Origin of the sequence: Paraburkholderia silviterrae, from assembly GCF_004353915.1 — a bacterium.
GTDB classification, from domain to species: domain Bacteria; phylum Pseudomonadota; class Gammaproteobacteria; order Burkholderiales; family Burkholderiaceae; genus Paraburkholderia; species Paraburkholderia silviterrae.
Genome location: NZ_SMRP01000001.1, coordinates 467,342 through 525,012 on the forward strand (window position 1 = coordinate 467,342; position 57,671 = coordinate 525,012).

General features: G+C 64.4%; 50 protein-coding genes (1 of these 50 cut by a window edge). 26 read left to right on the forward strand and 24 right to left on the reverse strand.

What is annotated here, in order from left to right:
• The first annotated feature begins 346 nt into the window (after positions 1-346).
• Positions 347-1,369, forward strand: coding sequence for a DUF6402 family protein (locus EYW47_RS02080; protein ID WP_133193216.1), 1,023 nt, complete (start codon positions 347-349; stop codon positions 1,367-1,369).
• 2 nt (positions 1,370-1,371) lie between these two features.
• A complete protein-coding gene (locus EYW47_RS02085) occupies positions 1,372-1,749 on the forward strand; it encodes a hypothetical protein (protein ID WP_133193217.1) in 378 nt (125 codons plus the stop codon).
• Positions 1,750-1,832: 83 nt separating this feature from the next.
• Here EYW47_RS02085 and EYW47_RS02090 read toward each other — a convergent pair whose 3' ends face one another.
• The 3 genes from EYW47_RS02090 to EYW47_RS02100 form a co-directional block, all read right to left on the reverse strand.
• A complete protein-coding gene (locus EYW47_RS02090; RefSeq protein WP_133193218.1) occupies positions 1,833-3,359 on the reverse strand; it encodes a methyl-accepting chemotaxis protein in 1,527 nt (508 codons plus the stop codon).
• Between the two features lie 241 nt (positions 3,360-3,600).
• Complete coding sequence (locus EYW47_RS02095; protein WP_133193219.1) at positions 3,601-4,413, reverse strand: class I SAM-dependent methyltransferase; 813 nt, start codon at positions 4,411-4,413, stop codon at positions 3,601-3,603.
• A gap of 245 nt (positions 4,414-4,658) precedes the next feature.
• Positions 4,659-6,944 (reverse strand): NADP-dependent malic enzyme, encoded by a 2,286-nt coding sequence (locus EYW47_RS02100; protein ID WP_133193220.1) that lies wholly within the window; start codon positions 6,942-6,944, stop codon positions 4,659-4,661.
• Between the two features lie 158 nt (positions 6,945-7,102).
• Here EYW47_RS02100 and EYW47_RS02105 point away from each other — a divergent pair, with 158 nt between their 5' ends.
• Complete coding sequence (locus EYW47_RS02105) at positions 7,103-8,068, forward strand: LysR family transcriptional regulator (RefSeq protein ID WP_133193221.1); 966 nt, start codon at positions 7,103-7,105, stop codon at positions 8,066-8,068.
• 22 nt (positions 8,069-8,090) lie between these two features.
• Here EYW47_RS02105 and EYW47_RS02110 read toward each other — a convergent pair whose 3' ends face one another.
• Positions 8,091-9,413, reverse strand: a complete 1,323-nt coding sequence (locus tag EYW47_RS02110; protein ID WP_133193222.1) for an MFS transporter — start codon at positions 9,411-9,413, stop codon at positions 8,091-8,093.
• 322 nt (positions 9,414-9,735) lie between these two features.
• Between EYW47_RS02110 and EYW47_RS02115 the strand changes: the two genes are divergently transcribed.
• The 6 genes from EYW47_RS02115 (at position 9,736) to EYW47_RS02140 (ending at position 15,213) form a co-directional block, all read left to right on the forward strand.
• Positions 9,736-10,479, forward strand: a complete 744-nt coding sequence (locus EYW47_RS02115) for an IclR family transcriptional regulator (protein WP_133193223.1) — start codon at positions 9,736-9,738, stop codon at positions 10,477-10,479.
• A 126-nt stretch (positions 10,480-10,605) separates the two neighbouring features.
• Entirely contained in the window at positions 10,606-11,658 is a 1,053-nt protein-coding gene (locus EYW47_RS02120) for a cyclase family protein (RefSeq protein WP_133193224.1), read from the forward strand.
• Positions 11,659-11,712: 54 nt separating this feature from the next.
• The gene (locus tag EYW47_RS02125; protein ID WP_133193225.1) at positions 11,713-12,414 is read left to right on the forward strand and encodes an SDR family oxidoreductase; all 702 of its coding nucleotides are present in this window, start codon (positions 11,713-11,715) and stop codon (positions 12,412-12,414) included.
• A gap of 2 nt (positions 12,415-12,416) precedes the next feature.
• Entirely contained in the window at positions 12,417-13,418 is a 1,002-nt protein-coding gene (locus tag EYW47_RS02130; RefSeq protein WP_133193226.1) for a 3-hydroxyacyl-CoA dehydrogenase, read from the forward strand.
• Between the two features lie 74 nt (positions 13,419-13,492).
• The gene (locus EYW47_RS02135) at positions 13,493-14,821 is read left to right on the forward strand and encodes a short-chain fatty acid transporter (RefSeq protein ID WP_133193227.1); all 1,329 of its coding nucleotides are present in this window, start codon (positions 13,493-13,495) and stop codon (positions 14,819-14,821) included.
• A 95-nt stretch (positions 14,822-14,916) separates the two neighbouring features.
• Positions 14,917-15,213, forward strand: a complete 297-nt coding sequence (locus EYW47_RS02140; RefSeq protein ID WP_133193228.1) for a YciI family protein — start codon at positions 14,917-14,919, stop codon at positions 15,211-15,213.
• A gap of 18 nt (positions 15,214-15,231) precedes the next feature.
• On the opposite strand, the gene EYW47_RS02145 is transcribed toward EYW47_RS02140, so the two are convergent.
• The 3 genes from EYW47_RS02145 to EYW47_RS02155 form a co-directional block, all read right to left on the reverse strand.
• Entirely contained in the window at positions 15,232-16,668 is a 1,437-nt protein-coding gene (locus tag EYW47_RS02145; protein ID WP_133193229.1) for a purine-cytosine permease family protein, read from the reverse strand.
• A gap of 159 nt (positions 16,669-16,827) precedes the next feature.
• Entirely contained in the window at positions 16,828-17,967 is a 1,140-nt protein-coding gene (locus tag EYW47_RS02150) for an acyl-CoA dehydrogenase family protein (RefSeq protein WP_133193230.1), read from the reverse strand.
• Entirely contained in the window at positions 17,960-19,219 is a 1,260-nt protein-coding gene (locus EYW47_RS02155; protein WP_133193231.1) for a CaiB/BaiF CoA transferase family protein, read from the reverse strand. The genes EYW47_RS02150 and EYW47_RS02155 overlap by 8 nt, the downstream gene beginning before the upstream one ends.
• A 120-nt stretch (positions 19,220-19,339) precedes the next feature.
• Here EYW47_RS02155 and EYW47_RS02160 point away from each other — a divergent pair, with 120 nt between their 5' ends.
• Positions 19,340-20,251 carry a LysR family transcriptional regulator gene (locus EYW47_RS02160; protein ID WP_133193232.1) on the forward strand — a complete coding sequence of 304 codons (912 nt, stop codon included), beginning with the start codon at positions 19,340-19,342 and terminating at the stop codon, positions 20,249-20,251.
• A 250-nt stretch (positions 20,252-20,501) separates the two neighbouring features.
• Positions 20,502-21,674, forward strand: coding sequence for a porin (locus tag EYW47_RS02165; RefSeq protein ID WP_133193233.1), 1,173 nt, complete (start codon positions 20,502-20,504; stop codon positions 21,672-21,674).
• Positions 21,675-21,743: 69 nt separating this feature from the next.
• Here the strand turns inward: EYW47_RS02165 and EYW47_RS02170 are convergent, their stop codons facing one another.
• Entirely contained in the window at positions 21,744-22,139 is a 396-nt protein-coding gene (locus EYW47_RS02170; RefSeq protein ID WP_133193234.1) for a PPC domain-containing DNA-binding protein, read from the reverse strand.
• Between the two features lie 156 nt (positions 22,140-22,295).
• Between EYW47_RS02170 and EYW47_RS02175 the strand changes: the two genes are divergently transcribed.
• A complete protein-coding gene (locus EYW47_RS02175) occupies positions 22,296-23,519 on the forward strand; it encodes a polysaccharide pyruvyl transferase family protein (protein ID WP_133193235.1) in 1,224 nt (407 codons plus the stop codon).
• 186 nt (positions 23,520-23,705) lie between these two features.
• Here EYW47_RS02175 and EYW47_RS02180 read toward each other — a convergent pair whose 3' ends face one another.
• Positions 23,706-24,866, reverse strand: a complete 1,161-nt coding sequence (locus EYW47_RS02180) for a porin (RefSeq protein WP_133193236.1) — start codon at positions 24,864-24,866, stop codon at positions 23,706-23,708.
• Between the two features lie 510 nt (positions 24,867-25,376).
• Here EYW47_RS02180 and EYW47_RS02185 point away from each other — a divergent pair.
• The 7 genes from EYW47_RS02185 (at position 25,377) to EYW47_RS02215 (ending at position 30,427) form a co-directional block, all read left to right on the forward strand.
• Complete coding sequence (locus tag EYW47_RS02185) at positions 25,377-25,676, forward strand: YXWGXW repeat-containing protein (RefSeq protein ID WP_133193237.1); 300 nt, start codon at positions 25,377-25,379, stop codon at positions 25,674-25,676.
• 142 nt (positions 25,677-25,818) lie between these two features.
• A complete protein-coding gene (locus EYW47_RS02190; RefSeq protein ID WP_133193238.1) occupies positions 25,819-26,379 on the forward strand; it encodes an RNA polymerase sigma factor in 561 nt (186 codons plus the stop codon).
• Positions 26,376-26,834 carry a hypothetical protein gene (locus EYW47_RS02195; RefSeq protein ID WP_133193239.1) on the forward strand — a complete coding sequence of 153 codons (459 nt, stop codon included), beginning with the start codon at positions 26,376-26,378 and terminating at the stop codon, positions 26,832-26,834. Before EYW47_RS02190 ends, EYW47_RS02195 begins: the two co-directional genes overlap by 4 nt.
• Positions 26,831-27,334 carry a periplasmic heavy metal sensor gene (locus tag EYW47_RS02200; RefSeq protein ID WP_133193240.1) on the forward strand — a complete coding sequence of 168 codons (504 nt, stop codon included), beginning with the start codon at positions 26,831-26,833 and terminating at the stop codon, positions 27,332-27,334. The genes EYW47_RS02195 and EYW47_RS02200 overlap by 4 nt, the downstream gene beginning before the upstream one ends.
• A gap of 113 nt (positions 27,335-27,447) precedes the next feature.
• The gene (locus tag EYW47_RS02205) at positions 27,448-28,968 is read left to right on the forward strand and encodes a DUF1800 domain-containing protein (protein ID WP_133193241.1); all 1,521 of its coding nucleotides are present in this window, start codon (positions 27,448-27,450) and stop codon (positions 28,966-28,968) included.
• 5 nt (positions 28,969-28,973) lie between these two features.
• Positions 28,974-30,122, forward strand: a complete 1,149-nt coding sequence (locus EYW47_RS02210; protein WP_133193242.1) for a DUF1501 domain-containing protein — start codon at positions 28,974-28,976, stop codon at positions 30,120-30,122.
• A 107-nt stretch (positions 30,123-30,229) separates the two neighbouring features.
• Positions 30,230-30,427: a YXWGXW repeat-containing protein gene (locus EYW47_RS02215; RefSeq protein ID WP_133193604.1), complete on the forward strand. Its 198-nt coding sequence runs from the start codon at positions 30,230-30,232 to the stop codon at positions 30,425-30,427.
• A 51-nt stretch (positions 30,428-30,478) separates the two neighbouring features.
• On the opposite strand, the gene EYW47_RS02220 is transcribed toward EYW47_RS02215, so the two are convergent.
• Entirely contained in the window at positions 30,479-31,990 is a 1,512-nt protein-coding gene (locus tag EYW47_RS02220) for a carbohydrate porin (protein WP_133193243.1), read from the reverse strand.
• A 114-nt stretch (positions 31,991-32,104) separates the two neighbouring features.
• Positions 32,105-32,302, reverse strand: coding sequence for a hypothetical protein (locus tag EYW47_RS02225; RefSeq protein WP_133193244.1), 198 nt, complete (start codon positions 32,300-32,302; stop codon positions 32,105-32,107).
• 1,035 nt (positions 32,303-33,337) lie between these two features.
• Here EYW47_RS02225 and EYW47_RS40720 point away from each other — a divergent pair.
• On the forward strand, positions 33,338-33,478 hold the full coding sequence (locus EYW47_RS40720; protein ID WP_165976473.1) for a hypothetical protein: 141 nt from the start codon (positions 33,338-33,340) through the stop codon (positions 33,476-33,478).
• A gap of 74 nt (positions 33,479-33,552) precedes the next feature.
• Positions 33,553-35,211 carry an Nramp family divalent metal transporter gene (locus EYW47_RS02230; protein ID WP_133193245.1) on the forward strand — a complete coding sequence of 553 codons (1,659 nt, stop codon included), beginning with the start codon at positions 33,553-33,555 and terminating at the stop codon, positions 35,209-35,211.
• A 121-nt stretch (positions 35,212-35,332) separates the two neighbouring features.
• On the opposite strand, the gene EYW47_RS02235 is transcribed toward EYW47_RS02230, so the two are convergent.
• The 6 genes from EYW47_RS02235 to EYW47_RS02260 form a co-directional block, all read right to left on the reverse strand.
• Entirely contained in the window at positions 35,333-36,286 is a 954-nt protein-coding gene (locus EYW47_RS02235) for a LysR family transcriptional regulator (protein ID WP_133193246.1), read from the reverse strand.
• A 345-nt stretch (positions 36,287-36,631) separates the two neighbouring features.
• Positions 36,632-37,804: an NAD(P)/FAD-dependent oxidoreductase gene (locus EYW47_RS02240; protein ID WP_133193247.1), complete on the reverse strand. Its 1,173-nt coding sequence runs from the start codon at positions 37,802-37,804 to the stop codon at positions 36,632-36,634.
• 148 nt (positions 37,805-37,952) lie between these two features.
• Complete coding sequence (gene amaB, locus EYW47_RS02245) at positions 37,953-39,452, reverse strand: L-piperidine-6-carboxylate dehydrogenase (protein ID WP_133193248.1); 1,500 nt, start codon at positions 39,450-39,452, stop codon at positions 37,953-37,955.
• 298 nt (positions 39,453-39,750) lie between these two features.
• Entirely contained in the window at positions 39,751-40,902 is a 1,152-nt protein-coding gene (locus tag EYW47_RS02250) for a branched-chain amino acid ABC transporter substrate-binding protein (protein ID WP_133193249.1), read from the reverse strand.
• 659 nt (positions 40,903-41,561) lie between these two features.
• The gene (locus tag EYW47_RS02255; RefSeq protein WP_133193250.1) at positions 41,562-41,927 is read right to left on the reverse strand and encodes a nuclear transport factor 2 family protein; all 366 of its coding nucleotides are present in this window, start codon (positions 41,925-41,927) and stop codon (positions 41,562-41,564) included.
• An 81-nt stretch (positions 41,928-42,008) separates the two neighbouring features.
• Positions 42,009-42,647, reverse strand: a complete 639-nt coding sequence (locus EYW47_RS02260; RefSeq protein WP_240763500.1) for a glutathione S-transferase family protein — start codon at positions 42,645-42,647, stop codon at positions 42,009-42,011.
• A 121-nt stretch (positions 42,648-42,768) separates the two neighbouring features.
• Between EYW47_RS02260 and EYW47_RS02265 the strand changes: the two genes are divergently transcribed.
• Positions 42,769-43,722 (forward strand): LysR family transcriptional regulator, encoded by a 954-nt coding sequence (locus EYW47_RS02265; RefSeq protein ID WP_133193251.1) that lies wholly within the window; start codon positions 42,769-42,771, stop codon positions 43,720-43,722.
• A gap of 66 nt (positions 43,723-43,788) precedes the next feature.
• The gene (locus EYW47_RS02270; protein WP_133193252.1) at positions 43,789-47,283 is read left to right on the forward strand and encodes an adenylate/guanylate cyclase domain-containing protein; all 3,495 of its coding nucleotides are present in this window, start codon (positions 43,789-43,791) and stop codon (positions 47,281-47,283) included.
• A 113-nt stretch (positions 47,284-47,396) separates the two neighbouring features.
• Here the strand turns inward: EYW47_RS02270 and EYW47_RS02275 are convergent, their stop codons facing one another.
• A complete protein-coding gene (locus tag EYW47_RS02275) occupies positions 47,397-48,320 on the reverse strand; it encodes an AraC family transcriptional regulator (RefSeq protein ID WP_133193253.1) in 924 nt (307 codons plus the stop codon).
• A gap of 125 nt (positions 48,321-48,445) precedes the next feature.
• Between EYW47_RS02275 and EYW47_RS02280 the strand changes: the two genes are divergently transcribed.
• From EYW47_RS02280 to EYW47_RS40725, 3 genes are all read left to right on the forward strand, one after another.
• Positions 48,446-49,597, forward strand: coding sequence for a zinc-binding dehydrogenase (locus EYW47_RS02280; RefSeq protein ID WP_133193254.1), 1,152 nt, complete (start codon positions 48,446-48,448; stop codon positions 49,595-49,597).
• Between the two features lie 10 nt (positions 49,598-49,607).
• Positions 49,608-50,684 carry a quinone oxidoreductase family protein gene (locus tag EYW47_RS02285; protein ID WP_133193255.1) on the forward strand — a complete coding sequence of 359 codons (1,077 nt, stop codon included), beginning with the start codon at positions 49,608-49,610 and terminating at the stop codon, positions 50,682-50,684.
• Between the two features lie 248 nt (positions 50,685-50,932).
• Positions 50,933-51,103, forward strand: a complete 171-nt coding sequence (locus EYW47_RS40725; protein WP_165976474.1) for a hypothetical protein — start codon at positions 50,933-50,935, stop codon at positions 51,101-51,103.
• Between the two features lie 91 nt (positions 51,104-51,194).
• Here EYW47_RS40725 and EYW47_RS02295 read toward each other — a convergent pair whose 3' ends face one another.
• The 6 genes from EYW47_RS02295 to EYW47_RS02320 form a co-directional block, all read right to left on the reverse strand.
• Entirely contained in the window at positions 51,195-52,331 is a 1,137-nt protein-coding gene (locus EYW47_RS02295) for a porin (RefSeq protein WP_133193256.1), read from the reverse strand.
• Positions 52,332-52,354: 23 nt separating this feature from the next.
• The gene (locus EYW47_RS02300; RefSeq protein WP_133193257.1) at positions 52,355-53,854 is read right to left on the reverse strand and encodes an aldehyde dehydrogenase; all 1,500 of its coding nucleotides are present in this window, start codon (positions 53,852-53,854) and stop codon (positions 52,355-52,357) included.
• Positions 53,855-53,918: 64 nt separating this feature from the next.
• Complete coding sequence (locus EYW47_RS02305) at positions 53,919-54,725, reverse strand: gamma-glutamyl-gamma-aminobutyrate hydrolase family protein (protein WP_133193258.1); 807 nt, start codon at positions 54,723-54,725, stop codon at positions 53,919-53,921.
• Positions 54,726-55,430: 705 nt separating this feature from the next.
• Positions 55,431-56,174, reverse strand: coding sequence for a PDR/VanB family oxidoreductase (locus EYW47_RS02310; RefSeq protein ID WP_240763501.1), 744 nt, complete (start codon positions 56,172-56,174; stop codon positions 55,431-55,433).
• 227 nt (positions 56,175-56,401) lie between these two features.
• Entirely contained in the window at positions 56,402-57,436 is a 1,035-nt protein-coding gene (locus tag EYW47_RS02315) for a Rieske 2Fe-2S domain-containing protein (protein ID WP_240763502.1), read from the reverse strand.
• A 27-nt stretch (positions 57,437-57,463) separates the two neighbouring features.
• Positions 57,464-57,671, reverse strand: partial view of an SDR family NAD(P)-dependent oxidoreductase gene (locus EYW47_RS02320; protein ID WP_133193259.1) — the end only. Its footprint extends 608 nt past the window's final position; only the last 208 of its 816 coding nucleotides appear in the window; the start codon falls outside the window, past its right edge; it ends in the stop codon at positions 57,464-57,466.

Below are 57,671 nucleotides of genomic sequence, written 5' to 3' on the forward strand. Positions count from 1 at the left end.
CGCGATTAAGCCCGTATTGGGACTCAGCCCCAGCGGGCTTGAACCCTTGTCGGGCTTGAGTCCACATCGGACTTGAGCCCGCATCGCGGTCAAACCCGCGTTGTGACCGAGCCGATATCAAGCTCGAGCGACTCGCGCCTCACGCGAGCCTGAACACCCCCACCGCCTCGCGCAATTCAACCGCCTGCTCAGCGAGCGCATGCGCTGCCGTGCCGCTCCTCGTCTCTTCACGCTGGAGAGATGTGCGAATCAAATCAGCGAAATCGAAAACCGGCTTCCTTGATGATAGTTAAGATCCGGAAACGCTGAATATGCTCGTATCATTCTTTTTCTCTAAGGGAATGTCGTGAGCGCACAAGAATTAACCGTGTATGTCCCAGATGGCGGAGAATGGCGGCAACGTACGGGAAATATATGCTATATCGAAGGCGAGAATCCTTGCCCCGACGTATCAGCATCCGCACGGCGCCTGTCAGTGCATGACCGGTTTGAAGTCACAGATATTCCCGGTGCGATGGCGAAAATGGGTTGGCACACGTCGGCCGCACTATTGAACAAATGGTTCCATTGTTCACCCAAGAATCAGGCGATGACCTTCTCAGAGAAATTGAACGGTTACAGCGAGGACGGATCGCGCCACTATCCCGACCACCGAATTGACAGAAGCACAATCCAGCTCGATTGGGTCTTGTCCCATCCAAGAGTCAAGGCCGGTTATGACAAATTGGCCAATGATCATGCTTTTCTGAAAACAGATGCTGCAAGGGATGCTTTAACCAGGAAGCTGCGTCGCCTCAAGGACAGGGACTATATTGACACTTTGGCAGAAACGAACGGCGACATCGCAGCATTGCATGCACACTTTCAGTTTCAGCGTCTTCAAATCGATACATCGGCTTTAGAGAAAGCCGCGGTGTTCTTTCGGGCCATGCTCAACTATGGGATGCCTGATGATCTGGCGGGTGCATTGGGCGGCTTTGGTCTATATGCGGCACCAGCGAAAATCCGTATTCGACCGGCGCTCATTGGAAGCGGAAAAATTGCCGAAGTGACGCATATTGCTATATACGTCAAGAACCCATACTCATTTTTTGACGATCCAACAGAGAGCGCTTCGCAGTACCTGGGGCACTGGAACAGGGAGGGAATTTGTCTTGTTCCAGAGGGTTATGTAGCGCAATGGGCTAACTTTGGCAGTTGGAGCAACTACATTATTCAACCTGAAGGACCATACGGGCGCACATACTGGCCCGTACACAACAGCGACTTCAGGCGTTGGCAAAACGCGCACAATGCGGGCGGCGACATGATCCTCTTTTCAGACTACCGAATCGAGAGAGTTTTTCCGTCGATAAGGGTGAGGATATAAGAATGGCTGCGGGAAAAATTAAACGCGTGGGCGTCGGCATTCTCGCTTGCTTCACTCTAATCACATTGACCAGTTACGTCTTTGATGCGCGAAGGCGTGCGCGAGCTACCGAATGCGTTAACGCCACCTCACACAATGGCCTTTATCGCGCGCAATCGTGCTTGACTGGCACACGCGGGAATGTGGGTGATTATGTCGGCAGGCTGTACGAAGCCCGCACCGGTAATCTTGTAGCCGAAACGACGTTCGATTCGATGGACGGCGGAGTACCGGACTTCATGGATGACGATCACGCCGTATTGTTTGACGGTGGCGGGGATTCGGGGCTCATCTACATTCCCCCTTCACTGTTGGACCGCTTGCGCGCAAAGATTCCCTAAGCGCACCGTCATATTCAGCACATCAAGCCCGCGCTGCGCTCGAGCCCGCATCAATCCCACATCAAGCTCGAGCGACTCGCGCCTCACGCGAGCCTGAACACCCCCACCGCCTCGCGCAATTCAACCGCCTGCTCAGCGAGCGCATGCGCTGCAGCGGAGGCCTCCTCAACGAGCGCCGCGTTGTGTTGCGTGACCTCGTCCATCTGCGTGACCGCCATGTTCACCTGCTCGATGCCGGTGCTCTGCTCCTGTGAGGCCGTGGCGATCTCGCCGACGATCGCCGTCACTCGCTCGACCGCGCCCACCATTTCCCCAATCACGTTGCCTGCATCGCTCACGAGCGCCGAGCCCGCGTCGATGCGCTGCGCCGAGGCCTCGATGAGCGCCTTGATCTCCTTGGCCGCCGCGCCGCTGCGCTGCGCGAGCGAGCGCACTTCCGCGGCCACCACGGCAAAGCCGCGCCCCTCCTCGCCCGCACGCGCGGCCTCGACCGCGGCATTCAGCGCGAGAATGTTGGTCTGAAACGCAATGCCGTCGATCACGGCGATGATCTCGACGATCTGCCCCGAGCTCGACGCAATCCCGTGCATGGTGTCGACCACCTCCGACATCAACTGCTTGCCGCGCGCGGCCGTATTCGCCGCCTCTCCGGCCAGCAGCGCCGCCTGTTTCGCGTTCTGCGCGTTCTGGCGCACGGTGGCCGTGATCTCCTCCATGCTCGCCGCCGTTTCTTCGAGCGAGGCGGCCTGCTCTTCCGTGCGCGACGAAAGCCCGTGATTGCCCGCCGCGATCTCACCGCTCGCCGATGCCACGCCCTCCGCATGGCCGAGCACCTTGCTCACCACGCCCGCGAGACTGCGCTGCATGCTCTTGAGCGCGGCGAGCAGCATCGCGGTTTCGTCGCGGCCGCCGCTCTGAACCTCGAAAGCGAGATCGCCCTTGGCCACCGCGCGCGTGCAGTCGAGTGCGCGCGCGAGCGGCCGCGTCACGCTGCGGCTGAAAAGCCAGCTGCCTGTCATGGAGACGATCAAGGCCGCCACCATCAACACTGCGCTGATCGCCGTCGCGTGACGCGCCTCGTTCGCCGCGTCGGCCGAAACGCGGGCGCTTTGCGCTGCTATCCGGTGCGCGGCTTCATCGAGCAGCGCGGCGGGCGCGCGATCGACGCCCGCCACCGCATGGTCTCCCGCGGCAGGATCGAAGGCCGCCGACTTGAAGGCCGCAAGCCCCGCGCGATAGCCTTGCCCCATCGTCGTATGGGCGGCGGCAAAGCGCTCGACCAGGTCGCGGCTTTCGCCTTCGGGCAGATTCGTATTCAGCTGTGCGGCGAGCGCGTCCACTTCGCGCTCGCGCGCCTCGAAGGCGGACCAGTGCTTCTCCAGCAGCGCCGGGTCCTTGCCGCGCAGCAACGTGTCCTTCCACTCCTGCACCTGCACCTTGAAGGCGACCAGCATCGCCGTCACCGCGCGCTCGTTGGCGACGCTGTTTTGCACTGTCGTGCCGTACACGTTCAGCGATTGATTCAGTGAATAGATTCCGTAGAGCGCCCCCGCGAACATCAAAAGGAGCGCCGCCGCGAATGCGAGCGGAATCTTCAGGGTCAACTTCATCTTCGTTTCCTTGCGGTTGCCTTGCGTGACGCACCGGGCGCCACGCAAAGGCTATCGGCATACGCGCGCGAAACTGAAGGGCAGCAAGAACACTGTTGCTTGCCGCGCGTTGATCAGACAAAAGAACACGCCGAAATCCGCAATAAATACGGCATCGCCAACGAAAAGGACCCGGCATTGACGGGTCCTTCAAATAATTTCGTATACCGAATGAAAACGCTTTCGGACGCGCCCGCCATGCTCAAAGCGCGACGTTCACGAGCAGAAAGGTTGCGGCAATGGACGTTCTGCCCGCTCGCGAACTGGTATTCGCGCTGCTGAAAAGCGCTTCCAGTTCGTTTTGCAGCTCAGCGGATCGGCCCGCGCTCTCGGCGGCTTCAAACGCATTGATCGTCGGCGCATAGAACGTCCTGAATTCAGAAACGTACTGCGCCGGTGTGCCGGAATAGTCGAAAACCCAGCTCTCTCTGGAAAAGGCAATATTCTCGGCCTTGCACCCCGCCGCAACGAATCGCTCGATCACGTTGCTCTCGACACCCCAGGTCATTGGGCTGATGAATCCCTCGGGCGGCGGCGGCATATACGCCGAGCAGATCTTGAGAAGCTGCGCGACGAATGTCGGGTCATTGGGAATCCAGTTGCCCATGACGATCCGGCCGCCGGGTCGCGCCACGCGCACCATCTCCTTCGCCACGTCGAATGGCCTGGGGGCAAACATCGCACCAAATATGCTGACGACGAGATCGAACGTGCCGTCGCCCAGTTCGAGCAGGTCGCACGCATCGCCCTCCTGAAACCGGCAGTTGGTCAGTCCCAGCTCCATTGCACGCTTGTTGCCCGCCGCCACCAGCGGGCCCGAGATATCGACGCCCAGCACCTCGGCCCCCAGATCCGCCGCGGGTATGGCCGTGGTGCCATCACCGCAGCCGAGATCGAGCACGCGCAGCCCCCTGGTGATGCCGAGCCGGTTCACGAGCGCTTCTCCGCTCTCCCTCATGGTCCGGGCAATATGCGTGAAATCGCCCTTCTCCCAAAGTGCCTTGTTCGAATTCATGGCAGCGCTCCTTTGCGGGTGATGAATGGCTCGCCATGCGGCACCCGCCTGGTGTCAGGCGGTTGTCCGGCGAACACGTCACATAGGCATAGACATTGTGGCACCGACTTCGTGCAATCCACAGCCGGAGCTCACGCCGACCGCAGCGATGCGCCCATGCATCGACGATGCAAAAAAGGCGGCGCCCTCGCGGGCCGCCGCCTTTTTCATCGTTCGCGCGCGAGCTTCTTGCGCGCCGGGCTCAATCAGTCGCGATTGGCCTGCAGCACCGTCAACGCCGTCATGTTGATGATGCGTCGCACCGTCGAGCTCGAGGTGAGCACGTTCACCGGCGCATTCACGCCGAGCAGGAACGGCCCCACCGCCACATTGCTGCCCGCGCCGGTCTTGAGCAGGTTATAAGCAATGTTCCCCGAGTCCACGTTCGGGCACACCAGCAGGTTCGCCGCGCCCTTGAGCTTCGAATGCGGGAGGATGCGCAGGCGCAGGGCTTCGTCGAGCGCGCAGTCGCCGTGCATCTCGCCGTCGATCTCCAGATCCGGATTCTGCTCGCTCACGAGCTTGAGCACTTCGCGCATCTTCGTGCCCGAGGCGGAGCTACCGGAGCCGAAGTTCGAGCGCGAGAGCAGCGCGACCTTCGGTGCGAGATTGAGCCATTCCATCTGGCGCGCCGCCGCGAGCGTGAACTCGGCGATCTGCTCGGCGTTCGGGTTGTCGTTGACGTGCGTGTCCACGATGGCGACCGTGCGCTTGTCGAGCAGCAGGATGTTCATCGCCGCATAGGTGTTCGCGCCGCGGCGCTTGCCGATCGCTTCATCGACGAAGCGCAGATGGTCGTGATACGCGCCCACCGTGCCGCAGATCATGCCGTCCGCGTCGCCCAGGCGCACCATCATCGCGCCGATCAGCGTGAGGCGGCGGCGCATTTCCACGCGCGCCATCTCCTTGGAGATGCCGTCGCGGCAACGCAGCTCCCAATACGTGGTCCAGTACTGGTGGAAACGTTCGTCGTACTCAGGATTCGTGACTTCGACGTCCTCGCCGAGCTTCAGGCGCAGGCCAAACTTCTCGATGCGCGCCAGCAGCACTTCGGGGCGGCCGATCAGGATCGGGCGCGCGAGCTTCTCGTCGACGATCACCTGCACCGCGCGCAGCACGCGCTCTTCCTCGCCTTCCGCGAACACGATGCGCGCCTTGGCGCCGTCACGCACGAACTGCCTGGCCGCCGCGAAGATCGGCTTCATGAACGCGCCCGAGTGGTAGACGAACTGCTGCAGCTCGTTCGTGTAGGCGCCGAAGTCGTCGATCGGACGCGTTGCCACGCCGTCTTCCATGGCGGCCTTCGCCACCGCCGGCGCGATGCGCACGATCAGACGCGAGTCGAAGGGCTTCGGAATCAGATACTTCGGACCAAAGCGCAGATCGTAAGCGCCATAGGCTGCCGCCACCGAGTCGTTGAGCTCTTCTTCGGCGAGCTTCGCGATGGCGTGCACCGCCGCGATTTCCATGTTGCGCGTGATGGTCGTTGCGCCCACATCGAGTGCGCCGCGGAAGATGTACGGGAAGCACAGGACGTTGTTGACCTGGTTCGGGAAGTCCGAACGGCCTGTGGCGAGCACCGCGTCCGGGCGCGCTTCGAGCGCGACCTCGGGGAAGATTTCCGGCGTGGGATTGGCGAGCGCGAGAATGAACGGCTGGTCCGCCATCTTCTTGACCATTTCCGGCTTGAGGACGCCGCCGGCCGAAAGACCGAGGAACACGTCAGCGCCTTCGATCACTTCGGACAGCGAGCGCGCGGACGTGTCCTGCGCGAAGCGCTCCTTGTCCGGGTCCATCAGCGTCGTGCGGCCCTGGTAGACCACGCCGTCGAGGTCGGTCACCCAGATGTTCTTGAGCGGCAGCCCCAGGTCCACCATCAGGTCCAGACACGCGAGCGCCGCGGCGCCCGCGCCCGAGGTCACGACCTTGACCTTCGAAATATCCTTGCCCACCACTTTCAGGCCGTTCAGGAACGCGGCCGAAACGGTGATGGCGGTGCCGTGCTGGTCGTCGTGGAAGACCGGAATCTTCATGCGCTCGCGCAGCTTGCGCTCGACCGTGAAGCAGTCGGGCGCCTTGATGTCTTCCAGATTGATGCCGCCGAACGTGGCTTCGAGGCTCGCGATGATGTCCACGAGCTTGTCGGGATCGCTTTCGGTGATTTCGATGTCGAACACGTCGATGCCCGCGAACTTCTTGAACAGCACCGCCTTGCCTTCCATGACCGGCTTGGAGGCCAGCGCACCGATATTGCCGAGACCGAGCACAGCCGAGCCGTTCGTGATCACGCCCACCAGATTGCCGCGGCTCGTGTAGCGGAACGAGTTCTGCGGATCGGTGACGATCTCCTCGCAGGCCACGGCCACGCCCGGCGTATAGGCGAGCGCGAGGTCGCGCTGGGTGACGAGCGGCTTGCTGGCCGTGACCGAGATCTTGCCCGGCGTGGGGAATTCGTGATATTCGAGGGCGGCCTGACGCTCGGTCTTGTTCATGTTCCTCACTCCAAATAGGATGCCGGGCGCAGTGGCGGCGCGCCGGTGGTGTTCGAATTGTTCGAGTGAGACCGATTCTAGAGAGCCGTCATAACGACCCCATTTTGATTTAGTATGGGGCCATTATTTTTCCTGATGCCCCTGGGGGCTTGCGGATCGTGTCATTCAGTACCGACGAAGTAACAAGGCGCCTGAACACGCGCCTGAAAATGCGCCATCTGGTGCTGCTCCTGCAGATCCGCCAGCACGGCTCGCTCACGCGGGTGGCCGAGCACATGGCCACCAGCCAGCCCGCCGTGACCAATGCGCTGGCCGAGATGGAGAGCATGTTCGGCGCGCCGCTGTTCGACCGTTCGCCGCGCGGCATGACGCCCACGGCGCTCGGCAACGTCGTGCTGGCCCGCGCGCAGGCCATGCTGCACGACCTCGACCATCTCGCGCGCGATATCGAGGCGGTGCACGCCGGCCACGCCACGCGGCTGCACGTGGGGGTGATTCCGTTCATTTCGGGGCGCACGCTGGCCACGGCCATCCGGCTCGCGCAGTCGCGCCTGCCGCAGCGCGTGACCATGACGATCCACGAAGGCACGAGCGACGCGCTGCTGCCGCGCCTGCGCGACCACACGCTCGACCTCGTGATCGGGCGCGCCTCGTCCACCGTCGACGTCGCGCAGTTGAAGTTCGATGTGCTGTACCAGCAGACGCCGCGTTTGATCGCGAGCCGGCGCCTTGCCGCGCGGCTCGGGCGCAGCAAGGCGAACTGGCAGAAGCTCGCGGAGCTCGACTGGATCCTGGGCGCGCCGAACACGCCGATCCGCGAGCAGATCTCCGACCTCTTCCTGCATGCCGGCACGGCGCCGCCCGTGCCCATCATGGAGAGCTATACGTCGCGCCTGATCGGCGAAATGATCGCGGCGAACGAAAACGCGGTTTCGATCGTGCCCGCCGATATCGCCGAAGAGCTCGTGCATATCGCCGGCGTGGCGATCGTGCCGTATACCTTCGACTGGACGCTGCCGCCCATCGCGCTGTTCACGCGCGCGGGCGTGCTGCGCGAAGTGGATACCGTATTCGGACAGGCGTTACGCGAGCTTTATCAGGAGGCGGACGCGGCGCGGCGGTGAGCCGCTCCTTGCGCTTCGGCTATCAAACCCGCTGCGCCACCCCACTCCGCTCGCGCGCAACCTCGTCGCTGCGCATGCGCGAGACCAGCATCAGCGCACACACGATCGTGATGAGCACATGCACGATGCCCAGCGCCACCACCGAAACAATGCTGCCCGTGGCGCTCAACAGGAACTGGCCGAGAATCGGCGTCGTGCCCGCGAACACCATGCCGCAGATCTGGTACGAGAGCGAGATGCCCGTATAGCGCACCTGCGCCGGGAAGGCCTTTGCGAGCATGCCGGCCATGGCCGCGTAATAGAGCGAATGCGGAATCGAGGCGAGCGCCATGCCGAACATCGCGAGCTTGGTCGAGCCCGTGCTGATCATCCAGAACATGATCGGCAGCGCCACGATCTCGGGCGCGAGCATGTAGACGATCGCCTTCTTGAGATCGAGCTTCGTGGCCAGCACCGCGCCGAACGGCTGCACGATCAGCTGCACGACGATCGCGAACGTGATGACGCTCAGGAATTGCGTGCGGTCGAAGCCGATCGAGGTCACGGCCCATGAGAGCGCGAACGTGGTCTTGAAGTAGGTGGCCGAAAGCGCGATCACGCAGGCGCCCACGCCCATCGCCACGAGCGCCTTGTGATGGCGCAGCACTTCGCCAATAGGCAGCTTCACCACCTTGTTCTTCGCCTGCAGCTCCTTCATGGCCGGCGACTCGTCCACACTCGCGCGGATGAACAGGCCCACTACCACGAGCAGCGCCGACATCAGGAACGGCACGCGCCAGCCCCACGTCATGAACTGGTGATCGGGCAGCATCGAGACGAGCAGAAACGCCACGGTCGAGAGCAGATTGCCGGCGGGCGAGCCCTGCTGCGCAAAGGCCGAATAGATTATCTCCTTGCCCTTGGGCGCATGCTCCGACGAGAGCACCACCGCGCCGCCCCACTCGCCGCCCATCGCAATGCCCTGTATCAGGCGCAGGAAGATGAGCAGCACCGGTGCGATCACGCCCGCCTCGGCGTAAGTGGGCAAGAACCCCATGGCCGTGGTGCAGAAGCCCATCAGCATGAGCGTGATGATGAGCGTCTTCTTGCGGCCCATCTTGTCGCCCAGGTGGCCGAACACGATGCCGCCGATCGGGCGTGCGAGAAAGCCCACCCAGAACGACGCGAACGCCGCGAGCGTGCCGACCACGGGCGAGCTCGAGGGGAAAAACAGCTTGCCGAGCACGAGCGCCGCCGCCGTGCTGTACGCGTAGAAGTCATACCACTCGATCGTCGTGCCAACGAACGAGGCGATGCCGGCCTTGCGGGCCTGGCGATGCTGGGTGTCGAGAGAGGAAGCTGCCAAGTTGCGTCTCCAGAAATCGATGTCGGCCGCGATGTTTCCGATGTTTCTCATGCGAAACACGGCGTGCCGGCCGCCTTTCCGATGCGAAACATGCCGATTCGGCACGCGTCGCAAGCGGATCAGCGCTGTTCATCTTACGAACAAGCTTTCATTTTCCGAACAATTGTCGGGAGGTGCGGACTATGGAGCGCTCGCTTTATACCGTCAATCAAGGGATAACCCGAATTCGCTCCAGACTCAGTCTGGGCGGCTGTACGCGCGCTTTAGGTGTTTACCCGCAAGCATGTTGTCAGAATATTATCGATATGCCGATAATGCTCTCATGGATGTGAAAACTGCAGTGCGCGTCTTCGACGTGATCAACCTCTTTGCCGAAGTCCGGCAACCGATGATCTACAGCGAGATTGCGCGTCGAACCGAGATTCCCCTGTCGAGCTGCCACGCGCTGTTGCAGACGATGGTGGCCAAGGGCTACCTCTACGCACCGGGCGTGAAGGCCGGCTATTACCCCACGCAGCGCCTTTTGCATGTCGCGCGCGACATCTGCAGCGAGGACCCGCTGACGCTGATGTTCCAGCCGCTGCTTGCCGCGCTGCGCGACACGACCGGCGAGACGGCGGCGCTGGCCACGCTTGCGGGCAACCGCGTCGTCTATCTGGATGTGATGGAGTCGCGCCAGAAGATCCGCTACAGCGACGAGCCGGGCGGCTTCATGTCCGTCACGAGCGCGGCCGGCAAGGCGCTGCTCGGCGCGCTCGCGCCCGCGCCCCGGCGCAAGCTGCTCGATAGCTGCGAGCCGTTGACGGTCGCGCCAGGCGGCTCGTTCGTGGACCGCGCCACGTTCGAGCACGAAATCGAGCAGGGCGTGCTGGACGGCTGGCATCGCTCGACGGGCGAAAGCGTCGAAGACGTGGCCGGCCTCGCGCGTGGTTTCCTGATTCATGGCGAGGCGTTCGCGCTCGTCATCGGCGCGCCCAAGGCACGCCTCCTGAAGAACGAGCAGCACGCTGTGAAGGCGCTGCTCGACGTGTTCGCGCAAATCCCGCCGCCGCTGCTCGCCGCCTGAGGGCGTGTATGCAGCGCCTGTGCAGGTGATGGCGCAAATCGGCACGGCAAGGGTTGCGCAAGTGCGCCTGGGCTGCACGGCTCGCGACTTTGCCCACCGTCTGGCAAAGATATGGAGGAACGGAGCATGCGTTGGAAGAACCGGCCGGAAGGCTCGAACTGGGGTGACTTCGGCCCCGACGATCAATTGGGCCGCCCGAACCTCATCGGCGCGGAGCAGGTGCTCAAGGGCGCGCGCGAAATTCGCGCGGGGCTCACGTTCACGCTTTCGCTGCCGCTCGACTTTCCCGGCGAGAGCAAGCTCAACGTGCGCCGCCAGCCGCCCGTGCTGCGCCCGACGTTCCGCGACGGCCTGCCGTACGTGAACTTCCCGTTCGCGCGCAATACGCCGGACGCCACCGATGTCGTGAGCGACGACCAGGTGCTGCTCTCGCTGCAATATTCGACGCAATGGGATTCGCTCGCGCACGTGGGCGCGCGTTTCGATGCCGACGGTGACGGTGTGGCCGAAAGCGTCTATTACAACGGCTACCGCGCGAACCAGGACATCGTCGGCCCGATGGAATACCGCGCGCAAGACGGCTACGCGCCACACGCCTGCGGCGGTGAGCACAGCCACGCCGATGTGCTCGGCATCGAGAACCTCGCGGTGAAGGGCATGCAGGGCCGTGGCGTGCTGATCGATCTGGCCGCGCATTTCGGGCGCGAATGCCGCACGGTCGGCTACGACGACCTCATGCGCGTGATGCAGGCGGACCACGTCGAGGTCGAGCGTGGCGACATGCTCGTGCTGCGCACCGGCTTTGCCGAAATGGTGCTGGAGATGAACCGTCAGCCCGACGAGGCCGTGCTCGCCAGCCATTGCAGCGCGCTCGACGGCCGCGACGAGCGTCTGCTGCAGTGGATCACCGACTCGGGCATTGCCGCGCTGGCCGCCGACAACTACGCCGTCGAGCGCTATCCGGCGCGCGCGCCCGCCACGCCGGGCGCGCATCCGCTCTTGCCGCTGCACCACCACTGCCTCTTCAAACTGGGCCTGCCGCTTGGCGAGCTCTGGTATTTGCACGATCTCGCCGCCTGGCTGCGCGCGCACCAGCGTTCGCGTTTCATGCTCACCGCGCCGCCGCTACGGCTGCCGGGCGCGATGGGCTCGCCCGTCACGCCGGTCGCCACCGTTTGAATTCAGTCAGCATTCCTTTTCTTTTCGGGCACAACCTCGACCCGCATTCCCGACATGGCTAAAGAACGAGTATTGATCACCGGCGGCGCCGCCGGCATTGGCGCCGCGTGTGCCGCCCGCTGCGAGGCAGACGGCTACGAAGCGGTCGTGATCGACCGCGTGGGCGACGGCATCATCGCCGATCTCGCCGACACCGAGGCCACGGCGGCCGCGCTCGAGCATGCGCTCGCAGGCGGGCCGATCACGCGCCTCATCAACAACGTGGGCGTCGTGTTTCCCGCCGACGCAGAGCACCAGACACTCGAAGAGCTCGAACGCGCGTGGTCGCTGAACGTGCGCTGCGCGCAGCAGTGCATGCAGGCGCTGCTGCCGGGCATGAAGGCCGCGGGCTTCGGGCGGATCGTCAATATGTCCTCGCGCGCGGCGCTCGGCAAGGAGCTGCGCACCGCGTACTCGGCCACCAAGGCGGCGCTCATCGGCATGACGCGCGTCTGGGCGCTCGAGCTCGGCGCGTTCGGCGTGACCGCGAACGCCATCGGCCCGGGCCCCATCCGCACGGAGCTGTTCGACCGCGCCAATCCGCCCGGCGCGCCGCGCACCCAGGCCATCATCGACGCGGTGCCCGTGAAGCGCGTGGGCACGCCCGAGGACGTCGCGCACGCGGCCTCGTATCTGCTCGATGCGCGCAGCGGCTTCGTCACAGGCCAGGTGCTGTATGTGTGCGGCGGCATGACGGTCGGCGTCGCGGGAGTCTGACGATGGCGCCCATCGACCGCCGCGAAGCACATAGCGCACATACCACGCCGCAGCCCGTCAGCAGGCGCGCGGGCATCGTCGGCGCGGGCAGCATTGGCGTGGCGTTCGCGCTTCAGTTCGCGCGCGCGGGCTGGCGCGTGCGCCTGTTCGATCCAGAAGCGCAGCGACGCGCGGCGGTGCCCGCCGAACTCGCCGCGCGCCTCGAAGACCTCGCGCGTTTCGCGCTGATCGACGAAAGCGCGGCGCAGATCGCCGCGCGCGTCGAGGTGGTCGATACGCTCGAAGCCGCAGCCGCCGATGCCGATCTCGTGCAGGAATGCGCGCCCGAGCGTGCCGAGCTCAAGCGCGAGCTCTTCGCGCAACTCGACCGCGCCGCGCCGCCGCATGCGATTCTCGCGAGCGCCTCGTCGTTTCTCGCGGCGTCGAAATTCGTCGACGAAACCTTGCCGGGCCATGCGCGCTGCCTCGTCGCGCATCCGGGCAATCCGCCGTATCTCGTGCCCGTGGTCGAGATCGTGCCCGCGCCGTTCACCTCCCCCGCCGCCACCACGCGCGCCATCGCGCTCTACGGCGAAGCGGGCCTGTTGCCCGTGCGCGTGAAAAAGGAAGTGGCCGGCTTCATTTTCAACCGGCTGCAAGGCGCGGTGCTGCGCGAAGCCTATTGCCTCGTGCGCGACGGCGTGGCCTCGGTCGACGACATCGACACGGTGATGCGCGAAGGGCTCGCGCCGCGCTGGTCGGTGATCGGCCCGTTCGAGACCGTCGACCTGAATACGCGCGGCGGCATTGCCTCGCATGCGCAAAAGATGGGGCCGTCCTACGAGCGCATGGGCGCCGAGCGCGGCCAGCACGATCCGTGGACGCCCGAGCTCGTCGCGCAGGTGGAGGCCGCGCGGCGCGCGGCGCTGCCGCTCGATCAATGGGACGCGCGCGTGGCATGGCGCGACCGCCAGCTCATGCGTCTCGCGAAACATCGCAAAGCCCTCGCGCCCGCTGAGGATTGAACCGCGTGCTCGCGTGAGCACGATGTGTTCGCGAGAGAGACCCAGAACTATTACGAACTGAAAGAGACCGAACCATGCAAAGAGTCACCGCCTTCTTCACCGAGCTGATGCGCCGGTACTTGCCCGATCCCTTCGTCTTCGCGATCGGCCTCACGTTGCTCACGATGGTGCTGGCCGTGGCCGTGCAAGGCCAGGCCATCACCGCGCTCACCACGAGCTGGGGCAAAGGCTTCTGGGCACTGCTCGCCTTCACGACGCAGATGGCCGTGATTCTCGCCATGGGCTACGTGCTCGCCACCGCCCCGCTCACCGACCGCCTGCTCGACCGCCTCGTCTCGCAGGTGAACTCGCCGCGCACGGCCATCATCGTCGCGACGCTGGTGGGCGGCGTCGGCAGTTGGATGAACTGGGGTTTCGGCCTCGTGGTAGGCGGCATCGTCGCGCGCAAGCTCGCGCTGCGCGTGAAGGGCGTGCACTATCCGCTCATCATCGCTTCGGCGTATAGCGGCTTCACGCTCTACGGTCTCGGACTTTCCGCAAGCATTCCCGTGCTGATCTCCACGAAGGGCCATCCGCTCGAAGCACAGATGGGCGTCATTCCGCTCTCCGAAACGATTTTCTCGCCCACCATGCTCATCACGAGCCTCGTGACCATCGTCACGCTGCCGCTCCTGAACGCCTGGCTGCATCCGAAGGCCGGCCAGCCGGTGAAGGAAATCGACCGCTCGCTCGAAGCCGCGCCCAAGGCCGCCGGCCCCGCGCTCGACACCGAAGAGCACGGCACGCTCGCCCATCGACTGAACAACAGCCGCCTGCTCAGCTATTTGATCGGCGCGATCGGCATGGGCTATGTGGCGCTGCACTTCGTCCAGGGTGGCTCGATCGACCTGAACCTCATCAACTTCTTCATCCTGTTCCTCGGCATCCTGCTGCTCGGCACGCCCATTCGCTACGTCGAAAAGCTCAACGAAGGCATTCGCACGATCAGCGGCATCATCCTTCAGTATCCGTTCTATGCGGGCATCATGGCGATCATGGCGTCCTCAGGGCTCGTCGAGACGTTCTCCGCGGCCTTCGTCAAGGTCGCCACGCCGGCCACGCTGCCGTTCTGGGGCTTGATCAGCTCGTTCTTCATCAACTTCTTCGCGCCCTCGGGCGGCGGCCACTGGGTCATCCAGGGCCCGTTCATGATCGAAGCGGCAAAGACGATCGGCGCCTCGGTGAGCCACACCTCCGTGGCCGTGATGCTCGGCAACGCATGGAACGATCTCGTGCAGCCGTTCTGGATCCTGCCGGCGCTCGCGCTCTCCAGGCTCAAGCTCAAGGACATCATGGGCTATACCGTCATCATGATGTTCTGGATCGGCATCGTTTATTCGGTGGCGATTCTCGCCTGGGGTTGAACCGAGTGCTTCGAGCCGCACCGCAAACGCGGCTCGAACATGGCATTTTCCGAAACCGAATCTCACGCTATCGATTGCGAAGCCTGGAGGGCCCTGTGCCATTTCTGATCGAAACGTTCGACAAGCAGGACCACGCCCACGTACGCGCTAACGAGCGCGCCGCGCACCTGGCTTTTCTCGCGAAACACGCGCCGCTGCTGCTCGCCTGCGGCGCCAAGCTCAACGACGACGGGTCGAGCGCGGGCGGCGGCGTCTATATCGTCGACCTGGACACACGCGAAGCGGCCGAGCGCTTCATCGCCGAAGACCCCTTCTCTCTCGCGGGGCTCTTCGAGCGCGTGAGCATCGTCCGCTGGCGCAAGGCCTACGTCGACGGCGCGTGCTATCTCTGAGCGTGGGCGCGGCGCTGTTTACCGCGGCTCCACGCCGCTTGCCACTTCCGGCAGGATGAGCCGCTCCGGCACGTTCGCGCCGCCCACGCGCGTCGCCACGTAATAGAGCGCGCCCGGCACGGCAATGCCCACGACCCATGAAATATCCACGCCACCGAGCGCCGCAACCCAGGCACCCGTATAGAAGCCCGTGGCAACGAATGGCATCTGCACGAGCACACCCACCAGATACACCACGATACCCACCTTGTTCCAGCGCCCGTAGCGGCCATTCGCATCGAAGAGCGCGGGCACGTCATATCGCTCGCGCGTCACGCAGTAGAAGTCGACCAGATTGATCGCGCTCCACGGCGTGAAGAACACTAGCAAAAAGAGCAGGAACGACGAGAACGCCTTGAGAAATGCATGTTGTCCGGCGAGCGCAATCGCGCTGGACATGCCCACGCTCAGAATCACGAACACAAGGCGCGTGCGGCCCGAAATCTCGCGTCGCTGACCCAGGCCGGTGATGATCGCCGCCACCGACATCACGCTGCCGTAAGCGTTGAGCGTCGTGATCGTGAGCTTGCCAAGCGCGATTGTGAAGTAGAGGATCGCGGCAATCGCACCCGTCGCGCCCAGCCCGACCACGAACGCCACCTCATGACCCGCGAAGCGCTCGCCCGCCAGCGCGGCAGCGAACACGCCGAATGTCATGGCGACCTGCGCGCCGATGACGGTGCCGGCGAACACCGCAAAAAACGTCTTTAGCGGCGAAGTCGATTGCGGCAGATAGCGCGAATAGTCGGCCACGTAGGGGCCGTAAGCGATCTGCCACGAGGCGGAAAGCGAAACCGCCAGGAGGAACGACGCGAGCGTGAAGTGCCGGTTGGCCATCAACGCCCCCCATGCGTGGCCGTGCAGCAGGCTCGCGAACAGGTAGACGAAGGCCAGCGCGCCGACGATGCTCGACACGCGGCCCATCGCGTGGATCGTCCGGTAGCCGAGTCCGGTCAGCAGGATCACCGCAGCCGAGAAGATCAGGATTGCAGACGTATTTCCGACATGGAGCAATTCGGAGATCGCCTGCCCCGCCAGCACTGTGCCGCCGGCGGAGAAGCCCACGTACATCACGCAGACGAGCGCGAGCGGAATGATCGCGCCATACACGCCGAATTGCACGCGGCTCGAGATCATCTGTGGAAGGCCGAGTTGCGGCCCCTGTGCGCCATGCAGCGCCATCACCGCGCCGCCCAGCAACTGGCCGGCCAGCAGACCGATGAGCGACCAGAAAACATCGCCGCCGAGCACCACCGCCAGGGCCCCGACCACGACGGCCGTGATCTGCAGGTTGGCGCCAAACCATAGCGTGAACTGGCTGCGCAGGTTGCCGTGGCGCTCGGCCTCGGGAATATGGCCGATCGAGCGGCGCTCGACCAACGAAGCTCTTGCAGTGCATGTTGCGGTACGAGCCATTCTTCGCTCCTCGGTTTAAAGGAACTGCGTGGACGGAGACTGCGTAAATGAAACTGCGTGTTTGAACTCAATCGGGCGAACCGCGCGAAAGCGGAACCTGTGCGCGGCCCGCAAGGCGACCGCGCGGAAAGCGCGATCAGCCAACGGTCATGCTGCGCTTCAAGCCAACACCGAGCGCGCGATCACGGTGCGCTGAATCTCCGACGATCCTTCATAGATGCGCAGAATGCGCGCATCGCGCACAAGCCGCTCGATGCGCATCTCGCGCGTGAAGCCATAGCCTCCATGCATCTGCAGCGCGGCATCGGTGACGAAGCCGACCATCTCCGATGCATAGAGCTTGGCCATCGAGGCCGCGTCGGTGAACGGCTCGCCCGCGCCGCGCCGCGCGGCAGCCTGCAGCGTAAGCAGCCATGCGGCTTCGAGGCGCGTCTTCATGTCGGCGAACACCCATTGCAGGCCCTGCTTGCGCGCGAGCGGCTCGCCGCCCACCTCGCGCTGCTTCGCCCACTCCACCGCATCGCCCAATGCCGCTTCGGCAATGCCGAGACTCGTCGCGGCTACGTCGAGCCGGCTGTTGTCGAGCACCTTCATGGCCGTGCGAAAACCCGTGCCCTCCTCACCGAGCCGGTTCGCCGCCGGCACCACGCAGTCGAGCGCCACTTCGTGCGCCGGGGCGCCGCGTATGCCCATGAGCTTTTCCGCACCCGCTACCGTCACGCCCGGCGTGCCGGCATCCACCACGAAGGCGCTGATGCCGCGCGTGCCGTGCTCCGGCGCCGTCTTTGCATACACGACGATGAATTGCGCCGCGCCCGCGTTGGAGATGAAATGCTTGACACCGCGTAGCCGGTAGCCGTCGCCTTCGCGCACCGCCTGGGTCTTCATTCCGGCCGGGTTCGAGCCCGCCTGCGGCTCAGTGAGCGCGAATGCGCCCAGCTTTTCGCCTGCGGCCGCAGCCGGCAGGTAGCGCGCGCGCAAATCGTCGTCGCCGCCGATCAGGATCGAATCGGTGGCGAGATAGTGCGCGCCGATCATCGACGAAGTCGACGCGCACGCGCCCGCAATCTCCGCAAGCGCGAGGATGATGGCCGCAGGCGTGGCGCCGATGCCGCCCCAGCGCTCCGGCAGGTTCATGCCCATGACGCCCAGTTCGGCCAGCGCGCTCACGTAGCGCGTAGTGGCAATCTCGTCGTGATCGACTTGCGCAGCGTGCGGCGCGAGTTCGGTTTGCGCATAGCGGCGGATGGCGTCGGCGATTTCGTGATCGGCTTCGCTCACGCCCAGTCTTTTAAGCATGGTCTTTCTCCATTTTTAATTCGCGTTCCTTATCGATTGATGAATTCTCGCATTCGACGCCTATCGCACCCGCCTCGCGCAGCGCGGCAATCTCCGCGGCGGCGAGCCCAAGGCGCGCGGACAGCACGCTCGACGTGTGCTCGCCGAGCCGCGGTGCGCGCGTGGTACGTGTGACGGGGTATGCCGAGAACTTCACGGGCTGACGCGGCAGGCGCACGCTCTCGCCTGTGCTCGTGGGCGCATCCGTGAGCAGGCCGCGCTCGCGCGCCTGCTCGCTCTCCAGCGCGGCACGCACGCTCTGTATGGGTGCCACGGGAATGCCCGCCTCGCTCAGCGCCGCGTTCACCTGCGCGACGGTACGTGCGCGCGACCACGCCTCGATACGATCGCGCAACGCCGACTCGTTATCACAACGCGCGGCATCGCTCGCGAAGCGGGCGTCGTCGAGCAGATCCAGCGCGCCAATTGCCTGCGCAAGCCGCTCGAACAGGCGGTTGTTGAGCACGGCAACCACGAAATGGCCATCGCTCGCACGGTATGCGCCGAACGGCGCAGACGATGGATGGCGATTGCCCACGCGCCCCTGCGTCGCGCCCGTGGTCGCATAGCGCGAGACGAGTGTGGCAGTGAGGCTCAGGGTGGCGTCGAACATCGCCACATCCACGTGCGTGCCCTTGCCCGTGCGATCGCGCGCGAGCAGCGCGGCCAGCACGCCCCACGAAGCGAAGATGCCGCTCACGACGTCGGAGACGGATTCGCCCACGAGGGTCGGCTCCCCATCGGGCGACCCGGTGGCGTCCATCAGTCCGCACATGGCCTGCAGGATGATGTCGTAGGCCGGACGATGCGAGTGCGGCCCGCTCTGGCCGAAGCCCGAGACGCTCGCGTAGACGAGCGCCGGGTTGAGCGCCGCCAGCGTCTCGTAGCCGATGCCAAGACGCTGCGCCACGCCGGGACGGAAATTCTCCACCACCACATCGGCCTGCGCACAAAGCGACTGCGCGAGCGCGCGCCCCGCCTCACTCTTCAGATCGATCACGACGCTTTGCTTATTGCGGTTCATCGCGCTGAAGAGGCCGCTCTCGCCATGCGCGAACGGGCCGATCGCGCGGTAGTCGTCGCCGCCCGGCGGCTCGATCTTGATGACCTCGGCGCCCAGATCGCCGAGCAGCGCGGAGCACAACGGCCCCGCTAGCACGCGGGAAAAATCGATCACACGAATGCCTTGCAGCGGCAGCATGGATTCAGTCACGGCGCGTTTCTCCTGTACAGCCGGCCAGGTCGACCGGTGAAGCGATTCTGCGCCGCGCGAGCGATAAGATAAAATATCGGAATAAATTAACCGTTATACGATTTTCGTATTGGTCGTCACATGGCTCTTTCCCTGCGCCTGCTCCGCTATTTCGTCACGGCCGCCGAGACCGGCAGCACGACCGCCGCCGCGAAGCATCTGAACGTCTCGCAGCCTTCGATCTCCGTGGCCATCCGCGAGCTGGAGACGCTCTTTGACGCGCCGCTGTTCTCGCGCGACGTGGGCACGGGCATGACACTCACGCATTTCGGCGAACGCAAGCTCGCGCAGGCGCGCCAGCTGCTTGCATCGGCCTCGGCCTTCGAAACCGGCGACACAGGCGAGCTCGACAGCGGCCACGTGCAGATTGGCGTATTCCGCACCATCGCGCCGGTCTATCTGCCGCGCGTGCTCAAGATCGCGCAGGCGCGCTTTCCGAGGCTCGCGATCCGCTTCGTGGAAGGCGACCTTGCACAGCTCGACACCTGGCTGCACAAGCGGCAGATCGATTTCGCGCTGATGTACGACGTGGGGCTGCCCGACGACATCGAGCGCGAATGCCTCGCCGAACTCAAGCCCTACGCGCTCGTACCCGCGGACTCGCCGCTCGCAAAGCGGCGGCGTGCGGTCTCCCTGCACGATCTCGTCAAGGAGCCGTTCATCCAGATCGATCTGCCGCAAAGCCGCGACTTCCTGATGGCGCCATTCTGGCAATGCGGGCTCTCGCCGAACGTGCGCTATCGCGCCACGTCCATCGAGCTGGTGCGCTCGATGGTGGCGAGCGGTCTGGGCGTCTCGCTGCTCATCACGCAAAGCCCGCAGGTGGCACACTCACCGCTGGTGGCCGAGCGGCCCATACGCGAGGCCACCGTCGTCCAGCCGCTGGTGATTGCGTGGCCCCCGCGCGCGCCGCGCACCCGGGCTTCCGAACTACTTACAGCGTGCGTGCGCGATGGTGTCGCCCAGGCCATGCGCGAACGCGCGGGCCGCTGAGCGGCGCTTTCCCCCTTCTCCCTCTGTTGGCCCAAAGCCCGCGCCGCGAGCGCGTTCGACGCGCTTAAAACTTCCATGTCGGAAAACTAAAGCAAGTTTCATTTTTCGGGCCGTTTTCGACATGGACCTGTCATTGCATTTCCCTAAATTCTCGATTCCCGCCGCATAGCCGGAAACGCCGCGCATTTGGACTACTAACCACACGCTCGTCCCTGCGCACGGCGATCCAACTTTCATCTACGGAATCGAAATGAAAAAAGCGTTGTTGAATACTCTCGCCCTCGCCACGGTGGCCGCGTCGTCGATGGCGCACGCGCAAAGCAGCGTCACGCTGTACGGCACGGTCGACGCCGGGCTCGACTACATCAGCAACCAGAAGTCGTCGGCGGGCCACGGCACCTCATGGGGCGTGCAGTCGGGCAACGTCAGCACGAGCCGCTGGGGCCTGCGCGGCGCCGAGGACCTGGGCGGCGGGCTCAAGGCGATCTTCCAGCTCGAAAACGGCTTTAACGTCGCGAACGGCAAGGGTTCGAACGGCGGCTATATCTTCGGCCGCCAGGCGTGGGTGGGCCTCGCGAGCGACCAGTACGGCACGCTCACGCTCGGCCGCCAGTACGACGCACTCGTGGACATGATCGCGCCGATGTCGGCCACGGGCTCCGGCTTCGGCGGCAACATCGCCGACCACCCGTTCGACAACGACAACCTCAACAACGACGTGCGCATGAACAACGCCGTGAAGTTCCGCAGCGCGACCTACGCGGGCTTCCAGGCCGAGGCGGCCTACGCGTTCAGCAACCTGGGCGGCGGCTTCTCGAACAACAACGCCTATACGTTCGGCGCCTCGTGGAACGGCGGACCGATCAACCTCGCGGTGGCCTACTTCCAGGGCAACGAGCCGGGCACGACCACGGGCGGCGCACTCTCCGCGGGCAGCGGCACCGACAACGACCCGATGTTCGTCTCGGCGCGCACGCGCACGCTGGGCGCGGGCGGCAGCTATACCATCGGCGCGGCGAAGGTCGGCCTCGTGTTCACGCGCACGATGATCGCCTCGCCCACGCAGATCATGCAGGGCGGCTCGCTCAATGCGTTCAGCGCCAACTACCTCACGTTCAACAACTATGAGGTGAACGGGCGCTACCAGCTCACACCGCAATTGAGCCTGGGCGGCTCGTACGTCTATACCGACGGCTCGTTGAGCCAGGCCGCCGGCAATGCGTCGCCGCACTGGAACCAGTTCATGCTGCAAGCCGACTACGCGCTCAGCCGCCGCACCGACCTGTATCTCGAAGGCGTCTATCAGCGCGTCTCGGGCGCGAACGGCATCCCGGTGCTCGGCAACGCCTCGATCTATAACCTCGCGGCTTCGTCGAGCAACACGCAGGCCGTCGTCGCGGCTGGCATGCGCGTGAAGTTCTGACACGCCACGCCCCCGCCCTCGCGCTGCGGCACGCCCGGTGATCTGCCGGGTGCGCCGCAGCGGCATCATTTACGTGTGGCGCACGACGAGTTCCGTGAAACCCGAGCGCGCATCGTGCTCGCGTGAGAAACGGTACGTGGGCAGCAGCATGAGCAGGACTTCGGCTGTCGTGCGCACGATGCAGCCACGCGCCACGTGCCCGCCGAGCACACGGCCTTGCGCGTCGGACACGCTCGCATGCAGATGCGCGCCGTCCGGCGACAGCGATCCTGCCAGCGTGAGAATTTCATAATCGCCGCGCAGGGAGGCGGGCGTATCGACGCCTGCGAAGCGCAATTCAACCGCGCTCAGGCTGCCGATCCCCTGGACGACATACGCCGCCGCGACGCGATGTTCGGCAAGCGCGGCGCAAAGCGACTCGCGCAAATTGTTGCCGGGCGACAGCCTGAGGGGTAGCGCATGCATGAGAGAGGCTCCAGCAAGAGTTCCGGCACGACAGATTAAGCCCGTTCGCGCCTGCCCGCAACGCGCGTGGCCGGACGCGCTCACGCCTCGCGCGACGCGGTAGTATCGACATCGTGCGGACCGTGCGGGTCCGCCGCCACGATCCGGGGCTCGCTCATGCCACCTCACCCGCGTGCGCCGGCGCGCACGGTTCTGTTCGGCGCGTTCGACCGCCATAATTTCGGCGATCTGCTGTTTCCGCACGTGCTGGAGCGCATGCTCGCGCCGCGCGCCGTGTGCCACGCCGGGCTCGCGACACGCGATCTGCGCGCCTGCGGCGGCCATGCCGTACGCGCGTTCGGCGCGCTTGCCGCTTGCGCTCGCGGTGTTGCGCTGAACGTCGTCCACGTGGGCGGCGAACTGCTGACCTGCGATGCATGGGAAGCCGCGGTCATGCTCGCAGCGCCTCACCGCGTGCAGGCATTAATCGCCCAGCAGCAGCCATGGAAGGACGATCCCTTGGGGTGGGCGCAGGCCCATGTGGGCTTGTCGGCGCGCGCGCCGTACGTGCTTTCGAAAACAGCGCTGGCGCAGGCGCGGATCGAAACGCTCTGCTTCCACGCGGTTGGCGGCGCGGGTCTGGATCGGCGCGACGCGCCGTTGCGCGATGAGGTGCTGGAAAAACTCAGGATGGCAGATCATCTGAGCGTGCGCGATCGGCAAACTCTGGCTCAACTGCATGCGCAAGGCATCGACGCTCAGCTCGTACCCGATCCCGTCGTCATGGTGGCGGAATTGTTCGGCGCGCGAATTCGGCAGCGCGCCGCGCAAGACGCCATGCAAGCCGTCACTCGCGCGCTCCCGCAGGGCTACGCGGCAATCCAGTTCGACGCGAGTTTCGGTGACGATGCCACACTCGACGTGCTCGCGCGCGAGATAGCACGGGCGGTGCGCACGCGGGGACTCGGCATCGTGCTGTTTCGCGCGGGGGCCGCGCCATGGCACGACGATCTGGACGCCTACCGCCGCCTTGGCGCGCGCATCGAGGGCACGCCCTTCATGATCTTCGCTTCGCTCGATGTTTGGGATATTTGCGCACTGATTGCGCACAGCCGCATCTTTTGCGGCAGCAGCCTGCACGGCAGGATCGTCGCAATGGCGTTCGCCAAGCCCCGCATCAATATCGTTCACGCGCAAGAAGCGATGCAGCCGCCCAAGCAGGCCGCGTTCGCCGCGACGTGGGAAGCTGCGGAAATCACCGCAACGGCAACTGTGGACGAGATTGCCGAGGCGATAGACACCGCGCTGGATGCCGACACGGCATTATTGCGGCACACGGCGGACGATCTCGCACGCCGCTACCGCGCGGCGTTCGAACCGCTATATGCCCTCGCCGGGTAATTCGCATAGCAAACGAATCGAACCCATGAAACGAGGGCACAAAAAGCAACCGGCCCGCCGGCGAAATGCGCCTCGTGAGCACATTTCGCACGGCGGGCCGGCCATGCTTTGCCGGAAAACACGGGAGCGGACCGGCCGATCCGCTACCCGCAGTTTTCCGCTTCCGATCAGACGATCGGGCTTCGATTAGAAGCGGTGACGCAGACCAACCGTTGCAGCGACCTGGTTCGGCGTGGTCGACGGCGACAGCGTGTTGATCATGGCAACGTTCGAAACGCCGTTCAGCGAGCCCGAAGCGTGCTGGTAGACGCCTTCGACGTAGACGTCGGTGCGCTTGGAGAGCGAGTAGTCAGCTTGCAGCGAAACGGTGTGCCACTTCGGATCAGCCGAGCCAACGTTGCTCGTGAGCTTGCCGTCCGTGAACGTGTACGCGGCGTTCAGGCTCAGAGCCGGCGTCAGCGCGTAGGTGCCGTTCAGTTCGAAGTTGTCGAGGCGCAGGCCCGTGTTCGGCTGCGTGAACACGATTTGCGTGTCGCCGCCCTGGCCGCCAGCGATCAGGCCCTGGTATTGCGTGTGGGTCCACACGAAACCGACCGTTGCCGGGCCGTACGTGTAGTTCGCGCCTGCACCGAAGGTACGCTGCGTTTGCGCCGACAGGTTGAAGTTGTTGCCATTGCCTGCCGAGTTCGCGCCGTTCGCGTTGCTGTTCGTGCGCGAGTTGTTCATCTGCAGGTAAGCAGCCGCGACGTTCAGCGGGCCGTTGCCGTACGATGCGCCAAGGCTCCATGCGCGGTTGTTCGCGAACTGGCCAGCGTCGTTGCTGAAGCCGTACAGGCCGCCGAACTTCAAGCCTGCGTAGTTGGCGCTCTGGTACTTGACCGCGTTCTTGATCGAGAACGAGTGGTCGAGGTTGTCGTTGTCGAACGGGTGAGCGGCCATGTTGTTGCCGTAGCCCGCACCTGCTTCCGACAGCGGCGACAGGTAGTCGACCATCGAGTCGTACTGGCGGCCGAGCGTCAGTGCGCCGTACTGGTCGCTTTGCAGACCGACGTACGCTTGACGGTTGAACATCGTGTTCGATTCGGAGTCACGGCCGTTGTTCAGGTTGAAACCGTTTTCCAACTTGAAGATCGCATGCAGACCGCCGCCCAGGTCTTCGCTGCCCTTCAGGCCGAAGTACGTGTCGGACAGGGCGCCGCTGCCCTGGTTCCATGCTGCGTGGCCGCCCGCGTTGTTCGCGTAGACGATGCCCGCATCCAGCGAACCGTAAAGCGTGACGCTGCTTTGTGCGTGAGCCGAAACTGCGAACGCGCTCAGGACGCCCGCGATGATCAAAGTGTTCTTCATGACTTTCCTATATGACATTCAGACCGCGCTGAAGTGGCCCGGGTTCTGGAACCACCCCGGCAATCTCGGAGCGAAGTTTAAGTGCCAATGCATCGGGAAAGGACTATTCACGCCGTGGAACACACCATTGCAGAATCTGGAAATATCAAGATTTTCGGGCTTAAAACCTTGTGTGGAAAGGAAAATTCCACTCTGCCCCCGTCATCGAAATGTCATGGACGTGTGGCAATCACGCGACGCCGTTGTCAAGTTAGTGAATTTGATTATTGCGGAATTCACTTTAAATATGACCTGACCCGTATGTTGGAGCCTGTTCCCGCTAATGCCCGAAAGCGAAACAAGGACGGCATAAACGCGGCGTTCGCCATTCATATTGCTATTTGCCAAGCCGGCGCGCGATGCGAGAAACGTCACTCGAAAAATTTCATCTCCTCGCGACGGGTTGGCGCCGCTGTCCCGTTCAATACGCATGAGGGCCACGCGCCCGCCACGAACCACGGGAGAGTTTCCATGCCACGCAAGCCGCTTCAAGCGCTCCTCGCCGCCGTCGTGCTGACGCTCGCCGGCACGTGTGCATTAGCACAGACCGTCATCATCGCGCCGCAAGCGCCGCCTGCGCCGCGCGCGGAAGTCATGCCGCCGCCGCGCGCCGGCTACGTGTGGGACCCGGGTCACTGGCGCTGGGAGCGCGGTGCCTATATATGGGCGCCGGGCCACTGGCAGCCCGTGCGCCGCGGCTACCGCTGGGTGCCGGGACACTGGGTGGCGCGCGGTCCGAACTGGCGCTGGGTGCCGGGGCATTGGGCCTGAAGCCGGCGCGGTGTCGTATATATTGAACGCTCGCGAACCGGCCCTGGGAGAGAACGACGATGAGACTCGCGCGTCACGAGCCGCTGCGTTCGCCCACAACGGCTGCGCGCGCGGCCCAGGCGCACCGGCACGGTGTGGCGCCTTGAGCGAGCGCGACCCTGACGCGGAGCTCGTCGCGCGCGTGGGCGCGCGCGACGCCGGCGCGGTACGCACGCTCGTCCTGAACAAGCTGCCGCGGCTCATCGCGCTCGCCACCCGCATGCTAGGCGACCGCATGGAAGCCGAAGACGTGGCCCAGGAGGCGTTTGTGCGCATCTGGAAGCAGGCGCCGCATTGGCGCACCGGCGAGGCGAAGTTCGACACGTGGCTGCACCGCGTCGCGCTCAATCTCTGCTACGACCGCCTGCGCGGCCGCCGCGAAGCGCCCGCCGAGACGCTGCCCGACGAAGCCGATCCCGCAGCGGCGCCCGAGCGGCAGCTCGAGGCGCGCACGCGCGACGCGCGAGTACGTGCCGCGCTGGCCGCGTTGCCCGTGCGGCAGCGCGAAGCGCTCGTGCTGACCTATTACCAGGAGCTTTCGAACCTGGAAGCGGCCGGCCTGATGGGCATCTCGGTCGACGCACTCGAAAGCCTGCTGGCGCGCGCCCGCCGCACCTTGCGCGCACAACTGGCCGGCGAACAGGCCGATAAGGACTCCGTATGACACCCGAACGATTCCACACGCTTGTCGAAGCCTATGGCGCCGATCCGCGCCGCTGGCCCGAGCACGAACGCGCCGACGCGCTCGCCTGGGCGCGCGCGCACCGCACCGAAGCCGATGCGGTGCTCGAAGAAGCCCTGGCGCTCGACGCCTGGCTCGCGCGCGACATGATCGCGCCGCCCTCGCGCGCGCTCGTCGAGCAGATCGTTGCGCTCGCGCCCACGCCTGTGCCGGTGCACCGGGCGCCTTCGAAGCGGCGCGTGTTCTGGTGGTCCGGCGCGGCGTTCGCGGGCGCCGGACTCGCGGGCGCGCTCGCCGGTGCGCTGACCATGTCGCTCGTGCTGCTCGGCAATCCGCCGCCTTCGGCAAACGACTCGGGCCATGACGCCGCGCACGAGAGCCCGTCGTGGATGAGCACGAGCTTCGACGGCTCGATCGACGAGTGGGGCGACGAATGAACGGACGCTGCTGGAAAGCGCTGATAGTGGGCTCGGTGCTGCTCAATGTGTTCCTGCTCGGCGCGATTGCGGGCGGCGCCTGGCGCTGGTTCGCCGTGCACGGCACGGCGCAGGCGCCGCAAGCGCAACGCATGGCGCTGCGCTTCGCCACCGACGAACTCCCGCCCGAGCGCCAGCAGCAGTTCCTCGACGCGCTCAAGGCGGCGCGGCGCGAAGGCCGCGAATACGCGCGCGCGGGCCGCGATGACCGCCGCCAGGTGCTCGATCTGCTGGCCGCGCCGCAGATCGACAGGCCCGCGCTCGACGCCGCGCTCGCGCACACGCGCGAAGCCGACCTCGCCATGCGCACCCAGGTGGAAAGCGCCATTGCCGACTATGCCGCCACGCTCACGCCCGAGGAGCGCGCGAAGTTTGCCCAAGGGCTCGAGCGCAGCGGTCAATGGCGCTTGCCGCTGAAGCAGCGCAAGGCCCCACAGCAAACGGCGAGCGAAGCGCAATAAGCGCGAAAACGAAACCCGCCATGAAAGGCGGCTAAAAGAAAATTTGCGCGGCAGCGACGGATCGATGCGCGTTGTGCGTTTAAGGAGAATACGCAACGCAACGAGGACAGCGCATGGAAAGCCTGCCAACCGCTCGCGCCGGCGCGATCGCGATGAATCGCTTCGGCCTTGGCGCGCGCTCCGACGAGACGCCCCCTGCCGACCCGCCGCGCTGGCTGCTCGACCAGTTCGCCCGCTACGAGCCGCTGCCTGCGGCATGGCGCGGCGAGCCTGGCGCGGTCGCTGTGACGACGCGCTTCGGTGAGGAGCGCCAGCAGCGCATGGCGGACAACGCGGCCGCCAGCGGCGCGAATGGCACTCATAGCACCGGAGGCATGAATGCCGTAAGCAACGGCAGCGCAAGCGAGGCGCCGCCAAACGCAGCCTCACCGCAAGCGGCTCAGCAGGCCGCGCGCCAGGCCACCAACCGCGCGATTCGCCTAGAGGGAGTCGAGATCTATCGCAATGCCGTGAACGCGCGCCTCACCAGTGCTTTGGACACCGAAACACCGTTCGTCGAGCGCCTTGTGCACTTCTGGTCGAACCACTTTGCGGTATCCGTCGACAAGGCGGCGCTCGCCGGCCTCGCGGGGTCGTTCGAGATGGAAGCGATCCGCCCGCACGTGCTCGGCCGCTTCGAAGACATGCTGGTCGCCGTCGAGCAGCATGCCGCGATGCAGATCTTTCTCGATCAGGTGCGCTCGGTCGGCCCCGACAGCCGCGCCGCGCTGCGCGCCGATCACAACGATCCCGCGCACAAGCGCGGCCTCAACGAGAACCTCGCACGCGAGATCATGGAGCTGCACACGCTCGGCGTGCGCACGGGCTATAGCCAGGACGACGTCACCGAATTCGCGCGCGCGCTCACGGGCTGGAGCGTGGCCGGCGCACGCGGGCCGCAACCGGGCAATGCTCAACCCGGCGTGGCGACGCCCGGCGCCTTCATTTTCAGGCCTGCGCTGCACGAACCGGGCGCACGCACGGTGATGGGCCGCCGCTACGACGAAGCGGGCGAAGAACAGGCGCTTGCGATCCTGCACGACCTCGCCCAAGCCCCCGCCACGAGCCGCCATATCGCGTTCCAGCTCGCGCGCCACTTCATCGCCGACAATCCGCCGCCGGCGCTTACCGAGCGCCTCGCCCAGGCCTTCGAGCAAAGCGATGGCGATTTGCCCACGGTCTATCGCGCGCTGGTGGAATCGCCTCTGGCATGGAACACCGCCGACGTGAAGTTCAAGACGCCGTGGGAATGGACCGTTTCTTCGATGCGCGCGCTCGGCTGGCGCGAGCGCGGCGACCTGAACGCCGCGCCGCTGCTCACGCAGCTAGGGCAGCCGATCTGGCGCCCGGGCTCGCCTGCCGGCTACGACGATATTGCCGCGAGCTGGGCCGCGCCCGATGCGCTGGTGCGCCGTGTGGAGGTCGCGCAACGCTTTGCGGCGCGCGTGGGCGACCGGCTCGATCCGCGCACGCTCGGCCCCGCCGTGCTGCCGGGCACGCTCAGCACGGCAACGGCCGCCGCGGTCTCGCACGCCGAAAGCGCGCCAACGGCCATCGCGCTGCTACTCGTCTCGCCCGATTTCCTGCGGAGGTAACCGGCATGCTTTCCCGCCGCCAATTCTTGCGCGTCGCCGCCGCCGGCGCGGGCGCGATGCTTGTCGCGCCGCAGATCGTGTTCGCGAGCGCGGCCACCGACCACCGCTTCGTCTTCGTGATTCAGCGCGGCGCCGCCGATGGCCTCAACATCGTCGTCCCCTACGCGGAGCCCGCTTACGCGAGCCTGCGCGGACCACTCGCCATCGACACCGCGAGCGCCACGAAACTGAACGGCACCTTTGCGCTGCACCCGTCGCTCGTGCAAATGGCGCAGATGTACCACGCCGGCCAGGCGCTCTTCGTGCATGCGGTTGCCTCGCCGTATCGCGACCGCTCGCACTTCGACGGCCAGAACGTGCTGGAGACGGGCGGCAGCGCACCCTACCAGGTGAAGGACGGCTGGCTCAACCGGCTCGTCGGCCTCGTGGGCGCCACGCGCGAGAACGCCATCGCACTCGCACCCACCGTGCCGCTCGCGCTGCGCGGCACGGCGCGCGCGACGTCGTATGCGCCCTCGGCGCTGCCCGCCGCGTCCGACGATCTGCTCACGCGCGTCTCCGCGCTCTATGAGGGCGATGCGCAACTGCGCGGCCTGTGGGCTTCGGCGATGAACGCCCGCGGGCTGGCCGGCGACGTGAGCGCGCATCAGGATCCTGCCAGCCTCGGCAAGCTCGCGGCGCAATTCCTCGCGCGCGCGGACGGCCCGCGCATCGCGATGATCGAGACCGGCGGCTGGGACACGCACAGTGCGCAGAACGCGCGGCTCGCGAATCAGCTCAAAGCGCTCGACACGATGCTCGCCTCGCTGCGCGATAACCTCGGCCCTGCGTGGGACAAGACCACCGTGCTCGTGGCAACGGAGTTCGGCCGCACGGCGGCCGCCAACGGCACGGGCGGCACCGACCACGGCCAGGCGTCGGTGGCAATGCTCGCGGGCGGCGCCGTGACGGGAGGGCGTGTGATCGCCGACTGGCCGGGCCTGCGCCCCGCCGATCTCTACGAGCAGCGCGACCTCAAGCCCACGGCCTCGCTGGACGCACTCATTGCGGGCGCCGCCGCCGAAAGCCTGCGACTCGACCCACAGCGCACGGCTGCCGTGCTGTTCGCGCAAGCGGGTGCGCAGCAGCCGGTTAGCGGGCTGATTCGAACCTGAATGAACAATAAGGATAACGGACGATCTGGCGCGAGAAGGCCAATACGCCGATCGACGAAACATAAAACCGCAGATCAAGGAGGAACTCAATCGTGAAGACGAAGCCGATGCTTCTCACCGCCCTGCTCACCGGCACGGCCCTGCTTTCGGCGTGCGTGGTGGAGCCGGCGCGGCCGCCCGAGCCGCCGCCGCGCGTCGAAGTCGTGCCGCCCGCGCCGCAGCCGGGCTATCACTGGGTGAAGGGACACTACCGCTGGGAAGGCAACCATTGGGCCTGGGTTCCCGGGCACTGGGCCGGCTGGTAAGCACGCGGCCACCAGGCGCGCGCGGCGCGAGCGTGCCGCGCGCATCCGCCATCAGAAGGCGATCGTCGTCCTCACGCCCACGACCGCTTCGTCTCCCACGCGCTGCGTGAGGTTCTGCGGATCGGGAATACCGCCCGCCGGCCTGAAGAAGTACTGAAAGTCGGCCTGCACCTGCCACCACGGCGCCACCTGATACTGGTACGTTGCCTCCAGCACGGTCTCCGAGCTGCGCGACGGATAACCCGGCGTATACGCTGCGGTGTCGCTTGCGAGATCCTGGGCGTGCGAACCGATCTTGGCGTAGCCCACCGCAAGCCCCACCGTATCGTTGTCGCGTCCCTTGAACGGCGCCTTCAGCGTCACGCCCGCATTCACGGCAAGATCGACGAGATTGCGGTCGCCGGGCGCACCCATCACCCGTGCGAACACGCCCAGCGATTGCGGGCTGTCCGCGCTCGGGCGCCACACCATCTGGTCCGCGACCGCGTAGAAGCTATAGTCGCCGCGATGCGACTGCGGCACGCCCGTGCTCGCCGGATTTGCGAGCGACAGACCGGTATTGTCGAAGTGCTGGTCGGCGAAGCGGCCCGTGTTGTACCAGAAGCCCAGCTTGTAAGTGCCTGGCAATCCTGCGTTCTTCGCATCGGCCGGATTCGACGGCGCCGGGTTGAGCGCATACTGCACTTCGCCGATAAAAAGTGCGCTGTCGTGCAGATTGAAGTTCGTGCCGCTCGCATTGAGCTTCTGCGGATCGCCCACGCCGTTGCCCGCCGGATTGCCGTCGAACACGCCCGCCAGCACGGTCCACGAGTCGGACGGCGTCACGCGCAGGCGCGCGCCCAGTGAGGAAAGCGGATACGCCGGGCCGCCCGCCGGCATGTCGGTGGAGGGCAGCACGGGCCAGCCGAAAGTGGCATTCATGAACGTGCCCGCGTACTGGCTCACCATGAATTCCTGGTCGAGGCTCTGCTGGCCGATCTTCACGTCCGCCTTGCCGCCCGCGAAGCTCTGCTGATACCAGAGCTCCCAGAGGCGCGTCGTGGCGTCCGCTTCGATGCCGGTCGCGGTTTGCAGCGTCTGCAAGTTGCGCTGCGTGAGATTCGTGCCGTGAATCTGCAGGGCCGAAACGTTGAAGATGCCGCCGGGCAGACCGAACGCCTTTTGCGTATCGAGGCCGAGGCTCATCTCGGTGAGCCCGTCATAGGCGCCGCCGCGATGCGTGCCGCCCGAGAGATTGTTCAGATACTCGCTCGTCTCCTGCAGGCCGAACGTAATGCCGCGCTCGCCGAGCCAGGGGCGCAATCCGCCCATGTCGCCGAACAGCGTCGCGCGGTCCCACAAGCCCGTGGGCGCGGGCGCCGCGTCGGCGCCTTGCTCCGCTTGTTGTGCTGCCGGCACTGCCGGTGCGGCTTCTTGCGCTTGTGGCGCGGGCGCGGCCTGTGCCGCATCGGGCGCGGCGCTCGTCTGTGCGTGGGCAGCCGGCGCCAGACCCAGCGCAAGCAGAACGGCGAGGCCGAGGGGCGAACGGGCGAACGACGGCGTGCCTTTCGATGTTTTTCTCATGATGATTGAGGCGTTTTTTCCCAGTGCAAAGACCGGGACGATTGCAGGAAATCGCGCGAGGCGGGTTGGAATTCAGGCCATCTGCAAGGATGGCGAAGTAATGCGACGATCTCTTTACGAGAACCACCAGCTCAGGCGCATGGCGCGATCGATCCCGCTAGTGGTGGACGACGCGCACAGCACCGCGGCCAATGCGATGGCCACAGCAACGAGGGCCAGCACCATGCCGCCCGAGGGCGGCGACGAACCGCCGGCACGGGCGGGCAACGGCGCCATGCCGAGAAAGAACGTAATGAATGTTTTGACGAACATAAGCCCACCTCCGTCCAGCCCGCATGAGACGGGCGACGAACGACGACGTGAGAACGCCTCGCAAGCAGGCTTGCGACGGACGATTCAACAGAGGGAGCGTGCTGCAAAGAAGCGCGCTAACCCGACTCAGCGAGTTAGCGGCGAAGGAAAGAGGTCCTGCGGCGGCTAACTCGCGGTTGTGACGCCGGCGCAGGCCGGCATCGAACTTCCACTGCTAGAGCATGTGTCCACGAGGGACTCCTTTTGGTATGACGGGGCGGATTGTATTCGCCCTCTGCAAAAAAACGCAAGCAAAAAGATCGCCTGAACAATGCGCTCGAATGCTCTGCAACGAGGCACGTTCGCGACAGTCTCGATACGCAGGTCTCCTGTGCAATCATCCACTCTCCCCCAGCCTCGGCACGAGGCTTTCGCGCACCTTTCCTGAAGCTTCAATGAAGCCCCTCAACTTACCTTTCAATTACCTGTACGTCGCGACGTTTTTTTGTTCCGCCTCCAAAAACGTGTTGACGCGTCGCGTGCACGCTACCTAAAATTTAGAAATCTTCACGAAAGGGGCTCACGCCTTGGACACCTGCAGTAGTCGATCTTCGAACTGTTTCGCTGCCTGACCGGCAAGACGTCCGCGCTTCCTTCTCACAGCCGCCGTCCCGCCAGCAGGCAGACGGTGCGCGCCGTAGCAACACTCCCCGTGCACCCCACAATTTAGCGCCGTCTGGACGCGGCTTTCACGCGTCCTCACGGCAGGCGTTGCGAGCCTGCGCTCGCGACTGCGTTCGTGCGCGCCCATTCGCAAATGGCGCTGCGCGCGAGCGCGTGGATCAACACGCGTGTACTCCCTGTACGCGCCTCGCTCATGAAGGAGCCGCCATGCCGGATAGTGACAGTTATCCCTTACGTCCGACCCTTTTGACTTATTCATTCCTGAACACGGAAAGCGAGTAGTCGTCCGCCGCCATACGCGCCCCGCGCATGGCCGCCCGGGCCTGCTGGCTTTTCGCTGAACGCGTCGAGCCAGACGCCCGGAGCAACATCATGTCATTCGCACTCCTGCTTTACAAGCTGCCCCATGTCGAAGAGGCGCGTGCCCAATACGAAGGCCTGCTCGCCTTGCACGAACACGTGCCGGGCTTGCCTGCCCGCCTCTGGCAACGCGTCAAGCAGCTCTTCTCGTAAGCGGTGCGCCTCGCGCGCACGGCGCAAAGCCAAGCTCCCGCCAGCCACCCGACAACTCAAAAGACGAGAACGCCATGTCCACTCCAACCAACTTCCAGCCGGCGAACGTTTCGCCGCCACGCAGCGCCGTGCTCGACGAGGCGCACCTGGGCGACATCAAAGGTGCGCTCGGCACCATCTCCCATTACGACCTCGCTCCGCGCACGGGGTGGTGGGCGCGCCTGCGCACGCTGCTCGCGATCCTCGGGCCCGGTCTCATCGTGATGGTGGGCGACAACGACGCGGGCGCCTTCGGCACCTATACGCAAGCCGGCCAGAATTACGGCACCACCCTGCTCTGGACGCTGCTGCTGCTCGTCCCGGTGCTCTACGTGAACCAGGAAATGGTGCTGCGTCTCGGCGCGGTCACGGGCGTCGGCCACGCACGCCTGATCTTCGAGCGCTTTGGCAAGTTCTGGGGCGCCTTCAGCGTGATCGACCTGTTCATCCTCAATGCGCTCACGATCGTGACCGAGTTCATCGGCATCACCTTCGTGCTCGACTTCTTCGGCATTCCGAAGATGCTGGGCGTATGCATTGCCGCTGTGCTGACCATGGCGGCCGTGAGCACGGGCGACTTCAGGCGCTTCGAGCGCTTCGCCGTCGCGCTGTGCGTGCTGAGCCTGCTGCTCGTGCCGGTGCTCGTGTCGATTCACCCAAGCGTTGGCCAGATGACGCGCGACTTCTTCATTCCCAACTGGCCCGCCCATTCGAAGCTCTCCGACGTGATGCTGCTCGTGATCGGCATCGTCGGCACCACCATCGCGCCCTGGCAGTTGTTCTTTCAGCAGAGCTACGTGATCGACAAGCGCATCACGCCGCGCTTCATGAAATACGAAAGGGCCGATTTGTGGATCGGCATCTTCTTCGTGCTGATTGGCGCGGTGGCCATGATCGCATTCTGTGCGCAGCTCTTTGCCGGCAAGCCCGAATTCGGCAGCTTCACCGACGCGGGCGGTGTGATCGCCGGCCTGGAAAAGTATGCGGGGCACACGCCGGCCGTGCTGTTCGCGGTCGCGCTGTTCGACGCGGCCATCATCGGCGCGGCGGCGGTGTCGCTTTCGACGGCCTATGCGATCGGCGACGTGTTCAAAATCCGGCATTCGCTGCATCGCGGCGTGAACGACGCGAAGGGCTTTTACCTCGTCTATTTCGGCATCGTGGCCGCCGCGGCCGCCATCGTGCTGATTCCGGGCAGCCCCCTGGGCCTCTTGACTGAAGCCGTGCAGACCCTCGCGGGCGTGCTGCTGCCGAGCGCCACCGTGTTCCTGCTGCTGCTGTGCAACGACCGCGCCGTGCTCGGGCCCTGGGTCAATTCGAAGGCGCTGAACCTGTTCACGGGCGCGGTCGTCTGGGTGCTGGTCATGCTCTCGATCGTCCTCACCGCTTCGGTCATGTACCCGGACATGAGCGGCGAGACGATCATCGATATCCTCGCGGCCGGCACGCTGCTGGCCGTGGCGGCCCATGCGGCCATAATCGGATGGCGCTGGCTGCGCGGCGAAAGCCCGGTCGTCACCCAGAGCTGGCCCCAGGGTGCCCGCGATATGTGGCGCATGCCGCCGCTCGCCGAATTGCCACCGCCCAATCTCACGCTCGCCAAGCGTGTGTGGATGGGCGTGCTGCGCGGCTATCTGATTCTGGCCGTGGCGCTCGTGATCGTGAAGGTGGTGCAGATGACGGTCTTGCACTGAGCGCGAAACTGCGCGGCTCAAGCGCGGCTCAAGCGCAACTCAAGCGCGGCGCCAAAGAAGCGGCAACCTTCGGTTGCCGCTTTTCGAGGTGCTTTTGCCGGACCCTGGCGCGGTAACGCTATCAGGCGGCTTGGGTGCAATGGTTCGGCATGCTGAGCGCCGCCTCGTCGGCTGCGAGCGCTTGCGGAATGGATTCCTTGAGAAAGTCGACGAAGGTCCGAATCTTGGCGTCGAGATATTGCCGCGACGCGTACATCGCGTACACCCTGAGCTGCTGGAGCCGATAGTCCGGCAAGACCCGCAGCAAAGAACCGTTGCGCAGCGCGGGGACCGCCGACGACATCGGCAGCGAGCCGATGCCCACCCCCTCGCGCAGCGCGGCGGCAAGGGCGTCGGCAACATTGACCTGGAATGTCGAGGGCGGCAATTCGAACGTCTCGGCTCCGCCCGGCCCCTCGAGGTGCCAGCGCTCACGCGGAAAGACCGGCGTGATGAGCTGCAGACAGGCATGGTCCGCGAGCTCGGCAACGCTGTGCGGCGTGCCGCGCTCGCGCAGGTAGCCGGGCGAAGCGCACAGCACGCTGTGCACCACGCCCAGCGTCTGCGAGACGAGCGCCGAGTCGGGCAACGCCGTCGAGCTCAGCTGCAAGGTCACGTCATAGCCTTCGTCGAGCAGGTCGGGCACGTGCTGCGAGAGCGTGAGCTCCACCGAGACCGACAGATAGCGCTTCTGGTACTGCATGACCGCGGGCACGACATAGGCTTGCCCGAAGCTCGTCGTGGCATGGACCCGCAGCCTGCCGGACGGCAGCGCCTGCGCGTCGCCGGCCTCGGCTTCCGCCTGGTCGATGTACGCGAGAATCTGCTCGCAGCGTCGAAGATAGCGTTCGCCGGCCTCGGTGAGGGCGACGCGGCGGGTACTCCGGTTGAGCAGTCGCGTCTGCAGATGCGTCTCCAGGCTCGCCACTGCGCGCGACGCAAATGCGGTCGTAATATCCAGGCGGTGTGCGGCGGCAGTGAAGCTGCCTTCTTCGGCAACGCGGGCGAAGATCCGCATGCAGTTCAGCGTATCCATCTGATGTAAGAAGCAGGGAGGGCATAGGGGCGCCGGAATCGCCAGACCCGCGCGCCAGCAGCGCTTCGGTTCGAGCTCCGTGCATGTACACACAGGACGCCCATGAGCCAGGTCCTGCGCGATCTGACACCGCCAAGCTTACCATCCATGCCGACGCGACGTGCATGGCGCGGCACTGCCTGCCGTCATCGAGCCACTTCCTCGCGGCGCTCCGCAGCCGGCGGCATGCCCGCCGTTTCCCGGACGCCTCCCGCGCAAGAGATAAAAAAAAGCCCGACTCAGTCGGGCCAAATTTCGAAGTACCAGGAGACTCCATTCAACAAGGAAGGAGACGACACGCCTGAACTACACGACGTTCTTTTCGACGATGGGATGGTTCTCCAACACACGGTCCCAGCTCAGCGAAGACAGGTCCAGGGTCGCGTATTTCCCGCCGATAATGAGCTCGCTCACGCCGCGGCCCGTTGCGGGCCCCTGCTGCAGGCCATGACCGCTGTAGCCGTTTGCGAACACGCAGTTATCGATCTCCGGGTGATAGCCGATGATCGCGTTATGGTCGAATACGTTGTACTCGTAGTAGCCCGACCAGCAATTCTCAACGCGCAGCGCCTCGAATTCCGGTACCCGATGCGCCAGAGTCGGCCAGATCACTTCGTCGAACAAATTGTGATCGACTTCGTCGAGCGGCAGATCGTTCGGGTCGTTCTCTTCGCCCGGCGAGGTCCCGGTGATATACGTCTTGCCTTCGGGGCGGAAATAAACGCCGGTGGGATCGATGAGCAGCGGGCTGTTCGTGAGCCGTGCCGGCGACGACACGTTGAAGATGCTGCGACGCCGGGCATACACCGGAATGTCGATGCCCATCATTTCGGAAATGCGGCGCGTCCACGCTCCAGCGGCGTTCACGAGCGTATCGCAGGCGTAGCGCTCTGCGTTGCTCGCCAGCACGTGCGTGACCTTGCGGCCGTCCAGCTCGAGACCGGTCACCTCCGCAGCAACATAACGCACGCCCAGCGCCTGTGCCTTCTTGCGCAGCGCCTGCACGAGCCCATAGCCGTCGAACCAGCCCTCGCCGCTGAGACCGTAAGCGCCGGCAACGATATCGTCCACGTTCAGCCAGGGGAACTTCTCTTTGAGCGCGTCCGGCGAGAGCAGCGCGATGTCCGCCCCCAGACTCGTTTGCAGTGCGTGGTTTTCGCGCAGCGTGGCTTCGCCCGTCGAGGTGGCCAGAAACAGGTAGCCGCCCTCATGCAAGTCGATGGATGGCTTATGGCCCTCCACTTCGAGCCGGTCGCCGATACTGCGCAGGAATTCAATGCCGTACAGCGACATCTGAATGGACAGCGGCGTGGAGAATTGCTGCCGGATGGAAGCCGCCGATAGCGCCGACGACGACCTAGCATAGCTCGGGTCACGCTCGATGACCGTCACGGCAATCGTCGGATCCGACGCGCGCAAAAAGTAAGCGATAGAACTACCGATGACCCCGCCGCCAACGATAACGACTTTTGCACTCACGACTTGCTCCAGATTCCAGATAGCCAGGCACACCGCGCGGGAAGCCGGTCCAGTGGCGAGGCAACTACGCGCTCCATCGCAAGATGCATTGGCTCGCGCGCTGCCCAGCCCCCTGAAAGTCTCCCCACGCCCAGAGTGAGTTTTATTGTTAGTCGATGTTGAAATCGATGCCTTGCGCGAGTGGCAGCGCCGATGAGAAGTTCACCGTATTCGTTGCGCGCCGCATGTAGGCCTTCCACGCATCCGAGCCCGACTCGCGGCCGCCGCCGGTCTCTTTCTCGCCGCCGAATGCGCCACCGATTTCCGCACCGCTCGGGCCAATGTTCACATTGGCAATGCCGCAATCGCTGCCCGACGCGGAAAGGAAGCGCTCGCTCTCGCGCAGGTCGGTCGTGAAGACGCACGACGACAGCCCGTGGTGCGCAGCATTGTTTGCCTCGATTGCGTCTTCGAAGCGGCTGTACTTGAGCACATAGAGAATCGGCGCGAACGTTTCAGTCAGCACGATCGCGGTTTGCGCAGGCATCTCGACAATGGCCGGGCGCACATAGAAGCCCTTTTCGTTGCCCGCGACCGCATGGCGTTCGCCGCCAAAAACCTTGCCGCCTTCCTGCTTTGCCTGCCCGAGTGCGGCTTGCATGCGATTGAACGACTGCTCGTCGATGAGCGGCCCCATCAGCGTGCCCTGCTCCAGCGGGTTGCCAATCGAGACCTTGCTGTAGAGCGTCTTCAACCGTTCCACAGTCTGCTCATAGACGCTCTCATGAACGAACAGGCGGCGCAGCGTCGTGCAACGCTGGCCGGCGGTGCCCACCGCCGAGAACAGGATGCCGCGCAGCGCCAGTTCCATGTCGGCCGTGCCCGAAACGATGCCGGCGTTGTTGCCGCCGAGCTCCAGAATCGTGCGGCCAAAGCGGCGCGCGACTTCCACGCCAACGGCGCGGCCCATTTCGGTGCTGCCCGTGGCGCTCACGATGTTCGAGCGCGGATCGGCCACCAGCTTCGCGCCCACGTCGCGGCCGCCATTGATGAGGCTCGTGAGCCCTTCGGGCGCCCCGCCGAATTCCTTGAGCGCATCCTGAAGAATCTTGTCGACGGCCAATGCGGTCAGCGGCGTCTTCTCCGAAGGCTTCCAGATGACCGCGTTACCGCACACCAAGGCGAGCGCCGCATTCCACGACCATACGGCGGCCGGAAAGTTGAACGCCGAGATGACCGTGCAAACGCCCATCGGATGCCACGTCTCGGCCATGCGGTGACCCGGACGCTCCGACGCGATGGTCAAACCATAGAGCTGACGCGAGAGACCCACCGCGAAGTCGCAGATGTCGATCATCTCCTGCACTTCGCCCAGCCCTTCCTGGAGGATCTTGCCGGTCTCGAGGGTGATGATGCTGCCCAGCGCGTGCTTGCGCTCGCGCAGCTTGTTGCCCAGCACGCGGACCAGTTCGCCGCGCCGCGGCGCCGGCACGTTGCGCCAGGTCTTGAAAGCCTCGTGAGCTTTCGCCAGCGCGGCGTCGGCATCGGCGACGGACTGGCTCGCCACGCGGCCAATCAGCTCGCCATTGATGGGCGAATGAACGGCAATATCACCTGCTTCTGCGAGATGGGAAATGCCAAGTTCCGAAAGGATGGTAGATGCTTTCACGGAGAAACCTCGTCGATGTTTCCGATAGGAAATATTGATACTTTAGGAAACTATACACGCGGAGCCGGGCACGGGCAACGTTGTCAACGTCGCCAGCTGCGTTGCGCAGGAACCCCGCTCGTCAGGAAATCTCGCGGCGCACGCTGCGCGGCGGCGCGCCCCGCTCCCGGCCCAGCACGAAAATTTCGCATCGGAAACAATCATGCCGCGAAGTCGCTGGCAGCAGGGTCAATGGCACAGCTCGCGCCGGGGCGCCTGCCACGCTGGCTGGCAAGCCCCGGATTTCCGCGGACCGGGCTCAGTCCGTCGTCTTCGTCGTCACCGGCACCCAGGCAACGTCTTTCACCTGGTACATCGTCGAACTCGGGCTCTTGAGGTCGCCGGTCTGGGTGAAGGCAATCCGGCCCGTAATTCCCTGGTAGTCCGTCGACTTCAGTGCGGCATTGAACTGCGCGGGGTTGACCGAGTTGGCCGTCTGCATCGCCTTGATGGCAACCCATGCCGCATCGTAGGCAAACGGCGCGTACGCCAGCATGTCCATGCCGTATTTCTGCTTGAACTTCACCTCGAAATCGCGCCCTTTGGGCAACGCGCTCAGCGGCTGGCCGTACTCCCATACCGCGGCGCCGTTCGCCGCATCGCCGGCAATCTTGATGAAGTTCGCGTCCTTCACGCCGCCGCCCGCGAGAAACTGGGCCTTGATGCCGAGCTGGCGCATGCGCTTGACCAGCATGGCCGCCTGCGTATCGAGACCGCCGAAGAAGACGAGGTCCGGATTGTGGCCCTTGATGGCGGTCAGTTGAGCCGAAAAGTCGACCGCCTTGTCGTTGGTGAACTCCCGGTCGACGATCGTGCCGCCGTTTGCCTTGACGGCCTTGGCGAATTCGTCGGCCTCGCCCTGGCCGAATGCCGTGCGGTCGTCGATGATGGCGATTCGCTTCGCCTTGCTGACCGCCGCGGCGTACGCGCCTGCGTTGCCGGCGTTCTGCGAGTCCGTGGCGATCACCCGGTAGACAGTGCCGAAGCCGGCCTGAGTAATAGCCGGGTTCGTTGCCGCCGGGGTAATCATCGGAATGCCCGCTTTCGCGTAGATCTGCGATGCCGGCAGCGTCGTGCCGGAATTGAAGTGACCGACCACGACCGCGACGTGATCGTCGACGAGACGTTGGGCCACCTGCACGCTGACGCGAGGATCGCTCTGGTCGTCCTGGGAATCGACGACGAACTTGACTGCCTTGCCGCCGATGGTCGGATGGCTGGCATTCGCCTCATCGACTGCCATGCGCACGCCGTTTTCGATGTCCTTGCCATAAGCGGCGCCGCCACCCGTGAGCGGGCTCGCAACGCCAATCTTCACTTCGACCTGCTGGGCATTGACGGCCCCGGCCGCCAGCAGGAGAGAGACGGCAACCAGCGCAGGACGACAGGAAGTGCGAATACGAGCAACCATTGGGCGTTCCTTTGATATCGGTATCGACACATCGCGCACCTCGCCAACCGCAGCGGGCTCCAGCGCGCGATATTCATCTCCCGCCTCAACACGCGGCGCCTGGCCCGCGTGCGGCGAAGATGCAAGGAGATTGTCGGCAGCCAATAGACCGGCATCAAACGATATCTATGCACGACCTGATGCGTTTTTGTCATCAAGTCCATGAGATCGGGGGATTCCGCGAGGTCTCTTGTGGGAGGCAGGGCACTGGGGAATACCCCGATCGAACCGGCGCCAGCCTATCAAGACGACGTGATGGCGCTCGTTGCGATGGGCTGAAATGCCCGCTCGCCCGCTCCTCACGGGCGTTTCTGGGCCGGTCGAATGGTGCCTGCCACGCCCTTTATAATTCGGCATCCGAACCATCAATCAGGGAATTTGTTCCGTTTGAACACAACTCCCCAGTTTCCAAACGTCTTCAGCGTGACGGCATAACAGGTTCGCAACAGCATTTCCCCATGCGACTACGACACCGTGTCCAGCCAACCGCTCGCCAAGGTCCCGCAGGCCTAGCCTGCGGTGTGCATAGGAGAATTTTCGCGCGAACGATTCAAGGCTCACCGCTGCCGTCAACGGGTTTCGCCTTATGAATGCGTTTCCTGGTATTTCTTGAGTCGATGCTAAGACGGCATGGAATCCAGGAAGACATAGAGCGCAGCAATCATCCCGTCGCGAACGATGATCACATCGATGCCCGTATAGTGGGGGGCCTCGCCGCGCGGGCCCGATCCCCACGCGAGGCGGCCGGCATTGTGCAGCGCTTGCGCCTCACCGATCGGCGTGTAGGCGAAATGCGGATGCGTGGCTCGAAGCTCGCCCGAGAATTTGTCGAGGGCATCGTGCCCAACGAATACACCTGGTGGCGCGTAGAGCACGCAGTCCTCCGTATAGAGTTCCTCAATAGCTGCGCGGCGACGCTTTGCGTCGCCTTCGCCGAATACCTCTTGCAGGTTGCGATAGAGCAGTTCGTTGATACGTTCGTTCATAATGGTTCTCCTTTCTGACTGGCTTGAGAGTACGCCTGATCAAATTGCGCGAATGGCTAAAAATCAGGACATTGCATTGCACTACTGAGCGAGTGCCAGCGTTTTTTCGATGGCGGTGACGACAGCGGGCCGCGCGGCCATTTCTTCATGCCAGCGAGCGACAAATGGAAACTTGTCGAGAGTCGCGCCTATGGACTGATGACGCCACACCCACCCGAAATGAGCGATATCCGCAATGCTGTACCCGTCGCCGGCAACGTACGGGTCGCGTTCGAGAATCTCATTGAGAACGCCCAGCGTCCGCTCGACTTCCGCAAGCGCCTGCGACTTTGCCTCGGGTTGGGGCGACGGCTGCAGCGCAACCCGAAACGCCTGCCCAAACGCGGGGCTCAAGCCAGATGCGTGAAAGAAAAGCTGCTCAAAAACCCTGGCGCGCCGTTGGCCGTCCCGCGGCAGAAGTTGCCCGGTCTTTTCCGCGAGGTGGACGAGAATCGCGGCGGATTCGCCGATGACCAGATCGCCTTCGCCAGGAACGGAGCGGTCGACGAGAACCGGTACTTTCCCATTGCGATTCATGACCTTGAAGGCGGCGGTCTTGTGCTCGCCCCGGCGCAGGTCGACGGGTACGAGCCGATAAGCGAGTCCCATCTCTTCCAGTGCGATGGGAACTTTGACGCTATTGGCAGTGGCGAACGCGTGAACTTCCAGCATGGTGCTCATGAGTCTTTCCTTTATGGGGTTTGATCGCCTGATGCGGCGAGCCGTGCGATGAGACAAATCTATGGCAGCGTGCTACTTTCCGAAATAGAAATGACTGAAAACCATCGTTGCAAAATTGCCGATGTCCAAGCTACCTGACTTTGAAGGGTTCGCGATGTTTGCGAAGGTCGCCGAAGAAGGCTCATTCGCCGCCGCTGCTGCGGCCATGGGCGTCTCCGTTGCCACGGTCTCGCGCGCCGTCACGCGTCTCGAGGAGCGGCTGGGCGGCCGGCTTTTTAACCGCACTTCACGGCGGCTCGCACTCACCGACTACGGCCACAGGCTGGCCGAGCGGGCCTCGAAGATCTACGCCGACGCCGAAGAGGCCGAGGATTTCGCGCGCGAGACCTCAAGCCGCCCGCGCGGCCTCGTCAAGCTCGCGGCGCCGCTGTCTTTCGGCGCGCGCTGGATTGCCCCGCTGCTGCCGGAGTTTTTCCAGATCTATCCGGAGATCTGTGTCGAGCTGCATCTCACGGATACCCATGCCGACCTGATTGGCGACGGCTTCGACGCCGCTCTGCGCATCGCCATCATGGAAGATTCGTCACTCGCTGCACGTCTCATTGCCCCGGTGCGCCGGTTTGTCGTGGCGTCTCCCGCCTACTTGTCCCGCCATGGCCGCCCGCAGCATCCGCATGATCTTGCCGCGCACCCGTGCCTGACCTACGCCAACCGGGGCAAGCGGGATGTCTGGCGCTTTACGCACAAGAGTGGCGAGGAATGCTCGATCACCCCTGCCGGAGCGTTGCGGGCAACCAGCGTGGAAGCGTTGCTACCCACGCTGCTCGCGGGACTGGCCATCACCGAGCTTCCCGAGTTCGTGGCGACGCAGTATTTCGTGGATCAACAGCTAGAACCGCTTTTGACGGATTGGCGCTTGCCCGAAGGCGGTCTGTATTTCGTCACGCCCACTGCCCGGGCACGCCCCGCAAAAGTGAGTGCGCTGGCCGACTTCTTCATCGCCAGGCTCACGCCGGCGCAATGGAGCGCCGAGGCGCAAATGGGCTGGCAGCCGCCAGGCCGTGGCGGCGGGTAATCCGCCTTGATGCGCGGGTGGATTCGGCGTCTAATCAGTTACGTGCAGGCGAAAGCGAGAGGCGATATGCGCTGCGCAGATTGCGGTTTCGAAAATGCCGCCGGAGCCCATTTCTGCGAGCAATGCGGAATGCGGCTCGCGCGGCTCTGCTCACGGTGCGGCCAGGCGCTGAGCGCGAGCGCGCGCTTTTGCAATGCATGCGGCGCACCCGCTAGCGGTGCGCCCTCTGGCGATGCGCCCTCTGCCGGTGCCCCCTCTGGCGGCGCGCCCTTTGCCGGCGCGCCCTCTGGTGATGCCGCTCATGCACCGCCCGCCGCCCCCATTCAATACACACCGCCCCATCTGGCCCAGCGCATTCTCGCCGAGCAGGCCGCGATCGAAGCGCAGCAAGGCACGGCGGTCGAACGCAAGACGATCACCGCCCTCTTTGCCGACATGGCCGGATCGACCGCGCTGATCCACGAACGGGACCCCGAAGATGCCCATCGTCTGATCGCGCCGGTCATCGCGCTCATGATGGAGGCCGTCCATCATTACGAGGGGTTCGTCGCGAAGTCGCTGGGCGACGGCATTCTCGCCCTCTTCGGCGCGCCAATCGCACACGAGGATCATCCGCAGCGAGCCCTGTATGCGGCGCTGCGCATGCAAGAGACGATGCGCCGGCATGCCGACCGCATTCGTCTGCAGGAGGGCATTCCTCTGCAGATTCGCGTGGGCATCCACACCGGCGAGGTGGTGGTGCGCTCGGTCCGCAAGGACGACCTGCGCACCGATTACGATCCGGTCGGTCACACGATTCACATCGCCTCGCGCATGCAGACGATTGCCGCGCTCTCCTCCGTCCTCGTCAGCGAATCGACCTACCGGCTCACCACAGGGTATTTCGAGTTCAAGGCGCTGGGCGCCACCCAGATCAAGGGCATTCAGGAGCCGCTGGAAGTCTTTGAGCTGGCCGGTCTTGGCGCATTGCGCACACGCCTGCAAGTGGCGGCACATCGCGGGCTGGCCCGGTTCGTGGGCCGGGAAGCGGAACTGGAGCGGTTGCACGGCGCGCTCGCTCAGACGACGGCGGGGCACGGGCAAATCGTTGGCGTGGTGGGCGAAGCGGGAGTCGGGAAGTCGCGTCTGTTCCATGAGTTCAAGGAGCGCTCGCAGCGCGGCTGCCTGATACTCGAGACATACTCGGTCTCGCATGGCAAGGCGTTTCCGTATTTGCCCCTCATCGAGCTCTTGAGGAACTACTTCCAGATCACTGCTCAGGACGACGAACGGCGCAGCCGCGAGAAAGTCACCGGACGCGTTTTGACGCTCGAGCGTGGTCTCGAAGATCTGCTGCCTTATGTGCTGTATCTGCTGGGCGCCGGTGAGCCGGATTCGCCGGTCGCGACCATGGACGCCCGCATCCGGCGCGACCGGACCTTCGAGGCGATCAAGCGGCTGATCGAGCGGGAGAGCCAGAACCAGCCGGTTCAACTGCTGTTCGAGGATTTGCAATGGCTGGACAGCGAGACCGAGGCATTCCTGGCATTCCTTATCGAGCATGTGGCCAGCAAGCGGATCGTCCTGCTGCTGAACTTTCGGCCCGACTACCGCCCGGGCTGGAGCGACAAGGACAACTACTGCGAGATGCGGCTCGACGCACTCGGGCCGGCCGAAGCGCAAAGCCTGCTCAGCGCGCTGCTGGGCGATGACCCTGACCTCATGCCGTTGAAGGAGCGCATCCTCGAAAAGACCGAGGGCAACCCCTTCTTCATGGAGGAAGTGGTCCAGACGCTCGTCGAGGAAGGCGCGCTGCTTGGCGCGCCCGGCCATTGCCGCATTGCGAAGACGCCCGCCGAGTTGCACATTCCCACCACGGTGCATGGTGTGCTGGCCTCCCGCATGGACCGGCTGCCCGCTGCCGAGAAGACGTTGCTGCAACATCTCGCGATTGTCGGCAAGGAGTTTCCCTGGAGTTTGATCCTCCAGGTGGTCGAGCAAACGGAAGACGAGTTGCGCCACCTGCTCTCGCGCCTGCAAGTGGCGGAATTTATCTACGAGCGGCCGGCCTTCCCGGAAATCGAATACACCTTCAAGCATGCACTGACGCAGGAGGTTGCCGCCAACTCGCTGCTCTCCGAGCAACGCAGTCTGTTGCACGAGCGCACGGCGCAGGCCATCGAAGCGCTCTATGCCGGCCGGCTCAACGAGTATTGCAGCGAACTGGCGCACCACTACAGTCTCAGCAGCAATGCGCAGAAAGCCGTGGAATACCTGCACCGCGCAGGCCAGCAGGCCGTCGAGCGCTCGGCCGGGCTCGATGCGATGCGGCACTTCCAGACAGCGCTCGCGCTGCTCGAACGCTTGCCCGACACGCCCGGCCGCGCGCGCCAGGAACTGGCGCTGCGGCTCTCTATCGGTCCCGCACTGATGGCGGCCCGGGGTTACGCCGCGCCGGAAGTCGAAGCCACATATACGCGCGCGATGGCGCTATGCGAACAGATTGGCGATTGCTCGCAGCTCTTTCCCGCACGATTCGGCCTGCGCACTTACTATTCGTTGCGCGCCGATTACGCCACGGCACAGGAGCTGGGTGAACGGTTGTTGCGGGTCGCGTGCAATGCGCACGATCCGGATTTGCTGGTCGAAGCGCATAGTGCGTTGGGATCGAGCTCGTTCTTCCAGGGCGATTTCGTCACCGCACTCGAGCACCAGGAAAAGATGCGCGCGCTTTACGTGCAGGAGCGGCATCAGGCGCACGCCTATGTCTATGGCATGGATCCCGGCGTGCGCACGTTGAGCATTGCTTCGTGGACCCAATGGTATCTGGGCTTTCCCGATCAGGCCAGCGAGCGAAGCCGGCAGGCCCTCACGCTCGCGCGCAAGATCTCCCAGCCGTTCGGTCTCGCGTTCGCGCTGGTCTCCGCGGCCATGCTGCATCTGTTCCGGCAAGAGCCCAGACTGGCGCAGGAATTCACCGAAGCGGCAATCACGCTATCGGACGAACAGGGATTTCCGTACTACCTGGCCTGGGCGACGATCCTGCGCGGCTCGTCGCTCGCCGAGCAGGGCAACCCGGACGACGGCATCGAACAGATGAAGCAAGGGCTCGCGGCGTACCTGGCGACCGGTGCGAAGCTTTCGCACTCCTATTATCTGGGTCTGCTTGCCACGGCCTGCGGGCGCAATGGGCACGTGCGCGAGGGACTCGATGCGCTGGCCGACGCGCTGGCCATCGTCGAGAAAACAGGCGAGCATTTCCACGAAGCGGAACTGTATCGGATCAAGGGAGAACTCCTCCTTGAGCGAGCGGGCGATCGAACCTGCGATGACCAGGACCCGCAACAGGCCGAAGCCTGCTTTCAGAAAGCCCTCGCAATCGCGGCCGGCCAACGCGCGACGTCGCTGCAGTTGCGTGCCGCGCTGAGCCTGGCACGGCTGTGGCGCACCCAGGGCAAGACGGGCGAAGCCGGCCAGATGCTGAGCCGCGTGTACGAGGCCTTCTCCGAAGGCGCGGATACGGCGGACTTGCGGCAAGCGAAGGCGTTGCTGGGCGACATGGCGGCAGTGAGAAGCACCTGATGCAAGCCGGCCTCGGCCAATGAGCACCGGGCGCGGGTTGGCAAGCCGCCGCGCAATTGAACGGTCCGCGCGGCCAGCGCCGCGCGCGATGGGCGGGCAGATCGCGACGCCCTTCAGCGACGCTGCTCCATGCGATAGCGGCCCGGACTGATGCCGGTTGCGCGCTTGAACGCAATGCTGAAGGCCGTGTCCGACAGGTACCCAATGCGTACGGCAATCGACATCAGCGATTCTTCGGAGTCCTTAAGCGCCGTCATTGCAATCGCCATCCGCCATCGATGGAGGTAAGCGAGCGGCGCACTGCCCACCATGGAGCGGAACCGCGACGCGAATGCCGTGCGCGACATCCCGACGCCTGAGGCCAGCGACTCAATCGTCCAGCGCTGGTCAGGCGAGCCGTGCATCATCGAGAGCGCCGAGCCGACCCTGGCGTCCGATAACGCCTTGAGCCAGCCCCCCGCATGCTCGCCGCCGGCCATGTAGGCGCGCAACGCCTGCACGAGGACCAGCGTCGCGAGACTCGTCTTCACCACGTCCGAGCCCGGCGCCGGATCGCCGGTTTCCAGCTTCAGCAGCGCAAGCACATGGGAAAGCGCATGTGCCGCCACATCGGCGGCGCGCAAATGAATGAGCGGTGGCAAGTTCCCCAGCAGCGTGCTCGTCACGTCGTTTTCGAAAATGAAGCGCCCGCTCGCGAGACTGACGGGCGCGACTCTCCCGGGCCCACGAAATCGCACGACGCCGTCCGCGCCGCGAATCGACCGGTAAGTTGCAGGGCCATCGCGCGGCGCACGCCCCGGCACGCTCGCCGAGCAGAACGGTTGTCCGTTCGTCAGCAGATAGACGTCCCCTTCTTCGATCGGGCGGTAGTCCGCCTCTTGCGCCATCCGCAGATAAAGCCGCCCGCGCAGCACGGTGCCGAACTTCATGTGCTGATACGCGGGAAACCGGAAGGCCCATGCCCCCTCGCCCTCGAAGCGGGACGAGAGGCCGCTGCGCACCTTCAGCAAGGAGAGGACTTCGGATAAGGCATCCATAAATGTACGATCGATAAGAAATTCCGGCCAATTGATTATAGGAAGTTCCAGTTCCGTGCGCGAAGATCATACCGCTGCCGCTGCATCCGCGCACGCGGCCGATTTTCATCAAACGGAAGCCAGCCATGTCGACGCCCACAGGTCTTGCTAGCAGGAATTTCGTTCTACCCGATCACTTTCGCCAATGGGTCGTGAAAGGCAGTCTCGCCAGCGGCGCCTTGCACGAGCAGAACTTCGCGCAGCGCGTCGTGCCCATGCCGCAGCTGGAAGATGGCGAAGCGCTCGTGCGCGTCATGCTGATCAATGTTCACGCAGCAACGCGCATGCGGATCGCGCGCGGACTCATTGCGCAAGGCGCCACCGACCCGAATAACTACGCGTGCGCGCGCGTCGTGCGCTCGCGAGACCCGGCGTTCGCCGTCGGCGATGTCATCGCGTGCCAGGCGGGCTGGCAGGAATACCAGATCGTGCGCAGCCGCGATCTGCCAGTGGGATTCAGCGAGCCCGACGAACTGGTGAAAGCGCTGAACGGCACGCGCTCCCCCTGGACCTATGTATTCCGCCCGGCGCTAGCGCGCATGTGGCCACCGCAAGTGCTCATGGAGATCTTCGGCACCTCGGGCATGACGGCGTGGTTCGGCATGCGCCAGTACGGCCCGTTGATGCCGCGCGACACGGTAGCCGTAGCGGCTGCAACGGGCGCCGTCGGGTCGATCGTTGCCCAGCTCGCGAAGGCCGCTGGATGCCGGGTGGTCGGCTTCGCGGGCGGCCCCGAACGCTGTCGATGGGTGCTGGAGCATCTGGGTATCGACGCGTGCCTCGACTACACCGCCAATGACTTCGACGCCGCATTGCTGAGCGCCTTTCCCGAAGGGATCGACGTGTTCTCGGATGGCGTGGGCGGCACCTTGACCGAGCGCGTGGTGCCGCGCATGAACCGCCATGCGCGTCTCTTTTCATATGGATCCGCTGCTGCTTCGTACGCCGAAGAAGTCGGCAACACGCCAGCTCACAAGCCGACGTTGCGCGAAGTGTTCGGCATCAACGCCACCGTGGAAGGCATGCTGCGCGAGCGTCACGTCCATTCCGGCGCGTGGACGGTCGACAGTTTCTATCACGATCGGCTCCGTGCGGAAGACGAACTTTCGCGCTTGATGCGCATGGGTCTGATTCGCTCGCACAGCCGCGCGGTGCGGGGATTCGAGCGGCTGCCCGAGGCGATCGCCGATCAGTACCGCCAGCGCGGAACCGGAAAACTGCAGATTGCATTCGAATGAGGTGCGCACCATGAAAGCCTGGCAACTCAGCCGCCTCGGCGGCGTGCTGAAACTCGTAGACCTGCCAACGCCCGAGGCGCGGCCAGGCAGCGTCGTCGTCAGGATGCAGACGTCGGCTGTGATGTCGTATATGCGCCAGTACGTCGCCGGCGAACTGCCCGTCTATCACGCCCCGGATCGGCCATTCATCCCCGGCGGCAACGGCGTTGGAATCGTGCACTCGGTCGGCAAGGACGTGTGGCACTTGAAGCCCGGCCAGCGTGTCGTGATTTCATCGCATTTCGTGTCCGGCGAGAACGTTAGCAATCCTGCACAGATGCTGATCGGCGTGACCGCCTCGGGCGCAGCCGGTCACGCGATGCAATCCGACTGGCCGGACGGCACGCTGGCCGAATATGCGTTGCTGCCGGCCTCGACATTGACCCCAGCCGATGCAGCCGCGAATTTCGATGCCACACAACTCGCACTTTTCGCGCGCTTCGTCGTGCCTTTCGGTGGCCTGTTGCGCGGGCGGCTTGCGGCGGGCGAAACGGTCGCCGTATCCGGCGCGACGGGCGCATACGGCAGCGCGGCTGCATTGCTGGCCGTGGCGCTCGGAGCGAGCCGGGTCGTCGCGATCGGGCGCAACGCGAAGGCGCTGCAGGCGCTTGCCGGATACGGCGGCGGCCGGATCGTGCCGGTCGCGGTCACGGGCGAAGCCGCACGCGACGTGGAGGCGATTCGCGACGCAGCACGGGGACCCGTCGACCTCGCCTTCGATATGGTCGGCAACGCGCGAGACCCGAACATGACACTTGCGGCGCTGCGCAGCCTCGCGCGCGAAGGACGGCTCGTGCTGATGGGAAGCATGGCGGTGGATCTACCGCTTCCGTACACCGAGGTCATGCTCAACGGCTGGGAAATCATGGGCCAGTTCATGTATCCGCGCGATGCCTTCAGGCGCTTGCTTGCGCTGGCTGGCACCGGTGCGCTGGAATCTGGCGCACTGCGCCCGGTCATCTTCGGCATGACCGGGCTTCAAGCCGCCATCGAACGTGCGGCCAGCGCCTCGGGACTCGAATGCGTGGTGATCGATCACGAGGGGTGAGGTCCGTGCACCCCGGGCAGGCACGGCCACTGCAATGCCGATGCCGGTCGCCACCAGCGCTTCGCCGATCGGGCCGGTCACCACGGACAACATGTATCAGCGGTCACAAGGTGTTACACGTGTAAAGATGTGCGAAACGCAATCCCGAAATTCGTGCACTACACTTCGATCGTCCTGTCGGATAACGGCTCCCCGCCACTGGCGTAGCCCGGTTTCTCTACTCCCTCACTTTGGTCGGACGCAAGTCGATGATTCGGACCCTCGTCACCCTCTCCCTGATTAGCGGCCTGTGTGGTTGCATCGTCGCACCGCCCTATGGCTACGCGCCCGCGCCGGGCTACTACGCCGGCTATGCACCTGGCTATTACGCGGCACCATCGGTCAGCATCGGTATCGGCGGCGTCTTCCGCGTGCATTGACCGCCTGTGATCGAGGCGCCAGCGGCGCCCGCTCGAATTGCGGGTCGTCGCTCGCGCGTCATGAGCCTTGGACGCGGCGCTGCACCGTCGTTTAGAAAGAGTGCGTCATGCCGATGCGCGCCACCACCTGGTGCGAATTCGACGACGGGCTTGCAGCGCCGGGAATGAACGCCGTATCGAGCGGCGTGCCCGTACTGCCTCCGCTCAGCTTCTGGTACACCAGTTGGGCATAGATGCCCGTGCGCGTGGACAACAGGTATTCGCCCATTAACCCGAACTGATTCCAGTGCAGCGCGCTTTCGGCGCCATCGCGCTTCAGATGCGCCATCGTGTACGTGTACATGCCGCCAACGGAAAGATCGGGGCGAATGTCGTACTTCACGTTGAATTCCACGTTGTCGAAACGCAGGCCCGCGTTGCCCAGCCCCAGATCGCCGAGATAGACCGACGACGTCGGCTGCTTTATGTTCACATGCGTGTAAACGGCGCCCAACGTTGCGGGTCCGGCTCCGTAGCTCGCACCGATTCCGTAGATCTTCTGGTTGGCCGCAGCGAAGCTCAGATCGTCCAACGCCACGGCACCTGCCGACGTCGCGCCTGCATTCGAGAGGTCTTCATAAACGGCGCCGATCGAAAACGTCGCATAGCTGTACTTGAGGCCGGCACTGTACATGCGATTGCCCGCGAATGCGCCCGCCTGATTGCTGAATCCGTACATCCCCGTGGCCGAAAAGCCGCCGTATGCATTGCTCGCATATTTGATCGCATTGTTCGCATGAAACGTGGCATCGGTATTGTCGTTATCGAGCGGATGCGAGAACAGGTAGCCACCCCAGTTGCCGTTCGCCGTCATCAGGCCGATGACATCGGTAACGGAATCGAACTGGCGTCCGAACGTGATCGTCCCGAACGTATCGGACTGCAACCCGACATACGACTGATAACCGAACAGACGCCCACTGTAATAAGCGCTACCGTTGTCCAGCATGAAGCCGCTTTCGAGGTCGAAGATCGCGTGCAGCCCGCCACCGAGATCTTCGCTGCCCTTCAGTCCCCATCGGCTCGTCGCCAGATCGACACTCGACGTCTGCCACGCCGTGTGGCCGCCCGCATTGTTCGTGAAATTGAGACCTTCGTCCAGCACGCCGAACAGCGTGACACTGCTTTGCGCATGAGCGGCGGCGGACGCGAACAGCAGTCCCGCTGCCAGAGCCATCTTGGCATTCATGTCGTTTCTCTCCAGGGTTTGAATTAACGCAGGCGGATCAGGGTGGATTTGAGTTCGGTGTACTTATCGAGTGCGTGCAACGACTTGTCCCGGCCATTGCCCGACTGTCGATAGCCGCCGAACGGAAAGTTCATGTCACCGCCTTCGTCGTAGCAGTTGACCCAGACCGTGCCGGCCCGCAGCTTGCGCGCAACCTCATGCGCCGTGCTCAGGTCCGCTGTCCAGACAGCGGCGGCGAGCCCGTAGTCGCTCGCATTCGCCACGTGAATGGCTTCGTCGAGCGTGTCGAATGTGATGACGGACAGCACCGGCCCGAAGATTTCCTCGCGAGCGACCCGGGCAGCGCCGTTGCTCGTGTCGAAGATCGTCGGCTCGATATAGAAGCCGCCGTCGACCGCGTGCGCGCGCGATCCGCCGAGCAGCAGCGTGGCCTCGCGCCGCCCCGCTTCGATATAGCCGAGTACGCGATCGAGCTGGGCCTGATCGATGATTGCGCCCATCGCGGACGCGGGATCGAGCGGATTGCCCGGCGCATAGCAATGCGCCGCGTCGATCAGCCGGTTCAGAAACGCATCCTTGATGTCGCGGTGCACGAGCAGCCGCGAGCCCGCCGTGCACATCTGCCCCATGTTGTAGAAAATCGCGTCCGCTGCCGTCTTCGCCGCGCGATCCAGATCGGGGCAATCGGGCAATACGATGTTCGGGGACTTGCCGCCTAGCTCGAGCCACACGCGCTTGAGGTTCGACGCACCGGCGTATTGCATGATCAGCTTGCCCACCTGCGTCGAGCCCGTGAACGCAATGCAGTCCACGTCGCGATGCAACGCGAGCGCCTTGCCCGCTTCGCCGCCGCCAGGCAGCACATTGAATACGCCGGGAGGAATACCCGCTTCGAGCGCCAGTTGCGCGACGCGGATCGCCGTCAACGGCGACTTCTCCGAAGGCTTCAGCACGACGCTGTTGCCGGCAGCAAGCGCTGGCGCGAATTTCCACGCCGCCATCAGCAGCGGGAAATTCCACGGCACCACGGCGGCGACGACGCCAATGGGCTCGCGCGTGACGAGACCGACCACGTGATGATCGGCCGGCGCGACTTCGCCGCCGAACTTGTCGATGGCCTCGGCAAACCATTCGATGCAATACGCCGCACCGGGCACGTCGACGGTCGTCGTGTCGGCAATCGGCTTGCCGGCGTCGAGGGTTTCGAGCAGTGCCAGTTCGTCCTCGTGTTCGCGAATGAGCGCCGCCCAGCGCAGCAAGATCGCCTTGCGTTCGCGCGGATTCAAACCCGCCCATACGTTGGCGGCGAAGGCACGGCGCGCGGCCGACACCGCGTCGTCCACATCGGCTTCGTTGCATGCCTCGACCCGGGCGAGCACGGTGGCGTCGATGGGGCTCACGCAGTCGAACGTTTCATTGCTGCGCGCATGCCGATACATTCCGTCGATAAACGCACGCCCTTCTATTTCCAGCGTCGCGCGCCGCGACTGCCAGTACTTCAAGTCCTTGATTTGCGTTTCCATGCAAAGAACCATTCCATTGTCGATTCGGTTGTCAGTCGCAGAAGCACGCGCAGTTCCATCGCTCTCACGCTGTCGCGAGCCGCGCGCCCACATCGCACGCGCCGCGCATCGATGCCGCGTCTTTCGCGCGCCGCCGCTCGCGGCATGCCGCGCCGAACGCGCGAAAGATCGCGGTCGATAGCGTGTTGCTCGCGTGTTGCCATTCGGGATGCCACTGCACGCCCAGCGCGAAGGCGCGCGCCGACTCGACGCTGAAGGCTTCAATCAGGCCATCGGGTGCAACGGCTTCGACCGTCAGTTCGCTGCCCAGGTGCGCAATGCCTTGGCCATGCAGCGAATTGACGAGGGCTTCCGTCATGCCGCTGCATGCATGCAGTACGCCCCCTTTCTCGATGCGCACGCAATGCGCGGGGCCATACTGTGTTTCGATCGGATCGGCCTTGTTTTCGCGATGATCGAGCAAGCCAGGGACCGCGTGGACTGCCTGATGCAGCGTGCCGCCGAAGGCGACATTCATTTCCTGGAAGCCACGGCAGATGGCGAGCACGGGCACGCCGCGCGCGACTGCCTCCCGCATCAAGGGGAGTGCCGTAGCGTCGCGATGCGGGTCATGTAAGGTATCTGGAGCGCTTGCCGCGCCACCAAAGCGATGTGGTTCGATGTTCGAATAGCTGCCCGTGAAGAGCAAGCCATCGATGGATGCAAGAATCGATTCCATGGATTGCCGCTCGCCGAGCGCGGGAAGGATGACAGCTAGAGCATCCGCACCGTCAACAATCGGATCGATGTACTTTTCGCTTGCCGCGTGTGACCAGTGCAAACCGATCTTTGTGCGGTCGGCTATTATTCCGATAATTGTATTGATTTGCATGGCTAATTTAATGGGTGGTTTTTAATTGCTCTGATGAATCTGGAAGTTGCATTTGGTGTGGATTTTTTTGTTAGTTGGCCTTTCCTTGATTTCATGTAGGTATATTTGTGTTGCCCCTGTGCGGGGCGGCACCTACTTTTCTTTGCAGCCGCAAAGAAAAGTAGGCAAAAGAAAGCGGCTCAAACCGCCAGTGTGACGCAGTTCACCACTGCCCTATTGATCGGAGCGGCTCCGGGGCATCCGTCATCTCGCACATTCCGCCTTGGTGACAAGGGGCTCATTCTTCCCGCCACGCGCTACGCGCGGGCGGAAGGGGCTGCAAGGAAAACCGGGCGTGCTGCCCGGCGAATGCGCGAGGGTACTGTCGAACGAATACACTGGAGTCCTACCAAAATATGTGTGTCCCACCGGATTTGGTTATGCCCCACGGCGCGCGCAGCGCCGCCGGATGGATGAGCCCTTTGTCACTCCGTATGACGGCGAGTGGTGACAGATGCCCCGGAGCCGCTCCGATATAAGTCGAGTGGTGGACGGCGTCACACTAGCGGTTTGAGCGGCTTTCTTTTGCCTACTTTTCTTTGCCGCTGCAAAGAAAAGTAGGTGCCGCCCCGCACAGGGGTAACCCTAATATACCTACATGAAAACAAGGAAAGGCCAACCCAACCCAACCCACCAAAAAAACCAAACCTAACTCCAACCTAGAACTCACATATCAATCGTAATATCAGATGTCAACGCACGCGACACACAAACCATCATCACATCACCGCGTTGCCGCTCACCCTCTGTCAACAGCATGTCACGATGATCCGGCACGCCATCAAGCACGCGCGTCTCACACATCCCACAAACACCTTGCTCACACGACGATGGCACATCGTGCCCAGCATTTCGCAGCGCCTGCAAGACCGAGCAATCGTGCGGCACCTCGACCGTTGCGCCGCTGCGAGCAAGAATCACCCGCAGCGCTCCACCAGAACCCACCGCAACGCCAGGCGCAGCACAAAATCGCTCGATATGCAGACGCTCACTCAACCCCGCCAACGCAAAGCGTTCCGTGAGCGCATCGAGCAATACGGCAGGACCGCAGCTATACACCTGCGCGCCTTCGGCCGCTCTCACAACAATGCGCTCGAGATCGAGCAACCCGGTCTCATCGGCGGGCAGGATCTCGACATGCTCGCGCCCCAGTTGCTCGAGCTCGCGCACGAACGCCATCGAAGCCCGCGAGCGGCCGCCATACAGCAGATGCCATCTGGCATTCGCGCGCTGCGCGGTGCGGATCATCGGCAGGATCGGCGTAATGCCAATGCCGCCCGCGACGAACAAAAAGGAATCCGCAGGCTGCAATTCGAATGCGTTGCGCGGCCCACGAATCTGCACCTGTTGGCCGAGACGCAGGCCGTGCACTTCACGCGATCCGCCGCGTCCGTTCGCTTCGAGCAGCACAGCGATGCGCATGGGCCGCCACTCGCCGCCTTCGCCCGGCGCACCGGGGTCGCCGCACAGCGAATACTGACGCGTCAGACCCGAGGGCAACACGAGGTCGATGTGCGAACCGGCCGTCCACGCGGGCAACGCCGAACGGTCGGACGACTGCAACTCCAGCGAAACAACACCCTCCGCTTCGATGCGCATGCCGGTAATCTGCACATCGAACGCCGTGTTGCGCGCGTTCATACCGTCTCCGCCTTCACTTGCGACGTGACCGCCGGCACGGGTTGCTTCGCGCGCTCCATGAACTCGCGGAACGCACGGCGATAGTTCAGCGTGAACAGATCGGCAGGCACCGAATGCTCGACGTACGTTCCATCCCAGTCGATTTCGCGCGGCTGGATACCCGCCGCCACGGGCATGTCTTCCAGATACACCATCTCCTCGATACGCAAGCACTCCTGCAGATCCGCGCCGCGAAAGCTGCGCTCGTTCGCCACGCCCCAGAAGATGCGCACCTGGTCGTATGCGACGGGCGACGGGAAGCCGGCCACGATGCGCTTGCCGAGCTTCTCGTAGTCGTAGGTGATCGACGCCATGCCCGGCGCGATGCAGTGATAGAACATCATGCAGTCGCCGTCGTTTGCCCAGTCGCCATCGCCCGCGTCGAGCCTGCGCTCCATCCAGATGTCCAGCCCCTCGCGCCTCACCTTCAGCGGCTCGACCACGTGCTTCGAGGGCCCCATCGACACTTCATGCACGAACGGGAAATGCGCCACGTCACGGAAATTCTCGATCGCGACGGCGACGCCCGTCGGCGATTCGAGCGGCGCCGCCGCCAGCCAGTCGAGTTCGAGCTCGCGCCACTGCGCCGGGTCGTAAAGGTCCGTGACGGGTTCTTCGAGCACGGTCCACACGTGCGCGAAGCGTTCGATCGTGCGATAAGTGCGGATCGCGGCCTGCGGCGGAATCTTGCATTGATCCTCGAGCGACGGAACATGCGTGCACTTGCCGTTCTCCGCCGAGAACTGCCAGCCGTGGTACGGACAGGCGATGTTTTCGCCATGCACCTTGCCGAGCGCGAAGTCCGCGCCGCGATGCGGACAGCGCGCATCCTGCACGACGGCCTTGCCCGATTCGGTGCGATACACGACGAGGCGTTGCCCCAGCAGCGTCGCGCTTTGTGGCGTGGTCAGATCGGCGCAGCGGGCGACGGGAAACCATTGGCGGCGCATTGCCAGTTCGGCTTGCGAGCGCAGCGGAAATTGTGCGGACATAGAAACCTCTGATGCCAAATAGTGTATTCAGATACCGACGACGAGCGCGCCGCCGTTCACGGGAATCGCCTGGCCGGCGATGAACGCAGCCTCGTCGGAGGCGAGAAACGCCACGGTGCTGGCGATCTCTTCCGGATGCGCGAGACGGCCGAGCGGGATCGCCTTCTGCTCGCCTGCGATGTATTCGTCCGGGACCATGCGCGTGAGAATCGCGCCGGGCGTGACGGCGTTCACG

Bases quoted from the DNA above. Each gene is read 5' to 3' on its own strand.
- EYW47_RS02085 (WP_133193217.1), top strand. From the start codon at position 1,372: ATGGCTGCGGGAAAAATTAAACGCGTGGGCGTCGGCATTCTCGCTTGC.
- EYW47_RS02090 (WP_133193218.1), bottom strand. From the start codon at position 3,359: ATGAAGTTGACCCTGAAGATTCCGCTCGCATTCGCGGCGGCGCTCCTT.
- EYW47_RS02095 (WP_133193219.1), bottom strand. From the start codon at position 4,413: ATGAATTCGAACAAGGCACTTTGGGAGAAGGGCGATTTCACGCATATT.
- EYW47_RS02100 (WP_133193220.1), bottom strand. From the start codon at position 6,944: ATGAACAAGACCGAGCGTCAGGCCGCCCTCGAATATCACGAATTCCCC.
- EYW47_RS02115 (WP_133193223.1), top strand. From the start codon at position 9,736: ATGGATGTGAAAACTGCAGTGCGCGTCTTCGACGTGATCAACCTCTTT.
- EYW47_RS02120 (WP_133193224.1), top strand. From the start codon at position 10,606: ATGCGTTGGAAGAACCGGCCGGAAGGCTCGAACTGGGGTGACTTCGGC.
- EYW47_RS02125 (WP_133193225.1), top strand. From the start codon at position 11,713: ATGGCTAAAGAACGAGTATTGATCACCGGCGGCGCCGCCGGCATTGGC.
- EYW47_RS02130 (WP_133193226.1), top strand. From the start codon at position 12,417: ATGGCGCCCATCGACCGCCGCGAAGCACATAGCGCACATACCACGCCG.
- EYW47_RS02135 (WP_133193227.1), top strand. From the start codon at position 13,493: ATGCAAAGAGTCACCGCCTTCTTCACCGAGCTGATGCGCCGGTACTTG.
- EYW47_RS02145 (WP_133193229.1), bottom strand. From the start codon at position 16,668: ATGGCTCGTACCGCAACATGCACTGCAAGAGCTTCGTTGGTCGAGCGC.
- EYW47_RS02150 (WP_133193230.1), bottom strand. From the start codon at position 17,967: ATGCTTAAAAGACTGGGCGTGAGCGAAGCCGATCACGAAATCGCCGAC.
- EYW47_RS02160 (WP_133193232.1), top strand. From the start codon at position 19,340: ATGGCTCTTTCCCTGCGCCTGCTCCGCTATTTCGTCACGGCCGCCGAG.
- EYW47_RS02165 (WP_133193233.1), top strand. From the start codon at position 20,502: ATGAAAAAAGCGTTGTTGAATACTCTCGCCCTCGCCACGGTGGCCGCG.
- EYW47_RS02170 (WP_133193234.1), bottom strand. From the start codon at position 22,139: ATGCATGCGCTACCCCTCAGGCTGTCGCCCGGCAACAATTTGCGCGAG.
- EYW47_RS02175 (WP_133193235.1), top strand. From the start codon at position 22,296: ATGCCACCTCACCCGCGTGCGCCGGCGCGCACGGTTCTGTTCGGCGCG.
- EYW47_RS02180 (WP_133193236.1), bottom strand. From the start codon at position 24,866: ATGAAGAACACTTTGATCATCGCGGGCGTCCTGAGCGCGTTCGCAGTT.
- EYW47_RS02185 (WP_133193237.1), top strand. From the start codon at position 25,377: ATGCCACGCAAGCCGCTTCAAGCGCTCCTCGCCGCCGTCGTGCTGACG.
- EYW47_RS02195 (WP_133193239.1), top strand. From the start codon at position 26,376: ATGACACCCGAACGATTCCACACGCTTGTCGAAGCCTATGGCGCCGAT.
- EYW47_RS02200 (WP_133193240.1), top strand. From the start codon at position 26,831: ATGAACGGACGCTGCTGGAAAGCGCTGATAGTGGGCTCGGTGCTGCTC.
- EYW47_RS02205 (WP_133193241.1), top strand. From the start codon at position 27,448: ATGGAAAGCCTGCCAACCGCTCGCGCCGGCGCGATCGCGATGAATCGC.
- EYW47_RS02210 (WP_133193242.1), top strand. From the start codon at position 28,974: ATGCTTTCCCGCCGCCAATTCTTGCGCGTCGCCGCCGCCGGCGCGGGC.
- EYW47_RS02215 (WP_133193604.1), top strand. From the start codon at position 30,230: ATGCTTCTCACCGCCCTGCTCACCGGCACGGCCCTGCTTTCGGCGTGC.
- EYW47_RS02220 (WP_133193243.1), bottom strand. From the start codon at position 31,990: ATGAGAAAAACATCGAAAGGCACGCCGTCGTTCGCCCGTTCGCCCCTC.
- EYW47_RS02225 (WP_133193244.1), bottom strand. From the start codon at position 32,302: ATGTTCGTCAAAACATTCATTACGTTCTTTCTCGGCATGGCGCCGTTG.
- EYW47_RS40720 (WP_165976473.1), top strand. From the start codon at position 33,338: ATGTCATTCGCACTCCTGCTTTACAAGCTGCCCCATGTCGAAGAGGCG.
- EYW47_RS02230 (WP_133193245.1), top strand. From the start codon at position 33,553: ATGTCCACTCCAACCAACTTCCAGCCGGCGAACGTTTCGCCGCCACGC.
- EYW47_RS02235 (WP_133193246.1), bottom strand. From the start codon at position 36,286: ATGGATACGCTGAACTGCATGCGGATCTTCGCCCGCGTTGCCGAAGAA.
- EYW47_RS02250 (WP_133193249.1), bottom strand. From the start codon at position 40,902: ATGGTTGCTCGTATTCGCACTTCCTGTCGTCCTGCGCTGGTTGCCGTC.
- EYW47_RS02255 (WP_133193250.1), bottom strand. From the start codon at position 41,927: ATGAACGAACGTATCAACGAACTGCTCTATCGCAACCTGCAAGAGGTA.
- EYW47_RS02260 (WP_240763500.1), bottom strand. From the start codon at position 42,647: ATGAGCACCATGCTGGAAGTTCACGCGTTCGCCACTGCCAATAGCGTC.
- EYW47_RS02265 (WP_133193251.1), top strand. From the start codon at position 42,769: ATGTCCAAGCTACCTGACTTTGAAGGGTTCGCGATGTTTGCGAAGGTC.
- EYW47_RS02270 (WP_133193252.1), top strand. From the start codon at position 43,789: ATGCGCTGCGCAGATTGCGGTTTCGAAAATGCCGCCGGAGCCCATTTC.
- EYW47_RS02275 (WP_133193253.1), bottom strand. From the start codon at position 48,320: ATGGATGCCTTATCCGAAGTCCTCTCCTTGCTGAAGGTGCGCAGCGGC.
- EYW47_RS02280 (WP_133193254.1), top strand. From the start codon at position 48,446: ATGTCGACGCCCACAGGTCTTGCTAGCAGGAATTTCGTTCTACCCGAT.
- EYW47_RS02285 (WP_133193255.1), top strand. From the start codon at position 49,608: ATGAAAGCCTGGCAACTCAGCCGCCTCGGCGGCGTGCTGAAACTCGTA.
- EYW47_RS40725 (WP_165976474.1), top strand. From the start codon at position 50,933: ATGATTCGGACCCTCGTCACCCTCTCCCTGATTAGCGGCCTGTGTGGT.
- EYW47_RS02295 (WP_133193256.1), bottom strand. From the start codon at position 52,331: ATGAATGCCAAGATGGCTCTGGCAGCGGGACTGCTGTTCGCGTCCGCC.
- EYW47_RS02300 (WP_133193257.1), bottom strand. From the start codon at position 53,854: ATGGAAACGCAAATCAAGGACTTGAAGTACTGGCAGTCGCGGCGCGCG.
- EYW47_RS02305 (WP_133193258.1), bottom strand. From the start codon at position 54,725: ATGCAAATCAATACAATTATCGGAATAATAGCCGACCGCACAAAGATC.
- EYW47_RS02315 (WP_240763502.1), bottom strand. From the start codon at position 57,436: ATGTCCGCACAATTTCCGCTGCGCTCGCAAGCCGAACTGGCAATGCGC.